The sequence below is a fragment of the Microbacterium amylolyticum genome (genome assembly GCF_011046975.1).
Lineage (GTDB): Bacteria > Actinomycetota > Actinomycetes > Actinomycetales > Microbacteriaceae > Microbacterium > Microbacterium amylolyticum.
In genome coordinates this window covers 1,029,448-1,087,118 of the sequence record NZ_CP049253.1, presented here as the reverse complement: position 1 = coordinate 1,087,118, position 57,671 = coordinate 1,029,448, and the positions used below count along the sequence as shown (strand labels likewise).

48 protein-coding genes, 1 tRNA gene, 1 other RNA gene and 2 pseudogenes (2 of these 52 only partly in view) are annotated in these 57,671 nt (G+C 64.8%); 34 read left to right on the top strand and 18 right to left on the bottom strand.

The features are described from left to right. Together G6N81_RS05260 and groES are read right to left on the bottom strand one after the other, a co-directional pair. Nucleotides 1–185, bottom strand: the beginning of a protein-coding gene (locus G6N81_RS05260; RefSeq protein WP_165134056.1) for a mechanosensitive ion channel family protein. The gene continues 910 nt to the left of window position 1, outside the view; 185 of the gene's 1,095 nt are visible here — the first part of the coding sequence; it begins with the start codon at nucleotides 183–185; the stop codon falls past the left edge of the window. Between the two features lie 88 nt (nucleotides 186–273). After that, on the bottom strand, nucleotides 274–570 hold the full coding sequence (gene groES / locus G6N81_RS05255; protein ID WP_165134053.1) for a co-chaperone GroES: 297 nt from the start codon (nucleotides 568–570) through the stop codon (nucleotides 274–276). Between the two features lie 143 nt (nucleotides 571–713). Here groES and G6N81_RS05250 point away from each other — a divergent pair, with 143 nt between their 5' ends. Then, the gene (locus G6N81_RS05250; RefSeq protein ID WP_165134050.1) at nucleotides 714–1,913 is read left to right on the top strand and encodes a THUMP-like domain-containing protein; all 1,200 of its coding nucleotides are present in this window, start codon (nucleotides 714–716) and stop codon (nucleotides 1,911–1,913) included. Nucleotides 1,914–1,962: 49 nt separating this feature from the next. On the opposite strand, the gene G6N81_RS05245 is transcribed toward G6N81_RS05250, so the two are convergent. From G6N81_RS05245 to G6N81_RS05230, 4 genes are read right to left on the bottom strand one after another with little or no spacing between them, the layout of a single operon-like run. Then, on the bottom strand, nucleotides 1,963–2,751 hold the full coding sequence (locus tag G6N81_RS05245) for an ABC transporter ATP-binding protein (protein ID WP_165134047.1): 789 nt from the start codon (nucleotides 2,749–2,751) through the stop codon (nucleotides 1,963–1,965). After that, entirely contained in the window at nucleotides 2,748–3,743 is a 996-nt protein-coding gene (locus G6N81_RS05240) for an ABC transporter ATP-binding protein (RefSeq protein ID WP_206527904.1), read from the bottom strand. The genes G6N81_RS05245 and G6N81_RS05240 overlap by 4 nt, the downstream gene beginning before the upstream one ends. Beyond that, the gene (locus G6N81_RS05235) at nucleotides 3,733–4,713 is read right to left on the bottom strand and encodes a branched-chain amino acid ABC transporter permease (protein ID WP_165134044.1); all 981 of its coding nucleotides are present in this window, start codon (nucleotides 4,711–4,713) and stop codon (nucleotides 3,733–3,735) included. Before G6N81_RS05235 ends, G6N81_RS05240 begins: the two co-directional genes overlap by 11 nt. 8 nt (nucleotides 4,714–4,721) lie before the next feature. After that, nucleotides 4,722–6,074: a branched-chain amino acid ABC transporter permease gene (locus G6N81_RS05230; protein WP_165134041.1), complete on the bottom strand. Its 1,353-nt coding sequence runs from the start codon at nucleotides 6,072–6,074 to the stop codon at nucleotides 4,722–4,724. 245 nt (nucleotides 6,075–6,319) lie between these two features. Here G6N81_RS05230 and guaB point away from each other — a divergent pair, with 245 nt between their 5' ends. The 6 genes from guaB (at nucleotide 6,320) to G6N81_RS05200 (ending at nucleotide 13,386) form a co-directional block, all read left to right on the top strand. Then, entirely contained in the window at nucleotides 6,320–7,822 is a 1,503-nt protein-coding gene (guaB, locus tag G6N81_RS05225) for an IMP dehydrogenase (protein WP_165134038.1), read from the top strand. A 30-nt stretch (nucleotides 7,823–7,852) separates the two neighbouring features. Continuing rightward, nucleotides 7,853–8,965 (top strand): GuaB3 family IMP dehydrogenase-related protein, encoded by a 1,113-nt coding sequence (locus G6N81_RS05220; RefSeq protein ID WP_165137800.1) that lies wholly within the window; start codon nucleotides 7,853–7,855, stop codon nucleotides 8,963–8,965. Further along, nucleotides 8,962–9,801, top strand: coding sequence for an SURF1 family protein (locus tag G6N81_RS05215; RefSeq protein ID WP_165134035.1), 840 nt, complete (start codon nucleotides 8,962–8,964; stop codon nucleotides 9,799–9,801). The genes G6N81_RS05220 and G6N81_RS05215 overlap by 4 nt, the downstream gene beginning before the upstream one ends. A 35-nt stretch (nucleotides 9,802–9,836) precedes the next feature. After that, nucleotides 9,837–10,394: a DUF3817 domain-containing protein gene (locus G6N81_RS05210; RefSeq protein ID WP_165134032.1), complete on the top strand. Its 558-nt coding sequence runs from the start codon at nucleotides 9,837–9,839 to the stop codon at nucleotides 10,392–10,394. Further along, nucleotides 10,391–11,968 carry a glutamine-hydrolyzing GMP synthase gene (guaA, locus tag G6N81_RS05205; RefSeq protein WP_165134028.1) on the top strand — a complete coding sequence of 526 codons (1,578 nt, stop codon included), beginning with the start codon at nucleotides 10,391–10,393 and terminating at the stop codon, nucleotides 11,966–11,968. Before G6N81_RS05210 ends, guaA begins: the two co-directional genes overlap by 4 nt. Nucleotides 11,969–12,087: 119 nt before the next feature. Next, nucleotides 12,088–13,386 (top strand): alpha/beta fold hydrolase, encoded by a 1,299-nt coding sequence (locus G6N81_RS05200; protein WP_165134025.1) that lies wholly within the window; start codon nucleotides 12,088–12,090, stop codon nucleotides 13,384–13,386. Between the two features lie 58 nt (nucleotides 13,387–13,444). Here G6N81_RS05200 and G6N81_RS05195 read toward each other — a convergent pair whose 3' ends face one another. Then, complete coding sequence (locus G6N81_RS05195; protein ID WP_165134022.1) at nucleotides 13,445–14,359, bottom strand: Bax inhibitor-1/YccA family protein; 915 nt, start codon at nucleotides 14,357–14,359, stop codon at nucleotides 13,445–13,447. Between the two features lie 162 nt (nucleotides 14,360–14,521). Between G6N81_RS05195 and G6N81_RS05190 the strand changes: the two genes are divergently transcribed. Next, nucleotides 14,522–15,502, top strand: a complete 981-nt coding sequence (locus G6N81_RS05190) for a glycerophosphodiester phosphodiesterase family protein (RefSeq protein ID WP_165134019.1) — start codon at nucleotides 14,522–14,524, stop codon at nucleotides 15,500–15,502. 1 nt (nucleotide 15,503) lies between these two features. Here G6N81_RS05190 and G6N81_RS05185 read toward each other — a convergent pair whose 3' ends face one another. Next, a complete protein-coding gene (locus G6N81_RS05185; protein WP_165134016.1) occupies nucleotides 15,504–16,205 on the bottom strand; it encodes a GntR family transcriptional regulator in 702 nt (233 codons plus the stop codon). Between the two features lie 180 nt (nucleotides 16,206–16,385). Here G6N81_RS05185 and G6N81_RS05180 point away from each other — a divergent pair, with 180 nt between their 5' ends. Continuing rightward, nucleotides 16,386–18,764 (top strand): ATP-dependent helicase, encoded by a 2,379-nt coding sequence (locus G6N81_RS05180; protein WP_165134013.1) that lies wholly within the window; start codon nucleotides 16,386–16,388, stop codon nucleotides 18,762–18,764. 59 nt (nucleotides 18,765–18,823) lie between these two features. Next, nucleotides 18,824–19,960: an SseB family protein gene (locus tag G6N81_RS05175; RefSeq protein ID WP_165134010.1), complete on the top strand. Its 1,137-nt coding sequence runs from the start codon at nucleotides 18,824–18,826 to the stop codon at nucleotides 19,958–19,960. A 15-nt stretch (nucleotides 19,961–19,975) separates the two neighbouring features. Here G6N81_RS05175 and glgA read toward each other — a convergent pair whose 3' ends face one another. Continuing rightward, nucleotides 19,976–21,160, bottom strand: coding sequence for a glycogen synthase (gene glgA, locus G6N81_RS05170; protein ID WP_165134007.1), 1,185 nt, complete (start codon nucleotides 21,158–21,160; stop codon nucleotides 19,976–19,978). A 108-nt stretch (nucleotides 21,161–21,268) separates the two neighbouring features. On the opposite strand from glgA, the gene glgC reads away from it, so the two are divergent. Next, nucleotides 21,269–22,504, top strand: coding sequence for a glucose-1-phosphate adenylyltransferase (glgC, locus tag G6N81_RS05165; protein ID WP_165134004.1), 1,236 nt, complete (start codon nucleotides 21,269–21,271; stop codon nucleotides 22,502–22,504). 19 nt (nucleotides 22,505–22,523) lie between these two features. Here glgC and G6N81_RS05160 read toward each other — a convergent pair whose 3' ends face one another. Beyond that, nucleotides 22,524–23,756: an acyl-CoA dehydrogenase family protein gene (locus G6N81_RS05160; protein ID WP_165134001.1), complete on the bottom strand. Its 1,233-nt coding sequence runs from the start codon at nucleotides 23,754–23,756 to the stop codon at nucleotides 22,524–22,526. A 101-nt stretch (nucleotides 23,757–23,857) separates the two neighbouring features. On the opposite strand from G6N81_RS05160, the gene G6N81_RS05155 reads away from it, so the two are divergent. The 8 genes from G6N81_RS05155 to G6N81_RS05120 all read left to right on the top strand — a co-directional run bounded on the left by G6N81_RS05155 (nucleotide 23,858) and on the right by G6N81_RS05120 (nucleotide 33,776). Further along, complete coding sequence (locus tag G6N81_RS05155; protein WP_165133998.1) at nucleotides 23,858–24,013, top strand: hypothetical protein; 156 nt, start codon at nucleotides 23,858–23,860, stop codon at nucleotides 24,011–24,013. Nucleotides 24,014–24,189: 176 nt separating this feature from the next. Further along, complete coding sequence (gene sucC, locus G6N81_RS05150; RefSeq protein WP_165133995.1) at nucleotides 24,190–25,356, top strand: ADP-forming succinate--CoA ligase subunit beta; 1,167 nt, start codon at nucleotides 24,190–24,192, stop codon at nucleotides 25,354–25,356. 28 nt (nucleotides 25,357–25,384) lie between these two features. Beyond that, a complete protein-coding gene (sucD, locus tag G6N81_RS05145; protein ID WP_165133992.1) occupies nucleotides 25,385–26,287 on the top strand; it encodes a succinate--CoA ligase subunit alpha in 903 nt (300 codons plus the stop codon). Nucleotides 26,288–26,435: 148 nt separating this feature from the next. Continuing rightward, the gene (locus G6N81_RS05140) at nucleotides 26,436–27,719 is read left to right on the top strand and encodes a cell division protein PerM (RefSeq protein WP_165133989.1); all 1,284 of its coding nucleotides are present in this window, start codon (nucleotides 26,436–26,438) and stop codon (nucleotides 27,717–27,719) included. Nucleotides 27,720–27,723: 4 nt separating this feature from the next. After that, nucleotides 27,724–28,308: a phosphoribosylglycinamide formyltransferase gene (gene purN / locus G6N81_RS05135; protein ID WP_165133986.1), complete on the top strand. Its 585-nt coding sequence runs from the start codon at nucleotides 27,724–27,726 to the stop codon at nucleotides 28,306–28,308. A gap of 42 nt (nucleotides 28,309–28,350) precedes the next feature. Then, nucleotides 28,351–29,958: a bifunctional phosphoribosylaminoimidazolecarboxamide formyltransferase/IMP cyclohydrolase gene (purH, locus tag G6N81_RS05130; protein ID WP_165133983.1), complete on the top strand. Its 1,608-nt coding sequence runs from the start codon at nucleotides 28,351–28,353 to the stop codon at nucleotides 29,956–29,958. A gap of 168 nt (nucleotides 29,959–30,126) precedes the next feature. Further along, nucleotides 30,127–31,965, top strand: a complete 1,839-nt coding sequence (locus G6N81_RS05125; RefSeq protein WP_378731525.1) for an ABC transporter ATP-binding protein — start codon at nucleotides 30,127–30,129, stop codon at nucleotides 31,963–31,965. Continuing rightward, nucleotides 31,962–33,776, top strand: coding sequence for an ABC transporter ATP-binding protein (locus G6N81_RS05120; RefSeq protein ID WP_165133977.1), 1,815 nt, complete (start codon nucleotides 31,962–31,964; stop codon nucleotides 33,774–33,776). The genes G6N81_RS05125 and G6N81_RS05120 overlap by 4 nt, the downstream gene beginning before the upstream one ends. A gap of 114 nt (nucleotides 33,777–33,890) precedes the next feature. Here G6N81_RS05120 and G6N81_RS05115 read toward each other — a convergent pair whose 3' ends face one another. The 3 genes from G6N81_RS05115 to G6N81_RS05105 form a co-directional block, all read right to left on the bottom strand. Beyond that, a complete protein-coding gene (locus G6N81_RS05115) occupies nucleotides 33,891–34,343 on the bottom strand; it encodes a GNAT family N-acetyltransferase (RefSeq protein ID WP_165133974.1) in 453 nt (150 codons plus the stop codon). 45 nt (nucleotides 34,344–34,388) lie between these two features. Further along, on the bottom strand, nucleotides 34,389–35,927 hold the full coding sequence (locus G6N81_RS05110; protein WP_165133971.1) for a L,D-transpeptidase family protein: 1,539 nt from the start codon (nucleotides 35,925–35,927) through the stop codon (nucleotides 34,389–34,391). A gap of 113 nt (nucleotides 35,928–36,040) precedes the next feature. Further along, nucleotides 36,041–36,409, bottom strand: coding sequence for a YrdB family protein (locus tag G6N81_RS05105; RefSeq protein ID WP_165133968.1), 369 nt, complete (start codon nucleotides 36,407–36,409; stop codon nucleotides 36,041–36,043). A gap of 158 nt (nucleotides 36,410–36,567) precedes the next feature. Between G6N81_RS05105 and G6N81_RS05100 the strand changes: the two genes are divergently transcribed. The 4 genes from G6N81_RS05100 to G6N81_RS05085 all read left to right on the top strand — a co-directional run bounded on the left by G6N81_RS05100 (nucleotide 36,568) and on the right by G6N81_RS05085 (nucleotide 40,512). After that, complete coding sequence (locus G6N81_RS05100; RefSeq protein ID WP_165133965.1) at nucleotides 36,568–38,148, top strand: SPFH domain-containing protein; 1,581 nt, start codon at nucleotides 36,568–36,570, stop codon at nucleotides 38,146–38,148. 201 nt (nucleotides 38,149–38,349) lie between these two features. Then, nucleotides 38,350–39,339 carry an aldo/keto reductase gene (locus G6N81_RS05095; protein WP_165133962.1) on the top strand — a complete coding sequence of 330 codons (990 nt, stop codon included), beginning with the start codon at nucleotides 38,350–38,352 and terminating at the stop codon, nucleotides 39,337–39,339. Between the two features lie 5 nt (nucleotides 39,340–39,344). Then, nucleotides 39,345–40,325 (top strand): zinc-binding dehydrogenase, encoded by a 981-nt coding sequence (locus G6N81_RS05090; protein WP_338144006.1) that lies wholly within the window; start codon nucleotides 39,345–39,347, stop codon nucleotides 40,323–40,325. 99 nt (nucleotides 40,326–40,424) lie between these two features. Further along, nucleotides 40,425–40,512 (top strand) — tRNA-Ser (locus tag G6N81_RS05085). 111 nt (nucleotides 40,513–40,623) lie between these two features. On the opposite strand, the gene G6N81_RS05080 is transcribed toward G6N81_RS05085, so the two are convergent. The 5 genes from G6N81_RS05080 to G6N81_RS05060 form a co-directional block, all read right to left on the bottom strand. Beyond that, nucleotides 40,624–41,724 (bottom strand): IS1249 family transposase, encoded by a 1,101-nt coding sequence (locus tag G6N81_RS05080; protein WP_165131554.1) that lies wholly within the window; start codon nucleotides 41,722–41,724, stop codon nucleotides 40,624–40,626. 386 nt (nucleotides 41,725–42,110) lie between these two features. Continuing rightward, complete coding sequence (locus G6N81_RS05075) at nucleotides 42,111–44,423, bottom strand: transglutaminase TgpA family protein (protein ID WP_165133959.1); 2,313 nt, start codon at nucleotides 44,421–44,423, stop codon at nucleotides 42,111–42,113. Continuing rightward, entirely contained in the window at nucleotides 44,420–45,532 is a 1,113-nt protein-coding gene (locus G6N81_RS05070; protein ID WP_165133956.1) for a DUF58 domain-containing protein, read from the bottom strand. The genes G6N81_RS05075 and G6N81_RS05070 overlap by 4 nt, the downstream gene beginning before the upstream one ends. Nucleotides 45,533–45,558: 26 nt before the next feature. Beyond that, nucleotides 45,559–46,548: an AAA family ATPase gene (locus G6N81_RS05065; RefSeq protein ID WP_165133953.1), complete on the bottom strand. Its 990-nt coding sequence runs from the start codon at nucleotides 46,546–46,548 to the stop codon at nucleotides 45,559–45,561. 92 nt (nucleotides 46,549–46,640) lie between these two features. Continuing rightward, the gene (locus G6N81_RS05060) at nucleotides 46,641–47,864 is read right to left on the bottom strand and encodes an ROK family transcriptional regulator (protein ID WP_165133950.1); all 1,224 of its coding nucleotides are present in this window, start codon (nucleotides 47,862–47,864) and stop codon (nucleotides 46,641–46,643) included. Nucleotides 47,865–48,192: 328 nt separating this feature from the next. Between G6N81_RS05060 and G6N81_RS05055 the strand changes: the two are divergent. The 11 genes and pseudogenes from G6N81_RS05055 to G6N81_RS05010 form a co-directional block, all read left to right on the top strand. Continuing rightward, a pseudogene (locus G6N81_RS05055) lies at nucleotides 48,193–48,402 on the top strand (carbohydrate ABC transporter permease); the annotation flags it as partial. 56 nt (nucleotides 48,403–48,458) lie between these two features. After that, nucleotides 48,459–50,135, top strand: coding sequence for a glycoside hydrolase family 13 protein (locus G6N81_RS05050; RefSeq protein WP_165133947.1), 1,677 nt, complete (start codon nucleotides 48,459–48,461; stop codon nucleotides 50,133–50,135). A gap of 62 nt (nucleotides 50,136–50,197) precedes the next feature. After that, nucleotides 50,198–50,294: signal recognition particle sRNA small type (ffs, locus tag G6N81_RS05045), an RNA gene on the top strand. A gap of 78 nt (nucleotides 50,295–50,372) precedes the next feature. Continuing rightward, entirely contained in the window at nucleotides 50,373–50,918 is a 546-nt protein-coding gene (locus G6N81_RS05040; protein WP_338144011.1) for a helix-turn-helix domain-containing protein, read from the top strand. Further along, the gene (locus tag G6N81_RS12875; protein WP_338144013.1) at nucleotides 50,833–51,063 is read left to right on the top strand and encodes a DNA glycosylase family protein; all 231 of its coding nucleotides are present in this window, start codon (nucleotides 50,833–50,835) and stop codon (nucleotides 51,061–51,063) included. The genes G6N81_RS05040 and G6N81_RS12875 overlap by 86 nt, the downstream gene beginning before the upstream one ends. A gap of 1 nt (nucleotide 51,064) precedes the next feature. Next, complete coding sequence (locus tag G6N81_RS05035) at nucleotides 51,065–51,559, top strand: methylated-DNA--[protein]-cysteine S-methyltransferase (protein ID WP_165133944.1); 495 nt, start codon at nucleotides 51,065–51,067, stop codon at nucleotides 51,557–51,559. Nucleotides 51,560–51,623: 64 nt separating this feature from the next. Next, entirely contained in the window at nucleotides 51,624–53,738 is a 2,115-nt protein-coding gene (gene pta, locus G6N81_RS05030; protein ID WP_165133941.1) for a phosphate acetyltransferase, read from the top strand. Next, nucleotides 53,735–54,925, top strand: a complete 1,191-nt coding sequence (locus tag G6N81_RS05025; RefSeq protein WP_165133938.1) for an acetate kinase — start codon at nucleotides 53,735–53,737, stop codon at nucleotides 54,923–54,925. Before pta ends, G6N81_RS05025 begins: the two co-directional genes overlap by 4 nt. A 188-nt stretch (nucleotides 54,926–55,113) precedes the next feature. Further along, a pseudogene (locus tag G6N81_RS05020) lies at nucleotides 55,114–56,018 on the top strand (gamma-glutamyltransferase); the annotation flags it as partial. A gap of 160 nt (nucleotides 56,019–56,178) precedes the next feature. Beyond that, a complete protein-coding gene (locus G6N81_RS05015) occupies nucleotides 56,179–56,937 on the top strand; it encodes an HAD family hydrolase (protein ID WP_165133935.1) in 759 nt (252 codons plus the stop codon). Beyond that, nucleotides 56,934–57,671: the start of a glycoside hydrolase family 65 protein gene (locus tag G6N81_RS05010; protein WP_165133932.1), read on the top strand. Its footprint extends 1,803 nt past the window's final position; 738 of the gene's 2,541 nt are visible here — the first part of the coding sequence; its start codon is at nucleotides 56,934–56,936; its stop codon lies off the right edge, out of view. Before G6N81_RS05015 ends, G6N81_RS05010 begins: the two co-directional genes overlap by 4 nt.

Sequence of the window (57,671 nt, the reverse complement as noted above, 5' to 3'; positions counted from 1 at the left end):
AGTTCGCCGAAGATCAGGTGGCGTCGATGCAGCGATCCGGCGACGGTGCGAAACAACCAGGAAGCGACGAATCCGATGGCAACGGCGCCGGCGGCCGCGATGGCAACCCAGAGCCATGCCAGCAGCGGGCTGGCCGCAACGGTTTCCGCGAGGTGTGTCACGTCGTTTTCGAACTCTTCCGTCATACGCCCCACAGTAGATCGGGTCGATGCAACAGAAGAACCCCGGAGGCGCGTGCCTCCGGGGTTCTCAGAAAGTGCGAGGGTCTGAGCCTCAGCGCTCGACGACCGCGAGCACGTCGCGAGCCGAGAGCACGAGGTACTCGTCCGCACCGAACTTGACCTCGGTCCCGCCGTACTTGCTGTACAGGACGCGGTCACCGACAGCGACGTCCACGGGGACGCGGTTGCCGTTGTCGTCGATACGACCCGGACCCACAGCCACGACCTCGCCCTCCTGGGGCTTCTCCTTGGCGGTGTCAGGGATAACCAGACCGCTGGCCGTGGTCTGCTCTGCCTCGACCTGCTTGATGACGATGCGGTCCTCGAGCGGCTTGATGGAAACCGACACGGTTCACCTCTGCTTTCGAATGTCCTTGAGAAGACGTGTGTTCGCACTCTCACCCCGAGAGTGCTAACCGCAAGTGTAGGGCGCAGATTGGCACTCTCGCAACGTGAGTGCCAACTTCAGGCGTGCGTCACTACTCTGGACGGATGGACAACGCTGAACTCGACGCGCTGCTTACCCCCGACGCCCTGCGGCTGCTGGACGAGCTCGACCCCGTTGTCACCGTCGGTGACGTTGCCCATACCGTGTCCCGGTTGCGCGCAGCGGGACATTCACCCGCCCTCGTTTCGGCCGTTGTCGGCCAGGTCCGGTTGCGTGACAAGGCCGAGGCGAAGTTCCCCGGTTTCGCCCGCCGCATGCTCTTCACCCGGGCGGGGCTCGAACAGGCCACGCGCATGAGCGTTTCTGCTCATCACGCCGCGCGCTTTCGACAGGCGGGACTTCGTCGCGTCGCCGATCTCGGCAGCGGTATCGGCGGTGATTCCCTCGCGTTCGCGGCCCTCGGCCTCGGCGTTCTCGCCGTGGACGCCGACGAGATCACCGCCGCGCTCGCCGCCTACAACCTTTCGCCGTTTCGGCAGGATGGTGGCGGAGTCGAGGTGCGGAGTGGCCGCGCCGAGGAAACGGATTTGGCGGGCATTGACGGCGTCTGGCTCGACCCTGCCCGGCGCACAACCGGGCACTCCGAGACCCGCCGCGTCACGGCTGATGACTATTCGCCGCGCCTCGACTGGGCGTACGAGCTGGCGGAACGGATCCCCGTTGGGATGAAGCTCAGCCCTGCGCATGATCGCGACACGATCCCGGATGGCTGGGAGGCACAGTGGATCACGGTGGACGGCTCGACCGTTGAGCTCGTGCTCTGGTCGGGCACGCTCGCACGCGAGGGGGTGACGCGATCGGCGCTGGTGATCCGCGGCGATACCGTGGCGGAACTGACGGCTGCCCGTGATACCGAGGACGAGCCGGTGCGACCCCTCGGCGCTTTTGTGCACGAACCGGAGGGCGCCGTTATCCGTTCCCGCCTCGTCGGCGACGTCGCCCGCCTGCTGGACGCGGGCCCCGTCGCCGACGGCATCGCCTACCTCACGGGTGATACCGAAATCACCAGCCCCTTCGCACGGTCGTTCCGCGTTCGCGAGACTCTCCCCGCGGACCAGAAGAAGCTCCAGAAGGCGCTCCGAGAACGCGGAATCGGCGTTCTCGAGATCAAAAAGCGCGGCGTCGATGTCGATCCCGCAGCTTTCCGCAAGAAGCTGAAGCTGCAGGGCGACAAGAGCGCCGTGCTGTTCCTCACGAGAATCGGCGGGGCACGCACGGCGATCCTCGCCGATCGCCTGTCGTAGGGGAGAACGAGGCCGTGCTCGTTGCGGCTCTCGGAAGAGAAACGACCTCTTAGGCTTCGTCCCCCGTCACCGAGCGGTGCACGCCGGTGTTCGCGTTCTGCTCGGAGCCGAGCGTGCCGAGATAGAGCTCCGTGACCTTCGGATCGTGGAGGAGCTCGCGTCCGGACCCGGCGTAGGCGTCGTGTCCCTGATCGAGAACGTACCCGCGATCGCAGATCTGCAGGCAGCGGCGGGCGTTCTGCTCCACCATGATGCAGGTGACGCCGGCCCGGTTGATTTCGCTGACGCGGATAAACGCCTCGTCCTGTCTGACGGGGGAGAGCCCGGCGGACGGCTCGTCGAGCAGGAGCACCTTCGGGTCGAGCATGAGCGCCCGTCCCATGGCCACCATTTGGCGCTCGCCGCCGGAGAGGCCTCCTGCGCGCTGTTTGAGGCGCTTGCCCAGGTCGGGGAAGACATCGACAACGAACGCGAGGCGTTCCGCGAACATCTTGGGTTTCTGATACGCGCCCATTTGCAGGTTTTCCTCGATCGAGAGCGACGGAAAGACGTTGTTGGTCTGCGGGATGAACCCGACGCCGCGTGCGACCAGCTTGTTCGCCCGCAGATTGGTGATGTCCTCGCCGTCGAGCGTGATGTGTCCGCTTCGGACGTTCACGAGGCCGAAGATCGCCTTGAGCAGCGTTGACTTCCCGGCGCCGTTGGGGCCGATGATGCCGATCAGCTCACCCTTGCGCGCGGTCAGGTTGCAATCGGTGAGAATGTTGACGCCTGGCAAATATCCGGCCGTGATGTTCTCAACGCTGACCACAACATCTCGGTCGTCTGTTTCACTCATCGCGGGTCCTCCTCGTCGGCCTCGGCCTGTCCGGCGGCTGTGAGTTCTTCCGCGCTGATCGCGGCGGAGGCTGCCGCGTCGGCCTCGGGGTCGGTGTCGACGATGCTGATGCGTCCGGTGACAACGCCCAGATCGACCTCCTGGTGTGCGCCGAGATAGGCATCGATCACGGCGCGATTCCTCATGACCTGATCCGGTGGACCCTCCGCCACAATCCGCCCTTCTGCCATGACAACAACCCAGTCGGCGATGTGCTGCACCATGTGCATGTCGTGTTCGACGAACAGTACGGTCATGCCCTGGTCCTTGAGGCCGAGGATGTGATCGAGCAGGCTCTGCGTCAGAGCGGGGTTCACACCGGCCATCGGCTCATCGAGCATGACCAGCGTTGGATCGGTCATCAGAGCCCGCGCCATTTCGAGCAACTTGCGCTGGCCGCCCGAGAGCGAAGCGGCGTAATCGTCCTTCTTGGTGTCGAGGTTGAAGCGCGCGAGAAGTTCGAGCGCGCGCTCTTCGATCTGACGATCTTGGTCACGCCAGAGAAACGGCAGCAGGCTGGCCCAGAACTTCTCGCCAACCTGTTCCTTCTGGCCGAGCTTCATGTTGTCCATGACCGACAGCAGCCCGAGAGCCTTCGTGAGCTGGAACGTGCGAACCAGTCCGCGCCTGGCAACGGCGTGCGCGGGAACGCCAGACAGCGAGCGTCCCTCGAATGTCCACGATCCAGCGTCGGGCCGGTCGAAGCCGGTCAGCAGATTGAAGAGCGTCGTTTTCCCCGCTCCGTTGGGGCCGATCAGCGCGGTCACGGCGCCGCGGGGGATTTCGAGGTGTTCGACGTCGACGGCTGTCACACCTCCGAACGAGCGGGTGATGCCGTCCGCCGTGATGATGGGGTCGATTTTGGGCACACCGGGAACGGCATCGCCCACGTGGAGACCGGCGGTCTTCTGGCGCGCCACCGGCGCGGACTGGGGTGCGTGATCACTTGGCAAAGGACATCTCCTTCTTCTTGCCGAGGATGCCCTGTGGCATGAACACGACGATCATCATGAGCGCAACGCCGACGAGGATGTCTCGCAGGCGGGCCGCCTGCAGCGTCGACATAAACGGGAGATAACCCGCCGTGACAAGAGCGGGCAGGAGAGCGCCGAGGAACGAATTGAGGAACCAGAAGATTGCGGCGCCGAGGATCGGGCCGAAAACGGTTGCCGCACCGCCGAGCAGCAGGGCTGTCCAGATGAAGAACGTTGTCGACGTTTGATAGTTCTGCGGGTTGACAGCGCTGAGAAGCGACCACACGAAACCGCCGAGCGAGGCGATCACACCGCCGACGACGAGCGCCTGCATCTTGTACGCGAAGACGTTCTTGCCCAGCGCGCGCACGGCGTCCTCGTCTTCGCGGATGCCTTTGAGAACGCGACCCCAGGGGCTGCGGGTCAGGGCGAACACCAGGAGCGCCGCGATCACGACGAGAGAGATGGATACCAGGCGCGCCCACCACCCGGTTTCGTTGTACACCCATGGCCCGAAGCCGTAGGTGCCGGGTGGGATCGGGTTCCACGCGCGGAAGGACGCGTGATATCCGCTGAGGCCATCGGCGGATCCGGTGACGGGCTCGAAGGCGGTCGTGAGGAACACCAGGCGGACAACTTCGGCAACGGCGATTGTGGCGATCGCCAGATAGTCGCCGCGCAGCCGGAGCGTGGGAATACCCAGCAGAAGGCCGAAGAGTGCGGACGCAACAACGCCGATGAGGAGGCCGGCCCACCATGGCAGGCCGAACGTGAGAACGCCGATCGCGTAGCTGTATGCGCCGATGGCCATAAAGCCAGCAACACCCATGTTGAGCAGGCCGGCGAAACCGAAGTGCAGCGCGAGGCCGAGACCGGCGAGGGCGTAGGCGAACGTTGCCGGTAGGAGCAGAGAGGCGAGGGCTTCGCCGAAGATACTTCCCCAGTTCATCAGGGCACCTATCCGATTCGTTCGCGGCGACCGAGGAGACCCTGCGGTCGCACCAGGAGAATGACGATGAGCAGGAGCAGCGCCGGGACGAAGCGCAGGTCGGCGGGGATCCACAGGCTGACAACTTCGACGATGACGCCGATGATGAGCGAGCCGATGAGTGCGCCGTAGGCGGTTCCGAGGCCGCCGAGCGTGACGGCCGCGAACATGAGCAACAGAATGTGCATTCCCATGTCGAACCGGACGCCGGGACGGTAATACGCGTAGAGGATTCCGCCGAGGCCGGCGAGCGCGCCGGCAACAACCCAGATGATGCGGACAACGCGATCGACGTCGATTCCGGTTGCGCTGGCGAGCGCGGGGTTGTCACTGATTGCCCGCGTGGCCTTGCCGATGCGGCTGTAGGTGAGCCACAGGGCGAACGCCACGATGACAACGAGCGCGATGCTCATCGACACGATCTCCATGGGGCTGAGCGCAACGGCGCCGAAGATCGGGACCTTCGCCGTGCTCACGAGCGTCGGAAGTTGGAGGGTGCTTCCGCCGATGAAGAACTGGAACGTGAACCGCATGGCGAGGGAGAGGCCGATCGACACGATCATCAGCTGCACGATTCCGACGCCGCGCCGGCGCAGTGGCCGCCAGAGCGCCATATCGAGGGCGTAGCCCAGCCCACCGGCGAGGCCGATGGCGATCAGGAGCCCGAGAACGGTCATCGCCGGGCTGACCGCGATGGAGGCCAGGGCGCTGGAGACGCCGACAGCGACGACGGCGCCGAACGTGACCATCTCGGCGTGTGCGAAGTTCGACAGCCGCGTTGTTCCGTAGACGAGAGACAGTCCGATCGCCGCGAGCGCCAACATCAGGCCGAAGTTCAGCCCCTGGAAGATGCGCTGGATCAGCTGGTCCGCGAAGCTGACGGTGTTGCGTTCGACGTCGCCGATGAAGAAGTTCACGACGGCGAAGCCGGCGGCCCCGACCGTGACGTCACGGACGTTCGGCTGCTCGCCCTCGGCGATCTCCGTGTCTTCGTCAACGACGCCGATGCCATCGGGCAGTGTGGATTCGTCGAGCGTGACGGTGTACTCGCTGTCGTTGTCAGGAACCCAGGCCTCCCATCGGCCGTCGCTGCCCGTGACGACGCTTTGTTCACCCCCTGAGCCATCGATGACGAGGGAAACTCCCTCGAGCGGATCGCCGTTGAGCTGAACGAGGCCCGCTATCCGGTACGGGTCGCCCTCCGCGGCGGCGGCGGGGGTGGCGCCGAGCGCGAAAACGGTCAAGAGGGTCAGAAGGGAGACGATCACAGCGCGCCATACGCTGGTTCTCGCCCGCCCTCGTGGGGCGGCGGGAGATGTCATGGGGCCTCCGGTCAGGGCCGAGGTCGGCGGCACGGTTGCGCCGATTGTGCTCATCGCACGGTAGAAGCTCGATGAGAACTGGGTGTTTCCTGTGTTACGGGTGTGTAATTTCCCGAGTGGACGTTGGGTGATCGGGCGGAGGACCTGCCCCCAGCTCGGCGGCAATAGACTGTGCGCACGGGGTATACGCGCCCACGAGCCGGTCCCGTACCCCGAGCCACGAGCGAGCAGCAGGAGATACCGCCATGACGGAAAACGACCCCTTCGGATTCGTCGGACTCACGTACGACGACGTGCTGCTCCTCCCGGGGCACACCGATGTCATCCCCAGCGACGCCGACACCTCGTCGCAGCTGACGAAGCGGATCCGGGTCGCGATGCCCCTTCTGTCCGCCGCGATGGATACCGTGACGGAAAGCCGCATGGCGATCGCGATTGCGCGTCAGGGCGGAATCGGCATTCTGCACCGCAACATGTCGATCGCGGATCAGGCCGCCGCCGTGAACCGCGTGAAGCGTAGCGAGTCGGGCATGATCACCGACCCCATTACGACAACTCCCGACGCGACGATCGCCGCTGTCGACGCCATCTGCGCCGAATACCGCATCTCGGGCCTTCCCGTTGTTGACGACAAGGGTGTTCTTGTCGGCATCATCACCAACCGAGACATGCGATTCGTTGAGCACGAAGCGCGTGAGACCACGCGTGTGTCCGATGTCATGACGCACGAAGGGCTCGTGACGGCTCGTCCGGGCATCACGCGCGACGAGGTGCTTCCGATTTTCGCGAAGCACCGCGTCGAGAAGTTGCCGCTTGTTGCTGACGACGGAACGCTCGCGGGTCTCATCACGATCAAGGACTTCGACAAGACCGAGAAGTATCCGCAGTCGACCAAGGACGACCGTGGACGCCTGCGCGTTGGTGCCGCGATCGGTTTCTTCGGTGATGCGTGGGAGCGTGCCGAGGCGTTGCGCGACGCCGGTGTCGACCTCATCGTGGTCGACACCGCCAACGGACAGTCCCAGGGCGTGGTCGATATCGTCACCAAGCTCAAGGGCGATGATTCGTTCGCGCACATCGACATCGTTGGCGGAAACGTCGCCACCCGCGAGGGCGCTCAGGCGCTCATCGACGCCGGTGTCGACGCCGTCAAGGTCGGCGTTGGGCCCGGGTCGATCTGCACAACCCGCGTTGTCGCCGGCGTCGGCGTTCCCCAGATCACGGCCATCTACGAGGCATCTCTCGCCTGCCGCGCGGCCGGTGTGCCCCTGATCGCCGACGGTGGCCTGCAGTACTCGGGTGACATCGCGAAGGCGCTCGTTGCCGGTGCCGACACCGTGATGCTCGGATCCCTTCTGGCCGGAACCACGGAATCGCCCGGTGAGCTCGTCTTCCAGAACGGCAAGCAGTTCAAGCAGTACCGCGGCATGGGATCGCTTGGCGCGATGCAGACCCGCGGCAAGAAGACTTCTTACTCGAAGGACCGCTACTTCCAGGCGGATGTTCCGAGCGACGACAAGCTCATCCCCGAGGGCATCGAGGGCCAGGTGCCGTTCCGCGGTCCGCTGGAGGCCGTGGCCTACCAGCTCACGGGTGGCCTTCGTCAGTCGATGTTCTACGTCGGCGCCGCGACGATCGACGAGCTCAAGAGCCGCGGCAAGTTTGTGCGCATCACTCCCGCGGGGCTCAAGGAGTCTCACCCTCACGACGTGCAGATCGTCGTCGAAGCTCCCAACTACAAGGCCTGAGGTGGGTTCGCGTAGGGTGATCTGGTGACCATGGAGATCGAGCTGGGCCGCGGTAAGCGCGGCAGGCGGGCATACACGTTCGACGACATCGCTGTTGTGCCTTCGCGCCGCACGCGAGACGCAAGCGATGTTTCGACCACCTGGTCGATCGACGCGTTCACGTTCGACACCCCCGTGATCGGCGCGCCGATGGACTCCGTGGTCAGCCCGGCGTCGGCGATCGCGCTCGGCCGCATGGGTGCGCTGGGTGTTCTCGACCTCGAGGGGCTGTGGACGAGGTACGAGGATCCCGAGCCGCTCTTGGCCGAGATTGCCTCGCTTCCTGCCGAGTCGACAACGCAGCGCATGCAGGCGCTGTACGCCGAGCCGATCAAGGCCGAGCTCATCACGCGCCGCATTGCCGAGATCCGCGAGGCGGGCGTTGTTGTTGCCGGAGCGCTTTCGCCGCAGCGCACACAGGAGTTCTACGAAACGGTCATCACGGCCGGCGTGGACATCTTCGTCATTCGCGGAACAACGGTCTCCGCCGAGCATGTCTCGCAGAACACCGAGCCGCTCAACCTCAAGCAGTTCATTTACGACCTTGACGTTCCCGTGATCGTTGGCGGTGCCGGAACGTACCGCGCCGCTCTGCATCTGATGCGCACGGGCGCTGCCGGTGTCCTCGTGGGCTTTGGTGGGGGAGCGGCGTCGACAACGCGCCTCGCCCTCGGAATCCACACGCCGATGGCAACGGCCGTCGCCGATGTGGCTGCGGCGCGACGCGACTACCTCGAAGAGTCCGGCGGTCGCTATGTGCACGTCATCGCTGACGGCGGTGTCGGAACCTCCGGCGATCTCGTCAAGGCGATCGCTATGGGAGCCGACGCGGCCATGCTCGGTGTTTCCCTCGCGCGCGCTACGGACGCGCCCGGCCGCGGTTTCCACTGGGGCGCCGAGGCTCACCACCCCGAACTTCCTCGTGGTCGCCGCGTGCAGGTGGAGCAGCTCGCCACCATGCACGAGGTTCTTTACGGTCCGGCACAGGAAGCATCCGGCACGCTGAACCTGATCGGCGCGCTGCGCAAGGCAATGGCCACAACGGGATACTCCGATGTCAAGGAGTTCCAACGGGTGGACGTCGTCGTCACGCCATACGAATGACGCTCGGGCCCGAGATCTCATCCGTGCAGGAGTTCCCACCGACGCTGCGCGAAGTGATGTTGCGCCCGCGCTGGCTGGGCATGCTGACGATTTGTTTGATGGTGGCGGCGATATTCGCGTGGCTGCTGCAATGGCAGCTGAGCCGCGTCGTCAACACCGACCCGATGCCGGAAGGCGCGACGGAACAGGTCCTTCCGATCGACGATGTTCTGGTGCCGGGTGACTACATTCAGGGCCCGTACATCGGACAGCGCGTCGACGTCAGCGGAGCGTGGGACGCCGAAGACTTCGTCGTGATCACTCACCGCTACAACGAGGGCGACGATGGGTTCTGGGTAGCGGGCCGCCTCGAAACTGATGACGGCGCATCGCTGGCCGTTGCGGTCGGCTTTGCCGAATCGCGCGAACAGGCGGACGCCGCCGCCGAGGCGCTTTCGCGCGAGGTATCGCACGAAACGGTCCAGGTGACGGGGCGCCTCATCGCAGATGAGGGCCCCCAGCAGCCGCGCGGCGACGATCCGTTCGAGATCACGCGGATGTCACCCGCCCAGCTCTTCGCGGTGTGGAACGACCCTTCCGGCCCTGTCTATCGCGCCTATCTCACCAGCGAGGACCCCGTGGCGGGCATCGCAGATGCCGGTCTGGCCGAGATTTCCTCGCCTGCGCCCGAGAGCGAGAGTCCGATCAACTGGCTCAACCTGTTCTACGCGCTCGAGTGGGCCATCTTCGGCGCGTTCTCGTTCTACCTCTGGTATCGCCTCGCGAAAGACGCGTGGGAACGCGAGGTCGAAGAGTTCCACGGCATCGACCCCGATGCCGTCATCGATGACGAATAAGTTCCTCCAAGAATCGCCAAAGTAGGATCGAACCCATGCCCCAACCGCGGCTTTCCAGCTTCCCGAAGATCCGTCGTGCCCTGCGCTTCTATCAGATCACGTCCGTCATCACGGGTGTCGGCCTGCTCCTGCTCGTCATCGAGATGATCCTGAAGTACACGCCGATCCACGTCGAACTGTTTGCCAGCGCCGAGCGCCTGCTGTACTTTGCGCCGGTCATCGTCTCGCCCGAGTGCGTCTGGTACTCGCAGTTCGTTCCGGGGACGGACGGTTGCGAGATCGATTCGACGGGTGAGGGGCTGAACCTCTCGCTGTTCATCCTCATCGCGCACGGCTGGTTCTACGTCGTGTACCTGTTCGCCTGCTTCCGCGTGTGGAGTCTCATGCGCTGGCGCTTCCCCCGCTTCCTGATGCTCGCGGGCGGTGGCGTTGTTCCCTTCCTGTCCTTCATCATGGAGGTCATCGTCGCTCGCGACGTCAAGAACTATCTCGCCGAGCGTGAAGAGCGCGCGGCCGAGAAACGCGCTGCTCTTTCGGCAGCGAAAGCCCGTTCCCTCGAAACGAACGACACCTCTGAGGAGACCGCTCGATGAGCGCAGATACCGTCCAGCGTCCCGTTTTGGTTGTCGATTTCGGCGCCCAGTATGCCCAGCTCATCGCGCGTCGCGTGCGCGAGGCCGGCGTGTACAGCGAGCTCGTCCCGCACAATGTCACGGCGGAAGAAGTTCGCGCGAAGAACCCCGTCGCGCTGATTCTCTCGGGCGGGCCATCATCGGTGTACGCCGAGGGCGCCCCCACGTTTGACGCAACGATTTTCGAACTGGGCATTCCCACGCTCGGCATTTGCTACGGCTTCCAGGTGATGGCGCAGGCGCTCGGCGGCGAGGTCGCCCAGACCGGCAACCGCGAGTACGGTGCGACGCACGCGACGATCGCGGGCCGCGGTGGTGTCCTTCTCGAGGGCACGCCCGCTTCACAGAACGTATGGATGAGCCACGGCGACTCCGTTGCGAAGGCGCCGGAAGGCTACGACGTTCTTGCGTCGACGGCCGGCACGCCCGTTGCGGCATTCGGAAACCCGGAGACCTGCTTCTACGGTGTGCAGTGGCACCCCGAGGTCAAGCACTCCGACCACGGCCAGGCGGTTATCGAGAACTTCCTGCACAAGGCTGCCGGTCTTCCCGCTGACTGGAACAGCGGCTCGGTCATTGAAGAGCAGATCGCCCGTATTCGTGAGCAGGTCGGATCTGCCCGTGTGATCTCGGCGCTGTCCGGCGGCGTTGACTCCGCTGTGTCGACGGCGCTCGTCCACCGCGCGATCGGCGATCAGCTCACGGCTGTTTTCGTTGACCACGGTCTCCTGCGCAAGGGTGAGCGCGAGCAGGTGGAGAACGACTACGTCGAGTCGACGGGTGTGAACCTGATCACGGTCGAGGCGGAGGAGACGTTCCTCGGACACCTCGCCGGTGTGACGGATCCCGAGACGAAGCGAAAGATCATCGGGCGCGAGTTCATCCGCGCTTTCGAGCAGGTGCAGCGCGACCTCGTCGACCAGGCGAAGGCCGATGGGGAGCCCGTGAAGTTCCTCGTGCAGGGAACCCTGTACCCCGACGTTGTGGAGTCGGGCGGCGGCGCCGGTACGGCGAACATCAAGAGCCACCACAACGTTGGCGGGCTTCCGGAAGACCTCGACTTCGAGCTCATCGAACCCCTGCGCACCCTGTTTAAGGACGAGGTGCGTCAGATCGGTCGCGATCTCGGCATTCCGGAGGCCATCGTCGGCCGCCAGCCGTTCCCCGGTCCTGGCCTCGGAATCCGCATCATCGGCGAGGTCACGCGTGAGCGTCTCGAGATTCTGCGTGAGGCCGACGCGATCGCCCGCGAAGAGCTCACGGCGGCGGGGCTGGACAAGGAAATCTGGCAGTGCCCCGTTGTGCTGTTGGCCGATGTGCGCTCGGTGGGCGTTCAGGGCGATGGCCGCACATACGGTCACCCCGTTGTTCTGCGCCCGGTGTCCAGTGAGGATGCCATGACGGCCGACTGGACGCGTCTCCCGTACGAAACTCTCGCGAAGATCTCCAACCGCATCACCAACGAGGTGCGCGAAATCAACCGTGTCACGCTGGACGTGACGAGCAAGCCGCCGGCAACGATCGAGTGGGAGTGAGCCTGTCGCTCGCCCGCTGACACGAAGGGCTGCCCCGTTGGGGCGGCCCTTCGTCGTTTCTTCCGCTCAGCGCACCGCGGCTGGATGCGCCGGCGCTTTCGCCGGGCGAAGATGGATGTATGACCACCCATCAGTACACCTTTCGCGGGCTGATCGTCCGCGAGCACACCGTTCGTTCACCGCTCGACTGGTCACAGCCGGATGCCGGGCAACACATCGAGGTCTTCGCCCGCGAGGTCGCGAAGCCGGGGATGGAGGAGGCGCCCATTCTGCTGTTCTTGCAGGGAGGGCCGGGCGGAAAGGGGCCGCGACCAGCGCCGGAAGGCGGATGGATAGGAGAGGCGCTGAAGACGCACCGCGTTGTTCTTCTGGATCAGCGGGGAACGGGACGCTCCTCACGCATTGAGGCGTCGACGATTGCGGGGATGACGGCGAACGAGGCGGCGGACTACATCCGCTTGTTTCGCGCCGAGCAGATCGTCGCTGATGCCGAGCACATCCGCCGCGAGGTCTTCGGCGGGCGCCGCTGGCAGACCCTCGGGCAGAGCTACGGTGGGTTCCTGACACTGACCTATCTGTCGTTCGCGCCCGATGGGCTGGAGGCCAGCTATGTCACGGGTGGTGTGACCTCGATCGACCCCGATCCCGTCGAGATTTACCGGAATACTCTTCCGCGCGTTGCGCGCAAGACGGCGGAGTTCCACCGACGCTATCCGCAGGACACCGAAACGTTGGCGGCGGTTGTCGACATCCTTGAGAACGAGGACGTGAGGCTGCCGAGCGGTGACCGGCTCACGTCACGGCGGTTGCAGACACTCGGGGCGGACTTCGGAATGGGACCGGGGATGGAGCGCCTGCACTGGTTGCTCGACGAGGCATTCCTTCCGTCGGGCCGCCTGAGCGAGGCGTTTCTTGCGGCCGTCGATGCCGAAACTCAGCTGTACGGAGGGCCGCTGTACGCCGTTTTGCAGGAGGAGATCTACGCTGATGGTGCGGGGGCGACGCAGTGGGCGGCGCACCGCGTGCGAGAGGAACTGGGCGGGTTCGACGCGGCGGAAGAGGTTGCGGCGGGGAGGGCGATGCCGTTCACGGGCGAGATGTTCTTCCCCTGGCAGTTTGACGAGGTGCGATCGTTGCGCCCCTTCCGCGATGCCGTGATGGCGTTGCATGATCGGGAGGACCACCCCGAGCTGTACGACATCGAGCGGCTTTCACGCAACGATGTGCCTGTTGCTGCTGCGATGTATCACGACGATATGTTCGTGCCGATTGAGTTCGCGGAGCAGACCCGCGATGCGGTTCCGAACATGCACCTGTGGATTACGAACGAGTTTGAGCACGATGGCATCCGGCAGGAACCGACTGTCGTTCGTCGCCTGATCGACCGGGTCATCACCGAGGGCGGCGTGCGCCGCTGAGAGAAATGCAGAATGGCCCGGCTCCAGGAGGAGCCGGGCCATTCTGTTGCGTCAGCGGTTAGTCACCACGCATGATCGCGAGCATGCGCAGGATCTCGATGTAGATGAACACGACCGTGGCCATGATGCCGTAGGCGGCCATCCACGCCAGCTGAGCGGGAGCGCCGTTGCGGACGCCGCGCTGAATGGCGTCGAAGTCCATGACGAGCATGTAGGCACCCATCAGAACAACGACGATGCCGATGATGAGACCCAGCGGAATACCCATCACGGTCATCGAGCGAAGGCCGAAGGCCATGTCGCCGGGCAGGACGCCGAAGAGCATCAGGCCGACGTTCAGCAGCGAGAACACGAGGTAACCGAGCATCGCGATCATGACGATCTTCGTCATCTTGGCGGAGGCGCGGATCTTTCCGCTGGAGAACAGCGCGAGCGTGACACCGATCACGGCGATCGTCGCGAGAGCGGCCTGCATGACGATGCCGGGCATCACGAATTCGAAGAAGGCCGAGATGCCGCCAACGAAGAGACCCTCAACGACCGCATAGGCGAAGATGAGTCCGCGAGGAGCCATCTTGCGGCGGAAGCCGAAGGCGATCACGAGGCTGATGACGATCGTTCCGATCGCGCCGACGAGAGCGGGCAACATCGTCGGCGCCGCGGTTACCTGCGTGGGGGAGATCGTTCCGCCCAACGTCCAGATCCACGCGAGCACCGACGTGATGAGCATGATGCCGAACAGGATCACGGTCTTGACGATCGTGTCCTCGTACGTCATTCGCCCGGTCTGGGGCGTGCCAGCGTCGGGGGCGGCGTACATGCCCTCCATGCGGGCCTTGTCTGCCAGGTTAGGCATCTGCGACGCCTGACGTGCGCCCATTGCCTGGTTCGGGTTCAGCGGGGTCTGATAGCCCTGCTGTCCGCGAGGACGGTCCTGTGTGAAGTAGGGGTTGTTGAATCCGGTGGCGGCCATGTGCGAGGTCACGCTCCTGAGAGGTTTGCTGTGCGCGCGGGCGCGCGTCGTCGCTCTACAATATCGGCCTCAGCTTATGGCGGGGCTGTGATGGCATGGAAGCGCGGCGAGGTTTCCCGTGGCGTTCGCGAAGCGTTTGCCCCGGCGGAGTAGGGTGTGCGGATGGCGCTCATCATCGGCCACCGCGGCGCACCCGGGTATCGTCCCGAGCACACCCGATCGTCCTATCTGCTTGCGGTCTCGCAAGGGGTTGATGCGGTTGAGCCCGACATCGTTCCCACGCGTGATGGCGTTCTCGTGGTGCGTCACGAGAACGAGATTTCCTCGACGACAGATGTGGGCGACCGCCCCGAGTTCGCGAACAGGCGTGCCGTGAAGCAGTTCGCCGGACACCAAGTGGAGGGGTGGTTCACAGAGGACTTCGATGCGGACGAAATTCGTCAGCTCCGCGGACGAGAGCGCATCCCTGATATTCGGCCAGAGAGCGCCCGCGGCGACGGCAAGGAGCCCGTTCTCCTCCTGCGGGAGGTGCTCGACATCGCGCGCGAGAGCGGAATCGGCGTTGTCGTCGAAATCAAGCACGCCCCCTACTTTCAGAGCATCGGTCTTGATCCCTGCGCGATGCTCGCTTGCGAGCTCCGAGACGCGGGGTGGCAGGGGGAGCTCGCGAAAAAGCTCGTCATCGAATCGTTCGAGCAGTCGGCTCTCACCGATATGCGGTCACGGGGTATCGATGCGACCTATGTCTATCTGCTGGAGAAGAGCGGAACCGCGTTGGACCTGCTCCTTGCTGAGGGGGATGAGGCGCCAACGTACCGTCAACAGCTGAGCCCCGGATGGCTCGACCGGCTCGCCACCGAGGTTGGCGGCATCAGCGTTCACAAGAACCTGATCTTGGCGCCCGATCGTGAGGGAACGGCGACGGGGCCCGCACAATTCGTTGCGGATGCGCGCGAGCGAGAGCTCGACGTCTTTGTCTGGACGGCGCGTCCCGAGAACCGTTTCCTTCTGCCGGCCTTCCGCACAGGCGGAAGCGCTGCGGAGCACGGCGACTGGCGCTCCGAGTGGGCTCTTCTGCGCGAGGCGGGTGTGACGGGTGTCTTTGCCGATCACCCAGACCTGGCCGCAGAGGCCTTCCGGTGAATTACACGTCGGTGTCGTCGCTGGTGTCGTCGTCCTTCGGGAAGAAAGCGGCGACGCCCTCTTGGCCCGGACCCAAACGAAGGAAGGCGCGGATCTCCATCTCGGCCGCAGCCGCGTCACCGTCGATGATGTTGGTGGCGATGCGTTCGTAGACCTCTGCGACGCCTGCCTCGTCGGCCAGGAGCGGGACGTGCTCGCCGAGGTTCCGGGTGAGGACGAGCCATGCGTCCGAAATCATGTTCTGGAAGATGAAGTTTCCGCTGCATGAGGCGAGATACGAAAACAGACTCCAGGCCGCTTCGTAGCCCTCTTTTCCGCCGCGGGCTGTGGCCGGGCGAATATCCCGGGCGAGCGCCGCAGCGTGGGCACGTTCCTCGGAGTTCATCCTCGGAACAGCCAGACGAAGAGCGATACCCGACTGGTAGCCGAGGAACTCCAGGGATGCCGCGGGCATATCGGGGGTGACGTCGGTCACGCGTGTGTAGCGGCTGGCAACCATTTCGATGAGGCCCTGACGCTCGAGGCGCTGCAGGGCTTCGCGCACGGGCATGCGCGACACACCCAGCTGGTCAGCCAAATCACCATCGCGAACCCGCTGGCCCGGCGCAAGGGTGCCGTCGACAACCGCTTGAGCGAGTTGGTCGTAAACAACGTCAGCAAGCCGCGCCGGCTGCGCCGTGATCGCTTCGTCGCGCGCGGACATGAGCCACCCCTTCGGTTCGGTGTGCGGCCGGAGTCGAGAAACCGCAGTAACTCTATGCGAAACCCTGTGTCGAGAGGGATCGATCCACGCGGCGGTTCGAAACTCGCCGTCATATCGATCACTATCGTCACACGGAGCACCCGGCCGATGTCGGAGGTGTCACCGTAGAATCGACGGGACATGCCTGATGCACTGATACCCGCCACTGGCGACCCGCTTCTCGACGGCCTCAACCCTCCGCAGCGTGAGGCGGTCGAATACCGCGGCTCCGCGCTTCTGATCGTCGCGGGCGCTGGCTCGGGCAAAACGCGCGTTCTCACGCACCGCGTCGCCTCGTTGCTGCGCAACCGCGAAGCCTGGCCCAGCCAGATTCTTGCGATCACCTTCACCAACAAGGCCGCGGCCGAAATGCGCGAGCGCGTCGAAGACATCGTCGGCGAACAAGCCAAGGGCATGTGGATCTCCACATTCCACTCCGCCTGCGTTCGTATCTTGCGCCGCGAGGCCGAGCAGTTCGGCTTCACCAAGTCGTTCACGATCTACGATTCCGGCGATGTGCGCGCGCTGCTCAAGCGGCTCGTCAAGGAGCACGAGGGTGATGCTTACGGCCTCACTCCGGCCGCTGTGCAGAGCCGGATCTCGAAGCTGAAGAACGAACTGCACGACGCCGACAGCTTTCGCAGCCAGGCCAACATCTCTGATCCCGCAGAGCGCATCTTCGTCGAGATCTTCCAGGACTATTCCCGTCGCCTGCGATCGGCGAACGCGCTCGATTTCGACGATCTGCTCGCGCAGACGGTGTTCCTCTTCCGCGCATTTCCGAACGTTGCCGACACGTACCGTCGCCGCTTCCGTCACGTCCTGGTCGACGAGTACCAAGACACGAACCACGCGCAGTATCAGCTGATCCGCGAGCTCACGAAGCCCGTCCAGGGCGAGCAGATGGATGTGGGCGGCGGCATGGTTGCCCTCCTGCCAGAAGCATCTGATGCGCGGGCGTCGCTCACCGTCGTCGGCGACTCAGACCAGTCGATCTATGCCTTCCGCGGCGCGGATATTCGCAACATCACCGAGTTCGAACGCGACTTTCCCGGGGCAAAGGCCATTCTGCTCGAGCAGAACTACCGGTCAAGCCAGAACATTCTCGATGCGGCCAACTCGGTCATCCGCAACAACTTCGACCGCAAAGACAAGAAGCTGTGGACGGACCAAGGGCCGGGCGAGAGCGTGGTGGGGTTCACCGGGTACTCGCAGCACGACGAAGCACAGTTCATCGCCGACGAAATTGATCGCCTGCGCGGGCAGGGCACGAACTACAGCGACATCGCCGTGTTCTATCGCACGAACTCGCAGTCGCGTGCGCTGGAAGAGATCCTGATCCGCGCCGCCGTTCCGTACAAGATCATGGGCGGAACGAAGTTCTACGACCGCGCCGAAATCAAGGACGCGATCGCGTATCTCGTCGCGGTGGTGAACCCGGCCGATGAGCTGGCGGTACGCCGCATCCTCAATAAACCCAAGCGCGGCATCGGTGCCGTCACCGAGACGAACATCGCCCGGTTCGCGGCCGACAACGATATGACCTTCCGCGAAGCGCTCGGACACGCTGACGCAATGGGGCTGGGGCCCAAGATTCGCAAGGCGATCGAGCAGCTCGACGCCGTGTTGCAAGACGCCACAGAGATCCTCCTTCCGGCCGAGGGGGACGCCCCGCCAACCTCCGTGACGGAGGGATTGCGTCTCCTGCTGAATGCTTCGGGCTACGAGGACGCCCTGCGGCGGTCGCAGGATCCTCAGGACGAGGCGCGCGTTGAGAACCTTGACGAGCTCGTGGCAGTGACGCGCGAGTTTGCGCGCAACAACCCCGATGGCACCATCATCGACTTCCTCACCGAAGTTGCGCTGGTGGCCGACAGCGACGATCTTGAGGACGAGTCCGGCGTTGTGTCATTGATGACCCTTCACACCGCGAAGGGTCTCGAGTTCGACACCGTTTTTCTCACCGGGGTGGAAGAGGATCTCATTCCTCACCGCATCTCGGCTGGCGAGCCGGGAGGGCCCCAGGAAGAACGCCGCTTGTTCTACGTCGGTATTACCCGCGCACGCCGCCGCCTGTACCTCTCCCTGGCGATGACCCGCGCACAGTTCGGCGAGGTGTCGTCTGCGATGCCCAGCCGCTTCCTCCAAGAGATCCCTGCCGGTCTCATCGAATGGCGACAGTCGCCGAGCGAGATGAACGGCCGAGGCGCCGGTGCGCGTTCACTCGGCGGCGGCGGAAGCGCAGCTCGCGCTCGGGAGAACTCGTGGGGGCAACGCCCGCTCACCCCGAAGAACAAATCGTCGTTGGCTGAGTTCACCAACCGCGTCACCGGAAAGGTGCGCGACAACGGCGACCTCGAGCTCACGGCCGGAGATCGCATTCAGCACGATGATTTCGGTGAGGGAACGGTCGACGCGATCACCGGACAGGGCGCCAAACGCATCGCACACGTCCGATTCGAATCCGCGGGAACGAAGAAGCTGCTCATCAAGGTGGCACCGATCACAAAGATCAGCTGAGGGTGAACAGAACCACCCGGACGACGCAGCCCTGAGCGTTCCCCCATAAGGTGGATCACATGGGTCTGTTCTCTCGGAAGAAGAAGTCCGGCGACGATGGCGAACAGGAGCCGCAGAAGCCTGCGGCCTCTGAGGAGGCGACATCGGTCGAACCGGACGTTCCGGCTGCGCCCGAGCCGACCGCCGACGTTAACATTTCGTTCTCTGCCTTCCAGGGCGTTGGCGCGGGGTCCGGCCCCGAAGTGCAGGACCCGCAGAGCGAGCCGAAGGCCCCAGCCCCAGCCCCAGCACCTGCCGCTCCGAAAAACGGACAGAACCCCCGGCCGCGCGAGCTTCCCCTCGCTCCGGCTGCTCCGCCGGCCAATCTCGAGACCGTCAAGGGCTTGAAAGACAATGCGCTCCTGCGGGACGCTCTGCAGTCCCTCCCTGAGAAGCCCTCTCCCCAGCAGCTACTGGGCGTTGCCCGACAGATGATGCAGGGGCACCTGTTCCTTCGCGTCGCGGGCGACGTGCGCGAGCAGGTTCAGGCAGGCGGAAAGGCGACACTCACGTTCGGCGTCGCGAAAAACGGCGATAAGAGCTACATGATGGTCTTCAGCTCGGGTCGCGCGTTGCGCGAGGCCGTGAAGGCTGATGGAAACGAGAAAACCTCCGCCGTCGCGCAGGCCGTTCCGCAGATCGTTCAGCACATGATCGACAACGGATTCGACGGGTTGATCGTCGACAACGCTTCTGCGCCGCATCGCATCGTCCTCCCCAAGGAGGTCCTCGAGCGGGCGATCGGACAGGCCGATCCGGCAATGCGCCTGAAAACCCTCATCGCTCAGCCCCGTGATACCGATACGCCCAAGAAGGTCGCCGCCGCTCTCGCGGACCAGCCGCCGCTCTGGGTCGCCGTCGGACCCTCGCCGCAGGACGAGGAGAAGATGGGAATTGCCGAGGCCCGTTTGGCCAACGGGACGCGCCTGCTTCAGGTGTACTCGCACCCGCTCGAGGTCGTTGCACAGGGCCGTAGCGAGCGGGCCCTGCCATTCGGCGCAGAGAAGATCGCCAAGGTGCTCACGGACCACCCGGAGCTGGGCGGAGTTCTCATCGACCCGGCCGGGCCGCTCATGACTCTCACCCGCGAGGAACTCGACCCGGTTCTTGCCCTCGCACACGGTGCGGAAGACTCTGCCGCAGAGCCCACCGACTGATCGTCGAGGTCGCCGTCACACCAAGAGCTCTGCGTAGAGCTCGCGGGTGCGGTCGGCGATCGATGCCCAGGAGAAATGCTGCTGCGCGCGCTCGCGTCCCGCGGCGCCGAGTGCCCGCGCCCGGTCAGGGTCGGAAACCATCTCGGTGATGGCCCGTGCCAGGTCGGCAACAAACTTCTCGGGGTCGAGCGGGGTGCCCGTTCCATCGTTGGCCTGTTCGATGGGCACGATCATTCCCGTGACGCCGTCTTCGACGACTTCGGGGATTCCGCCGGTGCGCGTTCCGACAACGGGAGCGCCGCATGCCATTGCCTCGAGATTGACGATTCCCAGTGGCTCGTAGACGGACGGGCAGACGAAGGTCGTCGCGGCTGTCAGAAGAGCGCAGAGCTCGCGTCGCGGGAGGTGCCGGTCGATCCAGACGACTCCGTCGCGCACACCGCGAAGCTCGGCCACGAGACTCTGCACCTCGGCCATGATCTCAGGAGTATCGGGGGCACCGGCGCACAGCACAACCTGCACTTCTGGGGGGAGTTCGCGCGCCGCTCGAAGGAGATACGGAAGGCCTTTCTGCCGCGTGATTCTGCCGACGAAGACCACCGAGGGGCGGTCGGGGTCGACGCCGAGCTCTCGGACGACGTCGCCGTCGTCGATGCGATGCCATTCGTCGAGATCGATGCCGTTGTAGACCACCTTCACGCGGGCCGGGTCAAGATCGGGGTACACGCGCAGCAGATCACGACGCATCCCCTCGCTAACGGCGACAACCGCATCGGCTCCCGTGAGTGACTCGCGTTCGATCCAACTCGAGAGACGGTAGCCTCCGCCCAACTGCTCGGCCTTCCACGGGCGGAGCGGTTCGAGGCTGTGGGCCGTTGCAACATGGGGAATACCGTGCAGCTGTTGGGCGACACGACCCGCGAAGTTCGCGTACCAGGTGTGTGAGTGCACGAGGTCGGCGCCGGCGACATCGCGGGCGATCACCAGGTCGGTTGCCATCGCCTGCAGGGCGCCGTTGGCGTCCGCGAAGTCGGCGGGTGTTCCGTACGAAAACACACCGTTTTCCTCGCGGCGGGTGCCGAATGTGCGCACAACCACCTCGATATCGCGGCGCAACGCCTTCACGAGTTCGGCGACGTGCACGCCGGCACCGCCGTACACCTCGGGGGGATATTCGCGGGAGAGAACGTCGACTCGCATCTCTTCAAACTAGACCCACGAGACGCGCGGGGGAAGCAAAGCGCAACGAAAAGAAGTTCGTCAATATTGGGGCTAGTTCTCGTGGCTCAACCGGAATACGGTGAGGTCATGAAGTTCTTTGGCATCGTCCTCGCGGGTGGCGAGGGAAAGCGGTTGATGCCTCTCACGGAGTTGCGGGCCAAGCCCGCTGTTCCGTTTGGCGGGCAGTATCGCCTGATCGATTTCGCACTGTCGAATCTCGTGAACTCGGGGTTGCGCCAGATCGTCGTCCTCACCCAGTACAAATCTCACAGCCTCGACCGCCACATCTCGCAGGTATGGAATATGAACGGGCTTCTCGGCTCGTACATCGCGTCCGTTCCCGCACAGCAGCGGCTCGGCAAGCGCTGGTTCCAGGGTTCGGCCGACGCGATTTTGCAGAGCCTGAACCTCATCTACGACGAGAGACCCGACTACATCGCTGTTGTCGGCGCTGACCACGTGTACCGCATGGACTTCGATCAGATGCTGCAGGCGCACATCGAGTCGGGCGCAGACGCGACGGTTGCGGCCATTCGGCAGCCCATCGCCATGGCGAACCAGTTCGGCGTTATCGATGTCGATCCCGAAGACCCGACGCGGATCAGGGAATTTCTGGAGAAGCCCGAGACTCCGCAGGGCCTTCCGGATTCACCAGGAGAAGTCCTCGCGTCCATGGGAAACTACATTTTCACGGCGCAGGCTCTCATCGACGAGGTCTTGCGTGACGGAGAGCGGCAGGATTCCCAGCACGATATGGGCGGGGATATCATCCCGGCCTTCGTGGAACGGGGTAGGGCGGGTGTGTACGACATGGTCCGGAACACGGTTCCGGGATCTTCTGATCGCGATCATGATTACTGGCGAGACGTGGGATCAATCGATTCGTACTTCGAGGCGCACCAGGATCTTATTTCGGTGTTGCCGGTTTTCAACCTCTACAACCAGGAATGGCCGATTTTCACGCAGCAGATGAACCTGGCGCCCGCCAAGTTCACGCGTGATGCGCGAGGAACCCTCAGCACGATCATCGACTCGATTGTCGCGAGCGGAACGGTGATCTCGGGAGCGCACATCGAACGCAGCGTTCTGGGCCAGGGGTGCGTTGTGGAATCGGGCGCGCACGTCAACGACTCGATTGTGTTCGAAGACGCGCGGATCAAACCGGGGGCAACGGTTCGCCGGGCGATTATCGACAAGAACGTGGTCATCCAGGCAGGTGCAACGATCGGTGTCTCCCGCGAGGAAGACATCGCTCGGGGTCTCACCGTGACCCCCAGCGGCATCACGCTCGTGGCCAAGAACGCGGTGGTCCCCGCATTCTGAGCGGGGACGCCGTCGTCGGCTAGACGAACGCGCCGACGCCCGTGATGTCGCGGCCGATCAGGAGCGCCTGAACGCTCTCGGTGCCCTCGTACGTGTGAATCGCTTCGATATCGGCGAGGTGTTGCATCACACGGTTCTCCAGCAGAATGCCGTTGCCGCCCAGCAGGTCCCGTGCGTCTCGCGCGATGTCGCGAGCTGTGCGGGTATTCGTGTACTTCGCGAGCGAGGCCTGAGGGGGGCGAAGGCTGCCGGACGCTTCGAGATCAGCCAGGCGGCGGCAGAACAGCTGCATGCCGGTGAGCTGGGAGAGCATGCGCGTCAGCTTCTCTTGTACGAGCTGGAACGAGACGAGGGGCTTGCCGAACTGCTCGCGCTGTTGTGCGTACTGCAGGGCGATCTCGTAGCACGCGGTGGCGTGCCCGAGCGCGGACCACGCCACTCCGGACCGAGTCGCGTAGAGAACGCGCGAGGTGTCGGCGAACGAGTGCGCGCCGGGAAGGCGTGCGTCCAGAGGAACACGGACGTCATCGAGCAGAATGTGCGCCTGGTGGATGGCGCGCAGCGACACTTTGCCCTGGATGACATCGCCGCGGTACCCGGGGGTTTCCTGCGGGATGAGGAAGCACCCGACGCGTCCGTGATCGGGGTCCGATTCGTCCTGGATCCGTGCCCAGACAAAGGTGATCCCACCGGAGGCGCCGTTGCCGATCCACTTTTTCGCTCCGCGGAGCACCCAGCTGTCGCCGTCGCGGGTTGCCACCGATTCCAGTCCGGTCGAATCGCTGCCGTGATCGGGTTCCGTGAGCGCGAAGGCTCCGGGAGTTTCGCCGCTGTGCAGCTTGTCGAGCCACGCCGCTTTCTGCTCAGGACTTCCGTAGAGAGCGAGTGTGCGCAGGGCGAGTCCGCCCTGAACAGCGAGCACCGTTCCGAGAGACCCGTCGCCGCGCGAGAGCTCCATATTGACGAGTCCGGCGGCCAGCGGTGAGAGATGGGGGAGGCCTTCGTGTTCGATGCCATCGGCCAGCACGTTGTGCCGTCCGAGCGCGTCGAGAACGCTGCGCACGGGGTACTCGGCGTGGTCCCACGCATCGAGGAGATCATCAGCGACCTCATCGACGACGTGTCGCGCGCGTCGCCATGCGTCGCGGTCTGTTCCCGTTACATCGGAGAAGACGTCGTAGTAGTCGGTGTCGAGGGGACCTGTTACGTCGTACGAGCTGATGCGCTCGCCGGGGAACGTCTCTGTTGCCATGACCGCAACGCTAGGGCGAGATGTGCGGCACCCGCGAAGGCTTTGTGGAGTCCCGACACCCGGTAGGCTGATACGCAGACTTTCCAGGAGGCACGACCAACATGATGTTCATTCTCTCGCTGATCCTCTTCCTCGGCGGTATAGCCCTGTTCGCAGTTGCGTTCATGGTCGAATCGCTCCAGGCCGTGATCTTCACGGTCGGCATCCTCGCCATCTGCTTGGCGATGGCGCTACCGATGTTCAAAACCGCGAAGTAGTCACTCACGCGAGCGAAGCGTCTCTCACACGGTGGGAGGCGCTTCGTGCTGTCTGTGTTCGTCGTGTTTCGCGCGGTAGTAGGGTGGAGGCCAGTCGAGATCTTTCGGCTATCGCGATTGCCGGGCGAACAACGCCCTGCCGTCTTCCTCCCCGTGCCCCACCGAAGGAATGCAACGTGGATCTGTACGAGTACCAGGCTCGAGACCTTTTTGAGAAGTACGAGGTGCCGGTGCTCGCCGGCATCGTTGCTGACACCCCCGAGGAGGTGAAGGCAGCGGCAGAGAAGATCGGCGGCGTGGTCGTCGTCAAGGCTCAGGTCAAGACGGGCGGTCGCGGTAAGGCGGGCGGCGTTAAGGTCGCCAAGAACCCCGACGAGGCATACGAGGCAGCGAAGTCGATCCTCGGACTCGACATCAAGGGTCACGTCGTCAAGCGCGTGATGGTCGCCGAAGGCGCCAACATCGCTCAGGAGTTCTACTTCTCGGTTCTGCTCGACCGCGCCAAGCGCTCCTATCTGTCGCTGTGCAGCGTCGAGGGCGGCATGGAGATTGAGCAGCTCGCTGTGGAGAAGCCCGAGGCGCTCGCGCGTATCGAGGTGGACCCGATCGTCGGCATCAACAAGACGAAGGCGATCGAAATCGCCACGGCCGCGAACTTCCCCGAGGAGCTCATCGGAGCTGTTTCGGACGTGTTCGTGCGTCTGTACGACGTCTACAAGGGCGAAGACGCAACGCTCGTCGAGGTCAACCCCCTCGTGCTGACGGCTGAGGGCGATGTCATCGCTCTTGATGGCAAGGTCACGCTCGATGAGAACGCCTCTGAGGTGCGTCACCCCGAGCACGAGGCTCTCGAAGACAAGGGCGCTGCAGACCCGCTCGAGGCCAAGGCGAAGGCCGCTGGCCTCAACTACGTCAAGCTCGACGGAGAAGTTGGCATCATCGGCAACGGAGCCGGGCTGGTCATGTCCACGCTCGACGTCACCGCTTACGCCGGCGAGAAGCACGGCGGCGTGAAGCCCGCCAACTTCCTCGACATCGGTGGCGGAGCCAACGCCCAGATCATGGCGGCGGGCCTCGACGTCATCCTCGGCGACCCGCAGGTCAAGAGCGTCTTCGTCAACGTCTTCGGCGGCATCACCAGCTGCGTTGCCGTTGCCGAGGGCATCGTCAAGGCACTCGAGATTCTCGGCGATGCGGCAACAAAGCCGCTCGTCGTGCGACTCGACGGCAACCAGGTCGAGGAAGGCCGCGCCATTCTCGCGCAGGCCAACCACCCGCTCGTCACGTCCGCTTCGGGCATGGACGAGGGCGCCGACAAGGCTGCCGAACTGGCGAACGCCTGAGACGACGAGATCGGATAAGGACAACAAGATGTCGATCTACCTGAACAAGGATTCCAAGGTCATCGTCCAGGGCATTACGGGCGGCGAAGGCACCAAGCACACCGCACTGATGCTCAAGGCGGGAACCAACATCGTCGGCGGCGTGAATGCCCGCAAGGCGGGAACCACGGTGACGCACGACAAGCCCGGTGAGGGCGAGGTCGAGCTGCCCGTTTACGGCTCGGTCCGCGAGGCGATGCAGGAATCGGGCGCCGATGTGTCGGTTGCTTTCGTTCCGCCGAAGTTCGCCAAGGACGCCATGATCGAGGCAATTGATGCCGGGATTCCGCTGCTCGTCGTGATCACCGAGGGCATCCCCGTCGGTGACAGCGCGGCTGCGTGGGCATACGCGAAGCAGAAGGGCAACAAGACCCGCATCATCGGTCCGAACTGCCCCGGAATCATCACACCCGGTGAGGCCCTGGCCGGTATTACCCCCGCGAACATCACGGGCTCCGGCCCCATCGGTCTGGTGTCGAAGTCGGGAACGCTGACGTACCAGATGATGTTCGAGCTGAAGGACTTCGGCTTCTCGACGGCGATTGGTATCGGCGGAGACCCCATCATCGGCACGACGCACATCGATGCGCTCGAGGCGTTCGAGAACGACCCCGACACGAAGGCGATCGTGATGATCGGTGAGATCGGTGGCGACGCTGAGGAGCGCGCGGCCGATTACATCAAGGCACACGTGACCAAGCCGGTCGTCGGCTACGTCGCCGGGTTCACCGCCCCCGAGGGCAAGACGATGGGCCACGCAGGCGCGATCGTCTCGGGCTCGGCCGGAACCGCTGCTGCGAAGAAGGAAGCCCTCGAGGCCGCCGGTGTGAAGGTGGGCAAGACGCCCAGCGAGACCGCTCAGCTCATGCGCGAGATCATGCAGAGCCTGTAAACACGCTCTGACGGCGAGGGCGCCCGGCCATCTGGTCGGGCGCCCTCGCTGTGTACGCGGCGGTTGCCTGTGCCTCTTGCCCCTGTGTGCACGGCTGGCGCGCGCCGTTCGCGATCACACAGCCCGGCGCGGGTATCGTCAAAGCGCTATGCAACGGGTACTTATCGCGGGTCTTGCCGCTGTCGATGCGCTGATCGCGGCGGCCGCTGGCATCGCCGTCGTGCTCGCGCCGCTGACGCTGCTGTGGATCACGTCGTTTTCCGACGCGGGCGCCTGGGGCGCTCTCTGGCCCACAACGGCGCGCATATGGCAGCTGGGGAACCTCGTCCCCCTGCACGTCTCCTTCGACGAGATCACTGCTGCGTCCCTCGGCGTCGCTGACGGCGGGAGTAGCTTTGCCGTCACACTGGCGCCGCTGGCCTTCGCGGCGTTCGCGTTGCTCTTCGCGGCGCGTTCCGGACGTCGCGCCGTTGAGGCCGGAGGAACCCTGGTGGGGGTGGTCTCGGGCATCGCAGCAATGGCGATGATCGCGTCCGTCGTACAGCTGAGCAGCGATAACGCCATCGTCGATGCGACGACGTGGCAGGCGATCCTCTTTCCCGTTTCGATTTACGCCACGGGCATGGTGGGCGGTGCGATTGTCGCGGCGTGGAGCGCAGGGGACGGGGGAGTGATCGACCTCATCCATGATCGTCTGGACGCCTTCGGGCCCGCTTGGCGTGAGGTGCCCGCGCTCGTTGTGCGGGGCGCGGCGACAGTGATCGTCGGCATGATTGGTGTTGCCGGCGTCGGGTTTGCCGCTCTCGTTGCTTTCCGCGGGAGCGAGATGATCGCGCTGTACGAACGAGCCGGCGTCGATGTCGTCGGTGCAACGGGTCTGACCCTGGGGCAAGCAGCGTATGTGCCGACGTTCCTCAGCTGGGTGTTGTCGTGGGTCGCCGGTCCCGGCTTTGCTTTTGGCTCAGGAACGGCTGTTTCGCCCGCCGGGACCTCCCTGGGTGTTGTTCCGGGTATTCCCGTGTTCGGCCTCGTTCCGGACAGCGGTTCGCAGTGGTGGCTCTTGATCGTGCTGGTGCCGATCGCGCTGGGCGCGTTGGCCGGGTGGATCGCTCGTCGGTCGTACTCCGATGATTGGGCGCACGATGGCGAGGGGCGCGAGCGCTACGCGCCGCGCATCGTCATCACCGTCGGAATCGCCGTCGTTGCTGGTGCCGCGGCTGCCCTGATCGCCGCCGTCTCGCGTGGGGCCATCGGTCCGGGGCGGATGGAGCACATCGGTCCTGACCCCGGGGCCCTCGCGCTTGCGCTGGGGCTTGAGGTCGTTCTCGGCGCGGCAATTCTCCTCCTCACCCCCATGAAGCGGGCCACGAGCGATGATGATGGGGAGCCGCTCACCCGCGGGAAACGCGGCTCGGAACCCCGACTAGACTGAGCGGGTGCTGAACGTCGTTGTGCTCATCTCCGGGACCGGATCAAACATGCGGGCTCTCCTGGAGGCCGCAGCCGACGACACCTACCCGGCACGTGTTGTTGCCGTCGGAGCAGATCGTGCCGCGTCCGGTCTCTCTCACGCCGACGATTTCGGAATTCCCCGCTTCACGGTGCCGTTTCGCGACTATGGCAGCCGCGAGGAGTGGGGAATCGCCCTGGCCGACCAGCTTCGTCAGGCGCAGCCCGATCTTGTCGTGCTCAGCGGGCTGATGCGCCTTCTGCCCGACGCCGTTGTCAACGAGTTCGCTCCGCGCATCATCAACACCCATCCCGCGTATCTGCCCGAGTTTCCCGGCGCACACGGCGTACGAGACGCCATCGCGGCCGGCGTCACACAAACGGGCGCGAGCGTGATCCAGGTCGATGGCGGTATCGACACGGGTCCAATCCTTGCCCAGGAACGCGTTGCGGTTCTGGCCGGCGACACCGAAGATTCCCTGCATGCGCGCATCAAACCCGTTGAGCGCCGCCTCCTGATCGACATCGTTCGCCGTATTGCGGTGGGCGAGATCGATCTATCCTCCCGATAATCCCACTCGCTTCTTTCTCACCCCGCACCAAGGAGAGTTCTCATGGCCGGTCCGAGCCACGACCCATCGCTCTATCGCCACCGCGACGTTGTGCCGATTCGTCGCGCGCTCGTTTCCGTCAGTGACAAGACCGATCTGCTCCCGCTGGCCGAGGCACTCTCCTCGGCCGGCATTGAGATCGTTTCGACCGGTTCGACGGCAGCGACGATCCGCGAGGCGGGCCACGAGGTTACCGATGTCGCCGAGATCACGGGGTTCCCCGAGATGCTCGATGGCCGCGTCAAAACGCTGCACCCGAAGGTGCACGGTGGCCTTCTCGCCGACCTGCGCCTTGCGCATCACGAACAGCAGCTGGGCGAGCTGGAGATTGCGCCGTTCGAGCTTGTTGTCGTGAACCTCTATCCGTTCGTCGAGACGGTTGCCTCTGGCGCCGAAGGCGACGCGGTTGTTGAGCAGATCGATATCGGCGGTCCGGCGATGGTTCGGGCATCAGCGAAAAACTACGCCAACGTCGCGATCGTCGTGAACCCCGCGTCGTACCCGTCGATTATTCGTGCCGTTCAGGGCGGAGGGACGTCCCTCACCGAGCGCCGTGAGCTCGCGGCGCGTGCCTTTGCGCATACGGCCTCCTATGACACGGCCGTTGCACAGTGGTTCGCGGAGGAGACGATCGAAGGCGAGACCAGCCTTCCCGATCACCTCACGATTCAGGCCGAGAAGCTCACCGACCTGCGTTACGGCGAGAACGACCACCAGCGTGCAGCGCTGTACAGCCGTGTCGGCGGACACGGAATTGCCCAGGCGGAGCTTCTGCAGGGCAAGCCGATGTCGTACAACAACTACGTTGATGCGGATGCCGCTCTGCGCGCGGCCTACGACATGGTGCTTCCTGCGGTGGCGATTATGAAGCACGCCAACCCGTGCGGCCTCGCGGTGGCCGATCCGAAGGCCCTCGACCCGATCGCCAGCGCGCACCACCGCGCGCACGAGTGCGACCCGCTGAGCGCGTTCGGCGGAGTGATCGCTGCCAACCGTACGGTCACGTTGAAGATGGCAGAAAACCTGCGCGACATCTTCACCGAGGTCATCGTTGCGCCGGACTTTGAGCCGGCCGCGCTGGAGCTGTTCGCGCTGAAGAAGAACCTGCGTCTGCTCAAACTTCCCGCCGACTGGAGCCAGGAGCGCATGGACGTGCGCCTGGTGTCTGGTGGACTGCTGCTGCAGGACGCTGACCGCTTCCCCGAGGACGACTACGAATCGGTCGCAAACGACTGGAAGCTCGTGGCGGGGGAGCAGCCGGATGTGCCTATTGCCGATCTCGTCTTCGCCTGGAAGTCCTGCCGCGCGGTGAAGTCGAACGCGATTGTTCTCGCAAAGGACTCGGCGACGGTCGGCATCGGCATGGGACAGGTGAACCGCGTCGATTCCTGCGCCCTCGCGATCGAGCGCGCAGGCGACCGGGTCGTGGGATCCATCGCGGCTTCCGATGCCTTCTTCCCATTCTCGGACGGACCTCAAGCACTGATCGATGCCGGCGTGAAGGTCATCATCCAGCCGGGTGGATCTGTTCGCGATGAGGAGACGATCGCCCTCGCGAAGAAGCATGGCGTCGCGATGTACTTCACGGGAGAGCGTCACTTCTTCCACTAAATTACATTCGGAATATTCTCGGCAGCCCTCCAGCCTTGTCATAGGCTGGAGGGCTGCCGCGCTTGTCGCGGCCCGTGAGGCGATGGCCGCCACACGCTCTGACACCCCATAGGTTTCATGTCTCAGTCGTCACCTGCCACGAAGCGTGTCCCCCTGCACAGGGCGCTCATGCGTCTTCTGCCCTACGCAAAAAACCACCTGCCCCGACTCGGCCTTGGCGCGCTCACAGCGCTGGGCGCCGCCGTGGTCGCCCTTCTCGTCCCCACCGTCCTCGAGCGCATCGTTGGCGGCCCCATCGCCTCGGGTGAAACGATCTACGTTCTCTGGGGTGCGCTCGCCGTCCTCGGTCTGGGGCTGCTCGAAGCGCTGATGGTGTGGCTGCGTCGTTGGCTCGTTCTGACGCCGTCCTCCGCCATTGAATACAACGTCCGCACCGCGTTCTACACGCGCCTGCAGCGGCTGCCGATCGAATTCCACGATCGGTGGCAGGGCGGACAGCTGCTGAGCCGAATGATGCAGGACATTGGCCTGGTACGCCGCTGGCTGGCGTTCGGCGTGATCATGCTCGTCGTCAACCTGCTCACTGTCATCATCGGCACTGTGCTGCTGTTTCAGTGGCACTGGCTGCTCGCCACCGTCTTCCTCGTTTCCGGAATCCCGGTCTTCATCCAGGCGTATCGCTTCGAGAACCGCTATGGGGCGCTCACGCGCCTCAGCCAGGACCAACAGGGCGACCTCGCGACCAGCGTCGAGGAGAGTGTTCACGGAATCCGCGTTCTGAAGGCATTCGGTCGCGGGCCGTATGCGCTGGGCCGTTTCACACGCCAGGCCGAAACGCTGCGAGCAACCGAGATGAAGAAGGCGCGATCGATCGCGGTCGTCGACTTTGTTCTCGTGATCATGCCGGAGCTGGCGTTCGCCGCATGCCTCGGTCTGGGTATCTGGCTGACCGCGGCCGGTGAGATCCAGGTTTCGCAGCTGTTCGGCTACTTCGCGATGGCGACGATTCTGCGCTGGCCGATGGAATCGATCGGCTTTCTCTTTTCGTTCACGCTGGATGCGCGCACGGCAACTGATCGAATCTTCGAGGTGTTCGACGCGGTTGACACGATCACCGATCCTGCTTCTCCCGCCACGATTGCCGAGCCGCGCGGTGCTCTCGCCTTCGAGGGCGCGAGATTCCGCTATCAGGACGCCCGTGACCGCGAGAGTGATCTTCTCGACGGAATCGATTTGTCGCTCAACCCCGGCGAGACAATGGCTCTTGTTGGGCTGACCGGCTCCGGAAAGACCACCCTCACTACCCTCCCCACGCGCTTGTACGACGTCACGGGAGGGCGCGTCACGCTCGACGGTGTCGATGTGAGAGACATGTCGATCGTTGAGTTGCGCACCCACATCGCAACAGCGTTCGAGGACGCAACGCTGTTCTCCGCGACCGTGCGAGAGAACGTGCTCCTGGGCCGTGATGATCTTGATCCCGGAAGCGAGGAGGCCGAGCGCGTTGCACGCGAGGCGCTTGACGTCGCCCAGGCCGAGTTCGTCGACGAGCTCCCGGACGGCATGGAGACAATGATCGGTGAGGAAGGCATGAGCCTGTCCGGCGGACAGCGACAGCGACTGGCCCTGGCCCGCGCCGTTGCCGCCCGTCCGCGGGTGATCGTGATGGATGATCCTTTGTCCGCTCTCGATGTGAACACGGAGGAGCGGGTGCAGACGAAGCTGCGGAAGGTTCTGGCCGGAACGACGGCGCTCATCGTCGCCCACCGGCCGTCGACCGTTGCGCTCGCCGATCGCGTGGCGCTTCTGGAAGAGGGACGCATCGTCGCCGTCGGAACCCACAGTGAGCTGATGGCCTCGTCGCCCAATTACCGCTCCGTGTTGTCGAGCTTCGAAAAGGACGAGCGCGACGCCGAGGCGATTCGCCGCGACCCCAACCCGACGGCCGAGCTCGACGTTATCGCTGCTCGCGATCTTTCTGAGGACAACGAGGGGGAGACCCGATGAGCTCGACCGTTCAGGGCGTTGCGGGAGAGGACCGCGACGACTACACCCGCGGCGAGAGTCGCGAGATTCGCGCACGTTCGCTCCGCCTGCTGATCTCGCTACTGGCTCCGACGAAGTGGCGCGTCGTTCTTGTCGCGGCCGTTGTCGTCGCCCAGACGGCGATTCGCGTTGTCGGACCGGCTTTGCTCGGAATCGGGTTGAACACGGCTCTGCCCGCTGTGATCTCCGGCGCCGACTGGGGACCCACATGGTTCGTCGTCGGGGCGTATGCGGTGACGGCGGTTCTCGGCGCCAGCCTGCTCGCGTGGTACGACATTCTCGCCGCGCGCCTGACGCAGAACGTTCTGCTGGATTTGCGTCGCCGCGTGTTCCGGCACACACAGCGTCTGAGCCTCGAGTTCCATGAGTCCTATACGTCCGGCCGCATCATCTCGCGGCAGACGAGTGACCTCGAGACGATTCGTGAGTTGCTCAACGGCGGCCTGACCCAGTTGGTTAACGGCGTGCTCTACGGGGTTTTCACGCTGATCGCGCTGATGATCATCGACTGGCAGTCGGGCGTTATCGTGCTCATCGCGTGTGTTCCCCTCGCCTTCTTGATGCGCTGGTTCTACCGCAGGTCGCAGCTCGCGTATCGCCAGACGCGGGTGCACAGCGCCCGTGTGATCGTGAAGTTCGTTGAGACGATGACGGGCATTCGGGCAGGTAAGGCATTCCGCACGGAGCCGCGCAACGATGTCGAGTTCGGGCACCTTGCCGGTGAGTATCGCGACGCGAACATTCGGGTGATTCGGCTGTTCGGAACGTTCGAGCCGGGCCTGATGGCCATCGCGGCATTCTCGATCGGTGCCGTGGTGTTCTGGGGCGGTGCGCGCATCACCTGGGGTGAGTTCACGGTCGGCGCGCTTCTGGCCTCCGTTTTGTACGTGCGCAACTTCTTCACACCGCTCCAGGAAGTGGCGATGTTCATCAACTCGTTCCAGGCGGCGTCAGCGGCGCTCGAGAAGGTCTCCGGCGTGCTGGAAGAGGAACCGTCGGTTCCCGACCCCGAGCGCCCCGTATCGCTGCACGGTGCCACGGGCCACCTCCTGTTCGACAACGTCACGTTCGGCTACGGAAACGGGCGCACGATTCTGCCCGAGTTCACGCTGGACATCTCGGACGGACAGACGGTGGCCGTTGTGGGAACAACGGGGGCGGGAAAGTCGACGCTGGCGAAGCTCGTGTCGCGCTTCTACGATCCCAGCTCGGGCCGCGTCACTCTCGATGGGGTAGACCTGCGCGATCTCGCACCGGAGGACCTTCGCCGCGCGATCGTCATGGTCACACAGGAGGCGTATCTGTTCAGCGGAACCGTCGCGGACAACATTGCGCTGGGTAAGCCCGACGCGACGATGGAGGAGATTGTCGCGGCAGCGAAGGCCGTCGGCGCGCACACGTTCATCGAGCAGTTGCCAGATGGTTACGCCACCGACGTCAACAAACGTGGTGGCCGCGTGTCGGCCGGGCAGCGGCAGCTGGTGTCGTTTGCGCGGGCGTTCCTTGCCGACCCTGCCGTTCTCATCCTCGATGAGGCAACGGCTTCGCTCGACATCCCGTCGGAGCGGATGATCCAGGATGCGCTACAAACGCTTCTGGCCGATCGTACGGCGATTATCATCGCGCACCGGCTGTCAACGGTGGAGATCGCCGATCGTGTGATCGTTATGGAACACGGTCGCGTGATCGAGGATGGTACGCCCGAGCAGCTCATTTCGGGCACGGGAACCTTCTCGAAACTGCACCGTGCCTGGCGGGAGTCACTCGTCTAAGCGCATCGGCCCGGCACCTGTTCAGGTGCCGGGCCGATGTCGACGTGGAGACTGGCGGCGAAGCAACGTTCGGGGGAGGGAGAAAAGCGCAACTCCGCCGCCAGGTGCGCCGTTTCAGAATCTGAATTCGGCGACGACCTCACCGTACTCGGTCTCATCCACCGGAATGAAACCGACACGTCGGAAGAAGGCCTCGGGTCCGCTCTCGCCGGCCTCGTAGACAACGGTCAGACGCTCGAAACCGCGCTGCTTCGCCTCGGCGAGAACGGCATCGACCGCGAACCGTCCTGCACCGCGGCCCTGGGCAGCAGCGTCGACGTTGATGCGCCACAGAGCAGCGCGCAGATAATCGGTGGACTCGTCCGGATCGAAGTACGCACGGATAAACGCGACAACCTCATCGCCGTCCAGAATGACGCGTTGCCACGTCTTCTGCGGATCAGCAACGACCATCGCGACGGAGTACGTCGTCGGCGCGATGAACTCTTCCTGCCCCGGCTTGAGCGTGAGGCTGTTGGCCGCAACGATCGTGGCAGCTGACAGGTCTTCTACGTGGAGCTCGCTCATACGCTCAGGGTAGGGCACGAGCGGGGCCCGTGGGAAACGGTCGTGTTACGAGATCACCGAGACCGGGGTGCCCTGCTGCAGGAAGTAGTACGTCCACTCGGAGTCGCTGACAGTCAAGTTCACGCAGCCGTGGCTCATCGCGGCGCCGGGTCCGAAGTTGTTGTGCCAGTAGGTGCCATGGAAGGCCTGGTCACCGTTGAAGTACGACACGTAGGGGACGTTCGGGGTGCAGTAGGCGAACGGCCGGTCGTCTTCGACGTACTCGCCGTTGGCATCGCATGAACCGAGGTTCTGCATGGGCGTCTGCCAACCGATGGTGAACTCACCGGTGATGGTCTCGAAGCCGGGCTTGCCGACCGCGTGCGGCATCGACTTCACCAGCTGTTCTTCTCCTCCGTTGACGGTCTCGTAGAAGTACGAGCGGCCATCGCTGATGGAGACCACGGCGCGGCGGAACCGCTCGACCGTCTCGTATTCGACGCGCGAACCGGCGAGGGCAATGTCCGTGCCGTCCAGGGACGTCAGCTGCTCGGTAACCTTCTGGCTGATGCCGTCAACATCGTCCAACTGGAAGCCGTCGCGCCCCTCGGTGATCGTGTGGAGGTGGTCGCCGGCGGCGTTTGTGACGACCTCGGCGTCGACTGGCTCCTGCTCGACCAAGTCGGGCAGTTTTGCGACGTAAGCCTGGATCGCGGAGGTGTCGGGCGAAACATCGACGGTTCCGTTATCGGTGACCGAGACATCGAACCACTCGGCCACGACATTCGCGGATGCCTCATCGACGATGGCGCCATCGATCGAGAAGTCGACTCCGGCGAGGAGCGCGTTGATGTCGTCTGCCGCGGCCTGAGCGTCATCCGTGGTCAACGCTGCGCGGGTTTCGACGATGTCCGCCGTGACGGAAATGCCACCAGAAGCGGCGAGAATCTGCGCGCCCGATGCAAGCGACTGCGCCTGGTCACTGGTCAGCGCACTTTCAATCCGGGACGCCAGAGCCGAGGTGTCGATTCCGCGGCCGGGCTCATCAGCCACCACCTCATAGCGGCCATCGTTCAGCACGATGTCTGCGTTCACGGGGGCGATGTAGGCGTCAGTGAGTTGATCGCGCAGGGCTGCGTCCGCGGCATCCTGGTCGATCGACAGAGACGAGCCGAGGTCACCGGAGTTCCAGGCGCCGAGCTGCCAGGCCTTGTGCGTATCGAATGCGCTCTCCACGGCCGCGTCGACATCGGTGGACAGGCCCAGATCGCGTCCTGTGACCATCGCCGTGTGGCCGTCAACGGTGACGGTGATGTCGAGGTCCGCCAGGTGCGTGCTGATGGCGGACTTCGCGGCGTCCGGAGTGTGCAACGCCACCGAGGCGCCGAGGACCTGGACACCGGGGGCGAACACCGCGGTCGACGCCACGGCGATGGCGATACCGGCGGCCACAAGAACTCCGGCGGGAATCCCGACGCCGAGCCACAGCCCCTTACGAGACTTTTTCTTCTCGGTCGGTGCCCACTGCACGGGTGGCTGCTCGGCGGCGTCGGCACCGTTCTCGGCGCCGTCAGCCGGCGTCGGTTTCGTTGCGAGGTCGGTCATCGGAAATCTCCCCAGATCAGCGCTGATTCAGCGCGCAGTTCTCGTCATGATATTCCGGAGAAATGGCCTGCGCGTGGGAAATCGGTCACGAACTGCGAACGATCCGCTGAGTGCTACCGCAGGGAGCGCATTCCGACCGCGAGGCCAACCGCGACACAGAAGACACCCACGGCAATGCCCTCCCAGGCGAAGCCCAGCGCCCACAGCGATGCCGTTGCGCTGGCGAAGATCAGCAGCTCGACGACGATGCGAATCGCGGAGGGCACTCGGATAACGGCCTTCGGCGAGACGAACAGCGTCCACAACACGATCACCAGCAGGGGCGCGGCGATGCCCGTGGCGATGTTCCATGGAACCGGCCACGCGAGAATGCCCCACGCCGTGATCGCGGCGAGCGCCACGATCTCGGACAGCAAGCGCAACACATCGAGCACCGTGATGCGCTGGCGGCTGGCTCCGGGCGTTGCTGTTGCGTCGGTCATCCTGCAATTTTACGAAGCTGGCGCCTGGGGGCGACATCCACGTGAACGACAAGGAAGGAAACCGTGCGCTGACGGCGGCGCGCCCATAGGGTGGAAGGGTCCCGCCTACGCGTCACCGCGACGCGGCTCGGTGGGCGTCTGAGGGGAGATCCAGAAACATGGGAACATTCTTCGCCGCCGTCGGTGGAGTCGGGATCATTATCGGTCTTGTGATCCTGCTGGCCATTGCCGCGGTGATCGGGCTGATCGTCGTGCTGCTGATGCGTGCGTGGTACAAGGTCGCCCGCGCTGACGAAGCGCTTGTGATCGTTGGACGCCGAGGGAAGGGAAAGAACAAGAGCGTCGACTCCGCTCTGACCGTGGTCCGTGGTGGCGGAGCAATCGTCAACCCGATTACGCAGCGTGCTGAGACGCTGTCGCTTCGCGCTCGCCAGATCATGGTGCAGCCGACTGCACAGTCGATTCAGGGCGTCACCGTCGACGTGACGGGCGTTGCGCTCGTGAAGGTCGGTTCTGACCGTGAGGCCATCGCCCGTGCTGCGGAGCGTTTCGTCTCGCAGGATAAGGCCATCGAGGTCTTCACCACCGAGCAGCTTGAGGGTGCGCTGCGTGGCGTTGTGGCCACGCTGTCCGTTGAGCAGCTGATGCGCGATCGGCAGGAGCTCTCTGACCAGATCGCCACGCTGATCAAGAGCGACCTCGATGAGCAGGGTCTGGTGCTGGACAGCTTCCAGATCCAGGGCATCACCGATATGAACGGCTATGTGCACGCACTCGGTGCCGAAGAAGTCTCGAAGGTGAAGCGCCAGGCTGAGATCGCGCGCATCGACGCGGAACGTCAGATCAAGGCGCGTGAGATTTCGACCAGCGAAGAGACGCTGATCGAACAGACCGCGTACGACAAGAACCAGGCTTCGGCCGCCGCCGATGTCGGTGAGGCTCGTGCTGAGGCCGAGCAGGCCGAAGCTCTCGCCCGCGCTCGTGCCGAGCAGGGCGTCCTCATGCAGCAGGCGGATAACCGTCAGGCTCAGCTGGATGCCGACGTTAAGCGCGTTGCTGACGCTTCTCAGTACGAGGAGCAGAAGAAGGCCGACGCCCGTGCGTATGCGCAGGTCAAAGACGCAGAAGCACGCGCCGATGTGCAGCGCCGTGAGGCCGATATCTACCAGTACGAGCAGCAGAAGCGAGCGGATGCCGAGGCCTACTCGCGCATCAAGGAAGCCGAAGCAGACGCTCAGCGCGCCGAGCGCGAGGCGGAAGCAACGCGCCTCAAGGCCCAGGCTGACGCCGACGCTGAACGCGCTCGCGCGCAGGCAGCCGCTGAGGCCGTGCGTCTCGCCGGTGAGGCGAAGGCTGCGGCGATCGAGGCCGAGGCAGAGGCGCTGAAGAAGAACCAGGACGCGATCCTCGCGCAGCGCTCGCTCGACGTTCTCGTTCCGATGATGACGGAGTTTGCCAAGGGCTACGCCAACGTCGGAAACGTCACGGTGCTCTCTGGCTCCGGTTCTGGAGAAGGCGGAGCATCGACGCACATGGCCGGAGAAGCAGCCATGGGAATGCGTGCGATGTTTGATACGGTTCGCGAGGCAACGGGCGTGGACTTGTCGTCGGTTCTGCAGGGTGCGGCTGTTGGCCGCGGCATTGCGAGCGGACAGGCTCAGGCTGCCCCCGAGTCCCAGGCTCCTGCACGGAAGAAGTTCGCTCCCTCGGAGGAGAAGTCCGTTCCCTCGGAGGACTGAGCAGCGGGGGCTCCGCCTCTGTCCGCAGGACATGAGCCGTCGGGTGGATCGAATCTCACGATGGGATCCACCCGACGGTAGTTTTATGCGCAAAAGCGCGTCACGATCCGTGGGACTCGCCTTCCCGCCGGATATGGCGCCGGGTCCTCTCGCGCCGCGTAGGTTGGAACAGCACCAATCAACGACGAACAGGGAGTGCCCATGCAGCAGCGACACCTCGGATCCACGGGCCGTGACGTTTCAGTGGTTGGCCTCGGAACGTGGCAGCTGGGCGCCGATTGGGGTGACGTTTCGGAACGCGATGCGTTCGCCGTTCTGGACGCGGCCGCTGAGGAGGGCGTGACCTTCTTCGACACGGCCGACGTCTACGGCGATGGGTTGAGCGAGCGGCGGATCGCCGCGTGGCGGGCGCAGAACCCCTCCTGGGACGGTGTTGTTGCGACAAAGATGATTCGACGTGCTCCTGAGCCCACGCTCGCTCACGCGACGCTGGAGAACTTCCGGGCCTGGACGGATCGTTCTCGTGAAAACCTCGCGGTCGACACTCTCGACCTCGTGCAGCTGCACTGCCCGTCGGACGATGTGTTCTCCTCCGACGAGGTCTTCTCCGCCCTCGACACCCTTGTCGATGACGGCGCGATTGCTGCGTACGGCGTCAGCGTGGAAACGGTCGAGCAGGCTCTGTCCGCGATCGCTCGTCCCGGTGTCGCATCCGTGCAGATCATTCTCAACGCCTTCCGGCAGAAGCCCCTTGAGAGTGTTCTCCCCGCGGCGCGCGAGGCCGGCACCGGGATCATCGTTCGCGTTCCGCTCGCGAGCGGGCTGTTGTCTGGCCGCTACACGCGGGAGACAACCTTTGCGTCGAACGACCACCGCACGTACAACCGCGACGGTTCGGCGTTCGACGTTGGCGAGACCTTCGCCGGGGTCGACTTTGCCACCGGCGTGGACGCGGCCGCCGAGTTTTCTGAGCTGGCCCGTGCAGAGAGGCTGGAGCCGGCCCGCGCCGCTTTGGCGTGGGTGATCCAGCAAAGCGGTGTGAGCACGGTGATCCCCGGTGCCAGAAACCCCGAGCAGGCGCGGGGCAATGCGGCGGCAGCCGCCGTTCCTGCACTATCCGAGACCTTCCTCGCCGGCGTTCGCGATGTGTACGACGCGCGCATTCGCGCCCAGGTACACGAGCGCTGGTGAATCGGATGACCACGATGCGTGCCGTTGTCGCAGTCGGTCAGTCATATGACGATCCGCTGGCGCACCTCGTTCTCGATCGTTCTTACCCTCGGCCGGAGCCGCGCGCGGGATGGACACGTGTGTTCGTGAAGGCGGCATCGCTGAACCCGCATGATCTCTGGACGCTCCGCGGGGTCGGACACCCCGCGGAGCGTCTGCCCATCGTTCTGGGGTGCGACGCAGCCGGGGTCACGGAGGACGGGCGCGAGGTCGTTGTTCATCCCGTGCTGGGAGAGCCGCGCCGCGGCGGAGGTGACGAGACGTTCGACCCCCGTCGGTCGATTCTGAGCGAGGCGTTCGACGGCGGCTTGGCAGAAGAATTGCTCGTACCGGACCACATGCTTGTCGACAAGCCCTCGTCGCTGACGTTTTCGCAGGCGGCAAGCTTGGGAATCGCGTGGGGCACCGCCTTCCGCATGTTGTTCACGCGGGCCGGTGTGAAGCCGGGCGATCGTGTTCTCGTGCAGGGCGCCTCCGGCGGCGTCGCCAGTGCGTCGATTGCCATGGCGCGCGCGGCGGGCGCGATTGTCACGGCGACGGCGCGCAGCGAGGAGAAGATGCGCTTCGCCGAGTCGATCGGCGCGCATACTGCCGTTGCCCACGGCGAGCGGCTGGCGGAGAAGGTCGACGTCGTCATCGATTCCGTTGGCGAGGCCACGTGGCGGCACTCCTTGCGCGCTGTTCGGCCGGGTGGGGTGATTGCGACGTGCGGTGCGACCAGCGGCGCGATGCCGGCCGCCGAACTGCAGCGTGTGTTCTACCAGCAGCTCAGCATCGTCGGATCAACGGGATGCACAGGCGGAGAGTTCGAAGCGATGCTGCGGCTCGTGGAATCCGCGGGGCTGAGCCCCGCGCACGAGGTGATCGCGTTCGACGAGATCCGTGAGGGCTTCGCGCGCCTCGATTCCGGTGAGGTCCGCGGCAAGATCGTTGTCGACATGGCGTAGGAGACGCCGCGCGCCACGCGAGGCCGTCCGACGCGACGCGCCGATTCGGTTCTCAGGAGCCCACTGGGTAAGATAGTCCGAGGCCCGTTTGCGGGCCAAGGAGGATTCGCCTAGCGGCCTATGGCGCACGCTTGGAACGCGTGTTGGGTGCAAGCCCTCGGGGGTTCAAATCCCCCATCCTCCGCCATTGTGCGAGACCCCTCGATCCCTGTTTTTATGCAGGGTCGAGGGGTCTTTGCGTTTCCTGTGCCGTGACATCGCGGGTTACCGGCCAGAAAGAGTGGATGGGTCTGGCGTGTCACCCGCGTCCCGCCCACCCTGCTCGGGTCCAGAGCCCCTCGCCCGCGTCGAGCCCGGTGTCATAGAGCGCCGGTCCGATCGGTTCCTCGACCGGTGCCGGAGCGGTGACGGGTTCGATCGGCTTGGCGAGGTCGAGAGCGTGTTCGAGCGGGAGCTCGTGCAGGGTGAGGAACCACTCGACCGCGCGGCGGCGGTGTTCCTCGCTCATCCCGCGGTGTCGACGCAACAGATCGCGGATCTGTGCGTTCAGTCCCTCGAGCGGACTGGTGGTGCGCGGGTTGCCGTAGGTGATGTGGGTGAAGATGAGGTTCTTCCGAACGACCAGGCGGACCAGCAACCAGGCTTTCCGGAGTCGGTCATGGGTGAATCCGAACTGGCCGTTGCGGAACAGGGTCCGTTCGGTGGTGAGGTGACCGAATGACTGCCACCACTGCTCCAGGAGCAGCTGCCACTGGATCGCGGCGTCCGCGTCGCGGACGGAACTGAGGTCCATCACCAGGCGCCGTAGCGCGCGCCCTGCCGGGGTTCTGGGGTTGCGGGTGAGGTGACGGGTGATGTTCATCTGCAGGTGGAACAGGCAGCGTTGATGCTTTGTCTCGGGCCAGGCCTGTCGCAGTGCGGACGGGAGGCCGCTGCCGCCGTCGGAGATGACGATGCCGGGCGCGGGGATCTGCTCGAACAGTGCTTTCCAGGCCGCGGTGTTCTCTCGCGCGCACCATTGCCAGGCGAGGACGTGTCCGGTGTCGCTGAGAGCGATGAGCAGGCACCAGGAGCCGATGTGGATGCCATCGACGAGGACCGCGTGATAGGTCGTCTCGACCGGGCCCAGTCGCGGGGAGATGTCCCAGCACCACGCGGTCCGGCGGCGGAACGAGCGCCCGGTGGCCGTTCCATCGATCTCGGCTTGGGTGAGTTTCCCGACGAGCCAGCAAGCGAAGGCGCGGAGCTGTTCGCGGGCGGTCACGTCGGGTCGGCGGCGCACGCTCGAGGATCCGCAGGACGGGCAACGCCAGCGTTGGGTTCCGGAGCGGTGTTTCCCGTTCTTGACCAGCTTGCTGCCGCATACCAGACAGGTCGTCGAGTTCGTCGGAAGGTCCACGAGTAAGCCTCGCAGACCATGACTGTTCTCGTTCTACCGCGCGATTACGCGGCTAGATCACGAAGTCATCCACTCCTTTTGGCCGATAACCCGACATCGCGTCAACCTAGGGTTACCGGCCGAGACGTGTGGGGTGACGCGCCCCGAACGCCCTAACGAAGGAAAAATCGCCGCGAACCGGGCTCAGAGGGGGGAAATAGTGGCGTTGGCGCCCGAATTTCCTTCGTTAGGGACGGGCCGGGCCGGGGCCGTCCAAGTGCCTGTCCGGTTGGGTAACCAGCTGGAGGTTGTCGGCAGCTCGGGTACCGTTCGCGAACGGGGGAGCCGTGGGCACCGCCCACGAGTAGGGGGGACCCACGTCGCGCACCGCCTGCGTGAGGAAGCGGTCAGCGGCGGCGGAGTGAGCGCGGGAGCATGGCATCGATCACGCCGCGCATGCCGGGGCGACGGATCCCCTTCCTGACGTCCGTGAGGGGACCGGAGAGATCTTCGAGGACCACGTGATGCGAGGCGAACGACGCGTGCTCGATCGACGTGACGAGGGCGCTCACGGCCTCCTCCGGGGCTCCGGCGGTGGTGAGGCGCTCGCCGAACGCGCGCGGGGAGTCGGTTGCTGTCACGATGACGTAAGCATCGATCGCGCTGTTCCTCAGCTCACGCCAGGCTGCGCCGATGTCACCGCGTCGTGCACGCCGAACGTGAGAAACACGAATGCCGAGCCGAACGCCTGCGGGAAGGGCGAGCAGAAGGATCGCAAGGGCGATGACGATGATGGTGCGCCACGGCACGGACCATGTCGCGGCAGTGTCGTCGTCGGCGACGGTGTCTTCCTCAGGGCCCGACGTTTCGTCCTCGTTGGATTCTGCGGGTTCGTCCTCGGCGGGAGTTTCCTCGGGCTGGGGTTGCTCTTCTTCGGGCTCCGGCTCGGCGGGTTCCGGCGCTGCTCCGTTGTCGCTATCTGTGATCTGTCCCTGCGCGTTCGCGACGCCGGGCGTCGGATCGAAAGCCGTCCACCCGATGCCGACGAGGTACACCTCCGGCCAGGCATGGAGCTGATCGCTTTCAACCGTTGTTTCGACGTTTCCGTCGATGACGCGATCCGTGACAGCTCCCGGCAGATACCCAACAGCAACACGGGTCGGAATTCCGAGGGAGCGCGCCATGATCGCGAAGGTTGATGCGAAGTGCACGCAGTAGCCCTCGCGCACCTCTAAGAATGCCTCCATTGCGTCGACGCTGCTGCTGTCGAAGCCGCCCTCGAGAGGAGTGGACAGAGAGTACGTGAAGGCGTCGGAGCGGAACCACTGTTCGAGTGCGACGAGTGCGTCGTACGGCGAGATGCTCGCCAGCGCAGCCGCGCGGTTGCCCGCACTTCCTGTCATCACATCGGCGTCGAGGCCGATGGCCTCATACGCCGCGAGAGCGATGGGGTGATCGGGCGCGAGACCGTCGAGGGAGAGCGTGTCTTCGGACACTAGCCCGTTCGTCACCGGATCGCCGCTGGGTGACATCGCTGGCCAGGGTGACGCCTGCGCCTGTTCGAGGGTCGGTTGTGGGGATGATGCGTGAACGGAATAGACCTCGTCCCGAGAGGACAGGCCGTCTCCTCTGACGGTGCGGTTGTCGATCTGTCCCTGCCACCCTGCCGACGCCCCCGACACCGACAGAGCGTTCGCGGGAACGGGAAGGCGGGCGGCATCGAGATCGACGATCTCCACGTGCGTGATCTGGCTACTCAGCTCGACCTCACCGACCTCACCGGTGGTCGAAACGGCGCCGAATCCCTGTGCGAGCGACTCCAGGGGGCCGTCGTCGAGGTGCCAGCGTCCGCCCTCGAAGGCGGTGTGCGTTGCGAGGCGCAGATAGGGCGCCGCTCCGCCCTCGGTGCGTACCCGCATCACCTCGACGTTCGTGTTTCTCCGCAGATCGTCGCCAAGGTCGAGGGAGACATCGACGCTCGAACCGCGTGCGAAGAATGCGGGACTATCGCCGGAGACGAACGGGAGGCGCGGGGCGATCACGAAGGCGGCGATGATTGCCACGGCGGCGATGCCGGCCGTCACGGCGGTGACCCGTCGACGCGATTGTCCCGTGATTCGATGCCGGGGCATACCGCCCAGCGCGATCATCGTGACAATGGCAACCGCCAGCGGGACGGCGTGCAGAAGATGTGAGCCGCGGGGGACGGCGAGTTGCGGCAGAACGAAGATGAGGATCAGCGGCAGCGACGCCACAACGGGCACACGCGCTGTTCCCGTGAGCTGATCAACCGCGAGGGCGATGAGGCCCGTCGCCGCGATGAGCAGGAACGCCAGCGCCGGCCCGACATCGACGGGGGCGACGCTTTCGACGATCTGCGCAATACCGCCGCGGAAGACGCTCGGGAGGCCCCACGGTGAGCCGGGAAGAGGGATGAGTCCGCCGAGCACCTGGCCGGGGTAGGCGACGAAGAGCGACGCGGTCCAGACGATCATTTGGGCGCCGAGGGCGATGAGGTCGCCGTTGCGTTCGGCGAAACGGGCGAGCAGGCCGACCCCCACGATCGCCGTGACGGCGAGGACGGCCCCCGGTACCCAGGATGGGCTGAGCAGGGTGGTCAGGGGGAAGACCGCGGCAACAACACCAACGGCGACAGCGATGCTGAGGACAACGCTCGGGGGCTGTCTCCGCGGGGCCGTCTGCGCCTGATCGGCGCTCATTGTGCGCTCTCCGCACAGGCGTTCCACGCGAAACGGACGCCGTCGTTCAGGCAACCGGACGCCCAATCCGCGTTTCGTGCGCGATCGCTCACCTCTTCTGTTGCAGCGAGGAGGAGAGACGCACCTGTTGCGGATGCAACGGGAATGTCGCCGTGAGCTCCCCAGATCGCCACCGTCACGCCGACGGGCCCCGAGGCGTGAACGGAGGACGCAACGGAAGACACGGGCTCAACTGTCGCGAGAACGAGAAGCAGCTCATCGACGCTGTGCGCATCCGTTACGGTAGCGAGCGCGGCGCCGTCGCCCGTGACGACGTCGACGGCATAGCCATCGGCGACAAGGCGCGCGCAGACGGATCCGCAGGCGCTGGCCGCGGTATCGAAGATCTCCTCGGAGGGCCAGGATTCCGCCGCGAGGTCCAAGACGACGAGAGCCGTCGGAACGGTTTCTTGCTCTTCGTCGCGGACCATGAGAACGCCGTGGTGAGCCGAGGCCCGCCAGTGCACGCGTCGAACAGAGTCTCCGTGCGCAAACGGCCGCGGAATGAGATTCGCTGATCCGGGGCCTGCCTGGTCAACACTGATCGAGGAATCGCCTTCGGCTGCGGCGAGACGGTGAAACGGCGTGAGGTCCCATACGCGTGGTGTCGCTGTGACAGTGTGCGTTTCCCCGCCGGTGATAGCGCGCGTGGCAACCCGCAGCGGCGCCATTGTCGTGAGGTACAGAGGGCCGAGATCGTGAACGCCGCGGCGCAGAGGAGAGACGGCGTACGTCACCCTGAGCGCACCGTTTGCGATGCGCGGAGGTGCCGATGTGAGGGGTTCGATTCCCGTGGCGATCATGTCGTCGGCATCGTCGATCGCCCAGAGGCCGTGGCTCTTCGCGCGCACGCGTATTTCGACCTCGGCGCCGACGGGCACGATGGCGTCAGACAGCTCTCGGCTGACGTCGTGTGGCGCCCGAACGACGAACAATGACGCTCCGGCGAAAACTGCGGCCAGGACCATGACGAGCCCGAAGAAAGCCAGCTCAACGCGCGAGGTCAGCGCTCCGGCCCCCGCAAGTGTGATGCCGGCCACAACAAGTCCGACCCCGCGCCATGTTGGCACGGGCCACCGGAAAGGCGGGCGCTGCGTCACCGATCCGCCACAGGAATCGGGATCTGGGAGACGATTTGATCGATGATCCGAGGAACAGGATCGGCGGATCGGCGTCCACCGACGGCCTGGCGGGTCGGAACAAGGCGGTGGCCGAACACCGATCGGGCGAGGCCGGACACATCGTCGGGGAGAACGTGGTCACGTCCCTGAAGCGCAGCCCAGGCTTTCGCCGCGCGCACGAGTTGCAGCGTGGCGCGGGGGCTTGCGCCGAGGCGGAGGTCGGCATGCGAGCGGGTTGCCTGGGCGATGGCCACGGTGTACTGCTCGATTCGTGGTGAGACGTGAACCGAGCGGGCGAAGCCGATCAGGCGTGCGACGCCGTCGAGCGAGACGACCGGACGAATGAGTGAGAGAGGGTTGACGGAGTCGCGCTGGCGCAGCATCAGCGCTTCTGCCTGTGCATCGGGGTAGCCCATCGACATGCGAATCATGAAGCGATCGAGCTGTGCTTCGGGGAGCGCGTAGGTGCCGTCCATTTCGAGCGGGTTTTGTGTGGCCACAACGAGGAACGGGTCGGGCAGGGGATGGGTGTGGCCATCGACCGAGACCTGTCGCTCTTCCATCGCTTCGAGGAGGGCGGACTGGGTTTTGGGGGACGAACGATTGATCTCGTCGGCGATGACGATGTTCGCGAAAACGGCTCCGGGCGTGAACTCGAACTCGTGGTTGGCCTGGTCGAATACCGACACACCTGTGACATCACCGGGGAGCAGGTCCGGGGTGAACTGAATGCGTCGCGCATCGGCATCGATTGACGCGGCCAGGGCGCGCGCGAGCATCGTCTTGCCGACACCGGGGACGTCTTCGACGAGGAGATGTCCTTCTGCGAGCAAGACGACGAGCGCCGAGTGGATTGCGTGATCCTTGCCGTCGATCACCTGCCGCATGCAGTCGGCGATTCGTGCCGTCGTTTCGCGGAACTCTGCCGGCGTCATCGCACCCTGCGCGGGTGCCGTGCCAGTCATGATCTCGGGCATCGCGTTCCCCTCGAAATCCTGCGTCGTCCCGTCAGCCTAGGGCATGGCAGGTGTGCGCACTCCGCGCAGGGTCCGAGAGATCAGCCAGCGTGGGGGTGGGGTGCGGAGGCGGGACGGCGCGGAAGGAAGTCCGAGGGTTGTTCTCTGATGCGTTGGAGGGCGAGCTCGATTCCGCCGCGCACCACGACATCCCCGCCGAGGGCGCTGATAGCAAGCTCGGGAACGGGAGGGGGAAATTCCGTCGTGAGAACGTGACGTGCGCGCTCGACAACGGGGTCGAGAGCCCGCGCGATGGCACCGGCGACGACGATGCGTTCCACATCCAGCAGGCTCGAGAGAACAACAGAAACGCGCGCGAGGCGGCTCCCCAGATCGGAGATGATGCCGTGGGCGAGGGCATCGCCCGCGGCGGCAGCGTAAAACACGTCGGTAGCTTCGATGTGCTCGGTGTCGATGTCTCGGAGCACGCTGGGCTGGTCGGATTCCGTGACGGCGGCGCGCGCCCACCTGCGGGCGAGCGCGCCGATGCCATCGGACGCGTACCCGTCGTCGAAGATCGTGTCGAGGAATCGTGTTTCCCCCGCGCCACCGCGCGAACCGTGGAGGAGGCGTCCGTCAACGATGAGGCCCGTGCCGAATCGTTCGCCCGTGAGGAGCGTGGCCGTGTTGTCGGACGGGGTTGTCTGCTGAGCCTGTTCGGCGAGGGCAGCGAGGTTCGCGTCGTTTTCCACCACGACTCGACCGGAGAGACCGGCGTCGAAGCCGGCGTTCATCAGTGGCCAGAACCCGCTTCCGCCCGATGGTGAACGGCCGTCGCCGTCGACGGGAGCGGGAATTCCGACAACGGTCAGGACGAGATCGCCCGGTGCTCTTCCTGCCTTCTCCAGCGTGCGCGAGAGCATGTCGCGCGCCGTATCGACACGGCTCTGACGGCCCGCGACGGCAGAGTCGAGCGTGAGCGAATGACGGGCGAGAACACTGCCTCGTAGATCGGCCACGATCGCCGTGAAGCTGTGTTCTCCGGCGTCCAGCGCGGCGATCGTTCCCGCGTCCTCGCGCAGCCGGTACCGATGAGCGGGCCTGCCCATGCGCGTGAGCCCAGCCTCGCGACTGTCGGCGACCTTCTCCAGCCAGCCCGCGTCGACAAGGTCGGAGCAGAGGCCGATTACCGTTGCGCGCGTGAGTCCGGTTTCTTCCATGGCCGTGGCCGCGGTGAAGGCGTGCGCGCGCAGCGCGAACCGCATGAGGGCGCTCGAATTCAGCTGACGCATCAGCTGGGGTGAGCGTGCGGATCCGGAAACCATGTCCCCGACGATACTGCGCGAAATGTTGCGTCGGCCTCTTGACGGCAGGAACGAGGGGTGCGAAAGTTGCGTTGTCGAATAAAATATGGAGACTATATTTAGATCGACGATCAACTTCGGGATGCAGCCCGACGGAAGGACAATGGTGTCGAAGAATCTCACACGCGCGGCGCGCTTCGCCGCGGCGGGAACGGTGGTCGCGCTTGTCGCGCTGCCGCTCGCCGCGTGCTCAGCGGGCGACGGCGCAGAGACAGTCCGTTTCACATTCAGCAAGCGCGAGGCGATCGAGTTCATGACCGACGTCGTCGCGGACTACAACGCCTCTCAGAACGACTTCATGATGCCGTCGTTGATCATCTCGGATCCCGCGCTCCAGACACTTCCCGTGCGGCAGCACCTCTTCCAGAATCAGTTCAGCAACAGCTATAACGTCGCCTTCGCTTCCTATTTGATGGCGATGGCGCCGGCGATTGTTGCGTACCTCTTCACCCAGCCCTGGGTGATGGAGGGCGTGACACAGGGCGCCGTCAAGGGCTGACCTCCGTGGCCGCCGCGCCGCCCTGTACTTTTCACCACCCACGAAAGGACCCCTCGTTGAACACTCTCCTCGCTCCTGCCGAGGTTCTGACCGCCTCTGACGCCGAATGGTGGCGGCAGGCAGCGGTCTACCAGATCTATCCGCGTTCCTTCGCTGATGCGAATGGCGACGGAATCGGCGATCTCCGCGGCATCATCTCGCGCATCCCGTATCTGCGCGAACTCGGCGTCGATGCCGTGTGGCTGAGCCCGTTCTATACCTCGGCGCTCGCCGACGGCGGATACGACGTTGACGACTACCGCGACATCGACCCGCGTATCGGCACCCTCGACGACTTTGACGACATGGTGCGCGAGCTCCGTTCCGCAGGCATCCGGATTGTCGTTGATCTCGTGCCGAACCACTCGTCGAACCTGCATGAGTGGTTCCAGCAGGCGCTCGCCGCTCCGAAGGGATCGCCGGAGCGTGATCGATACATTTTCCGCGACGGCACGGGGAAGAACGGTGAGCTGCCGCCAGCGGACTGGACCTCGATCTTCGGAGGGCCGGCCTGGACGCGCGTCGCCGACGGGCAGTGGTACCTGCACAACTTCGCCAGCGAGCAGCCCGACTTCAACTGGAACAACCCCGAGGTGCGCGAGGACTTCCTCACCACGTTGAGGTTCTGGTCCGACCGCGGCGTCGATGGCTTCCGCGTGGACGTTGCGCACGGGCTCAGTAAGGACCTGCCGGAGATTCTCCCGTCACAGGCGGAACTGGACGCGTTGCCGAAGGACGGAACACACCCGCTGTGGGACCGCGACGAGGTTCACGAGATCTATCGGACGTGGCGGGATGTGTTCAACGAATACGACCCGCCACGCACGGCGGTCGCCGAAGCATGGGTTCCGGCCGAGCGTCGCATTCGTTACGCGAGCCAGGAAGGGCTCGGGCAGGCGTTCAACTTCGATCTGCTCGAGTGCGACTTCGACGCGGCTCAGTTCCGCGACGTTGTCACGCACAACCTCGGCCTCGTCGCAGCGAGCGGCTCATCGTCAACCTGGGTGTTCTCCAACCACGATGTGGTTCGTCATGCCACGCGCTATGGATTGCCGCCGCGGGGAGACAACACGACCGAGAAACAGGGGAGTGCGTGGCTGCTCACGGAAGGAACGACCCCGGAGCTGGACGCCGAGCTGGGCCTGCGTCGCGCGCGGGCGGCCACCCTGTTTGCTCTCGCCCTCCCCGGAAGCGCCTACCTCTATCAAGGGGAGGAGCTCGGCCTGCACGAGGTGGCCGATATCCCCGCCGAGCAGCGCCAGGACCCGTCGTTCTTCCGCAACCCCGGCGTTGACCCGGGGCGGGACGGTTGCCGAGTGCCGTTGCCCTGGGAAGCTGACGGGCCCTCGTACGGCTTCGGTGCGGGAGGCGCACACCTGCCGCAGCCGTCGTGGTTCGGGGCGTCGTCCGTTGCCGCGCAGGAGGGTGACGAAAACTCGACCCTGTCGATGTATCGACGCGCGCTGCAGCTGCGGCGCGAGCTACAGACCGCAGAGACCGTGGAATGGGACGAAGAACTGTCCCAGGGGGACGTGCTCGTGTTCTCTCGCCCGAACGGATGGACGTGCGCGACGAACTTCGGCGACGCGCCGGCGACGCTTCCGGCCGGTGAGGTGATTCTCTCCAGCGTGACCGAGCCGGCAGAGGCGGGTGTTCTCCCCGCTGCGAGCACCGTGTGGCTTCGTCGCCGCTGAGCAACGCTGTGAGGATCCCGGGGGCCGATTCGAGCCCCCGGGATCCTTCCTGTTAAACTCAATCCGGCTCTCCGCGTGACGGCACCCAGGCCAACTCCCCCAGGACGGAAACGTAGCAAGGGTAACCAGGCTCTGCCGGGTGCGCGGGGAGTCTTTTTGTGCCATCGGTCGGTCCGCTGCGACGTCCGAATTCCGCGAGTGCCGCCCCTACGGTCGTGCGAGGCTAGTGCCGTGGCGATGACATTCGACGAGCGATACCTGGCCGTCAGCGGTCTTGCGCAGCGCCTCGGCTATTCCTCCCGCCAGCTCGGACGCGTTCTCTCCTCCGAGCTTGGCGCGGGGCCGATTGCGCTGGCCCGTGCGGCGCGTGCTCATACGGCACGGATCCTGCTGGTCGAGACGGCGCTTCCGATCACCGATGTCGCCTTCGCCGCCGGGTTCTCGAGCGTGCGGCAGTTCAACGACACGGTGCGTCAGGTGTTCGGCATCACGCCGACGGCATTGCGTTCTCGGCCACGCCATGAGGCAACCGAACCGGGCCGGATCGTGCTGACGCTCCCCGTCCGCGCGCGGCGCGGAGGTACTGACGGGGCCCGCTCGACGCGTCGACGCGATTCTCGGGGCAGCCGCCGCGCTCGCCGCCGGCGATCTTGTCCTGACGGGGGCGGACGACGGCCCGTCGCAACGCGCGGCTTTGATGGCGATGCCCGGTATCGGTCCGTGGACAGCGGACTACGTGCGCATGCGCGTTCTGGGCGATCCCGATGTGCTGTTGTCCGGTGACCTTGTCCTGCGGCAGGGGGCGGCCCGTGTTGGCGCCCCGTCAGAACGCGCTGCGCTCGACACCTGGGCGGAGCGACTCGCCCCCTGGCGTTCTTATGCATCCGCGCACCTGTGGCGCGCCGCAACCCTTCCCGAAGGAGCATGACATGCCCGTATTCGCCCAGACCACCACTCCCGATGGTCCGTTCTCGCTGATCGCCGCTGACGACGGCGCCGTCCTGTCGTCAGGGTGGACCGACAGCATCGATGAACTTCAGGCGCGACTGCGGACGCCCGTCGGCGCCGCGCGGGGAACGTCCCAAGCGATCCGTGCCGTGGAGGCGTATTACGACGGCGATCACGCCCCGATCCTGCGCGTTGCCGTTCGGCAGGACGGCACAGCGCTGCAGCACCAGGGATGGGACGCTCTGCGTGAGGTCACGCCTGGCCGCCCGCTCAGCTACTCCGAGTTCGCGGCGGCGCTCGGCCGCCCGACCGCTGTGCGCGCCGCCGCTTCGATCTGCGCGCGCAATGCGGCCGCGCTCTTCGTGCCGTGTCACCGCGTGCTCAGAAGCGATGGCTCGCTCGGCGGATTCGCCTGGGGAGAGACGGTGAAACGTTCTCTTCTGTCGCGCGAAGTGCACGGGCGGCCGCGCGCCTGAGCGTGCCCTCGGAAGGTGAGAACTTCCACACTGTGTAGAAGTGAATCCGGGTAGCGTGGAATCCGTGGCGAGAAGCATCTACATCACGTCGGCCGAAGGACACTCGGGCAAGTCCACCGTTGCGCTGGGCGTGCTCGACTCCCTGAGCAGGGTGACCCCGCGCGTGGGGGTGTTCCGCACCATCTCACGCTCGACAACCGCGCGCGACTATGTGCTCGAGATGCTGCTCGAGCACGACGGCGTTGATCTTACATACGACGAGTGCGTCGGCGTCAGCTATGACGATGTGCGGGCCGATCCCGGACGCGCGCTCGCCGAAATCGTGGAGCGTTACAAGCGCGTGGAAGACAAATGCGATGCGGTTGTCGTTCTCGGCAGCGACTACACCGATGTCGGAAGCCCCGCAGAACTCGCCTTTAACGCGCGCATTGCCGCAAACCTCGGCACCCCTGTGCTCCTCGTTCTGGGCGGACGCCAAAGCCAGGGGCAGGCAGAAGCCCTCGGCCAAACGGCACCGCGTTCACCCGAGCAGACCGGCCAGATCGCCTCGCTCGCCGTGGCCGAGCTGAGCCGTGGCAACGCCGAGCTCGCGGCGACGATTGTCAACCGTGCCGACGGTGACCGGGTCGATGAGATCATCGCCGCTGTTCGCGAGCTCACGCCGAACTCGCCTGTCTGGGCGCTGCCAGAAGATCGCCTTCTCGTCGCCCCGACGATGGGAGACATCCTCCGCTCCGTCGAAGGCGAACTCGTCAAGGGGGAGCAGGCGCTGCTCGGCCGCGAGGCACTCGGCGTGACCGTCGCCGCCATGTCTGTGGCGGGTGTGCTGCCGCGACTCGAGGAGGGCGATGTCGTCATCATCCCGGCCGATCGCGCCGATGCGCTCGTTGCGACCCTCTTGGCCAACAGCTCCGGGACGTTCCCCTCACTTGCCGGCATCGTCCTGAACGGGCCCTTCGAGGTGCCGGAGCCGGTGCTGCGCCTGGTCGAGGGGCTGTCGTCATCGATTCCCATCATCCGCGCGGACGGCGATACCTACGCCACAGCAGTGCGCATCATGAACACACGCGGACGACTGGCCGCCTCGGGCCAGCAGCGCTATACGCGTGCCCTCAGCCTGTTCGAACAGAACGTCGACATCGACGAGCTCACGCGCGTGCTCGGGGTCGCGCGTGCCCGTGTTGTCACGCCGCTCATGTTTCAGTACCAGCTGCTCGAGCGCGCCCGCGGCAATCTGCAGCACGTGGTTCTGCCGGAGGGGAGCGACGACCGCATCCTGCGTGCCGCCGCAATCCTTCTCGAGCGTGGCGTGGCAAAACTGACGATTCTGGGGGAGCCATTCGAGGTGCGGGCCCGCGCCATCGAGTTGGGTCTCGACATCGCCGACGCTGATGTGCTCAGCCCCTTCGATGCCGTCTTCGTCGATCGCTTTGCGACGGAATACACGCGGCTGCGTGCGCACAAGGGCATGACGTACGACAAAGCCGCGGATCTCGTCACCGATGTGTCCTACTTCGGCACGATGATGGTCCACATGGGCTACGCCGATGGCATGGTCTCCGGCGCGGCGCACACAACCGCGCACACCATTCGGCCGTCGTTCGAGATCATCAAGACGAAGCCGGGAACATCGGTCGTTTCGAGCGTTTTCCTGATGTCGCTCGCTGATCGCGTTCTCGTCTACGGCGACTGCGCCGTGATTCCTGATCCGACGAGCGATCAACTCGCCGATATCGCGGTGTCGTCTGCAGCCACCGCACGCCAGTTCGGCATCGAACCGCGCGTGGCGATGCTGTCGTATTCGACGGGCGAATCCGGAACGGGCGCCGACGTCGACAAGGTGCGCCAGGCCACCGCCTATGTGCGGGAGCGGGCTCCCGAGCTGCTCGTCGAAGGCCCGATTCAGTACGACGCCGCATCCGACGCGGCTGTCGCACAGGCGAAGCTTCCCGGCTCCGACGTTGCGGGGCGGGCGACGGTATTTGTCTTCCCCGATCTGAACACCGGCAACAACACGTACAAGGCCGTGCAACGTTCGGCGGGCGCGCTTGCCATTGGCCCGGTTCTCCAGGGCTTGAACAAACCAATCAACGATCTTTCTCGCGGCGCGCTCGTCGACGACATCGTCAACACCGTCGCCATTACCGCGATCCAGGCACAGGAGCAGTCATCCACATGAGCGTCATCCTCGTCGTCAACAGTGGGTCCTCGTCGTTCAAGTACCAGCTGATCGACATGGTCGGCGAAACCACTCTCGCCTCCGGTCTCGTCGAGCGCATCGGCGCGCAGCTGGGCCAGGCTGAGCACACCGTCGCGGGAGTCTCTCATGACATCGCGCGGCAGATTCCCGATCACACGACCGGGTTCCAGGTGATGCTCGACGCTTTCGCGGCTCATGGTCCGTCGCTTGCCGAAAATGCTCCCACCGCGGTCGGACACCGCGTGGTTCATGGCGGCGCACGGTTCTTCGAGGCGACGGAGATCACCGACCTCGTCGAAATCAACATCGATGAGCTGTCGGTTCTCGCTCCTTTGCATAATCCTGGCGCCCTGCAGGGCATCCGCGCGGCGAGGGCGGCCTTTGTGGACGTACCGCACGTGGCTGTTTTCGACACGGCGTTCCACCAGAGCATGCCGGCGGAGGCATACACCTACGCGATCGATCGTGACGTGGCGGAACGCCACCGGATTCGTCGCTACGGATTCCACGGGACCAGCCACAAATTCGTGAGCGAAGCCGCGGCCGCCTATCTGCAGCGCCCGCTGAGCGAACTCAAACAGATTGTCTTCCACCTCGGAAACGGAGCGTCCGTCACGGCCGTTGACGGCGGTTCCCCCATCGATACATCGATGGGGCTGACCCCGCTGGAAGGTCTCGTCATGGGCACACGCTCGGGTGACCTCGACCCCGCGATCCTCATCCACCTGGCACGTCGCGCGAAAATGTCTATCGACGACATCGACGAGTTCCTCAATAAAAAGAGCGGCCTCGTAGGTCTCGCCGGCGTCAGCGATATGCGTGATCTCCAGGCGGCGCGCACCGCCGGCGACAACAACGCTGCCCTCGCGCTGGACGTGTACGCCCACCGCCTGCGCGGCTATGCGGGCGCGTACGCGGCCGAACTCGGCGGACTCGACGTGATCAGCTTCACGGCGGGGGTCGGCGAAAACGTTCCGGCTGTTCGACGAGAAGCGCTCGCTGGCCTCGATTTCTTCGGGGTCGAGGTTGACGACGAACGCAACGAGAACGCCGTTCGCGGCCAGATCAGCCGTATCTCGTCGGACGCATCTCGTGTGACGGTTCTCGTCGTTCCCACGAATGAGGAGCTGGAGATCGCGCGCCAAAGCTACGCGATCACGAACTGACGACACAATAGGGGCGATAACTGCCTCTCACTCTCCCTTCGTCACCCCCGACCGCTTCACCACCCGGCCCACTCTGCGGGGCAATTTCGGCATGGCTGGGTCGACGCACTGGATCGCGACGGCGGTTGCGCGATCACGAAACGTAGGACATCGCAGACGCGCTTTCTTATGCGGTTCACTACGCCGAGATCGGCATCGAAACATCGGCTCAACTTGCGGGCATGGTGAGTACAGTGTCCGATCTCTTCGTCACGCACTGGCCGGAATCGGCCAGAGAATGGATGCCAGAGGGCAACGTCCCGCACCCCGGCGATCTCATTCCACGAAAGGCATATGCACGGACGTTGCGCCTGCTCATCGAGACGGCGAGCGGAACAACGCGGGAGGACCGGATCGACAGTGTTCGTGCGGAGTGGAAAACGGGCATTGTCGCCAGCGCGCTCGCTTCTGCCGCGCGAACCCCGCATCGTCACTCCACGGGAGCAGACCATGCCGGTGTCATGACGGCGGAGGATATCGCGTCGTTCGAGGCATCATGGGAGACCCCGGTCTCGACAACGTTCCGCGGCATTGACGTGGTGAAACAGGGCCCATGGGGGCAAGGGCCGGCGCTCCTCATCGCCCTCGCTCTCCTCGACGGCTTCGACGATGCGCAGATCGATCCGTCGACGGCCGACGGCGCGTACCGCATCCTCGAGGCGCTCAAGCTCGCGTTGGCGGATCGTGATGCCTATTTCGGCGATGTGGACGATCCAGAAGCTCTCCTCTCCGCGCTTCTCGACCCCGCACACATCGAGCGTCGCCGCGAGCTCATCGGCGAGACGGCGTCGCTCGCGCCGGTCGCACACGCGGCGACACCTGTCACATTGACGTCGTTGACCGCTGGGGAAACATGATCTCCGCCACGCCGTCCGGGGGGCTGCAATCGTCACCCCATATTCCCGAGGTGGGTTTCTGCCTGGGGACGCGCTTGCAGACGGCTCTGCTGCGAACGATCGTCGGCGGCTACGAGCCGCAGCAGGCGATCGACGCCCCCGCCTTTCACACAACGTCGATGCCGGGTTCGTTCTGGCCACGCACCTGGACTCCGGGGATACGCGACAGGGCGATAGCCGAGGCCGCGGATACCGGACTGACGTCTTTCCTGTGAACGTTTCGTTGCGAACGGCGCGGGAAATGTGAGAGCACCCCCTGAGCGCATCTATGCTGGCAGACACGCACGGCCCGCTCTCTCGCCCTAACCGGAGAACAACGTGACTGATACCCGAAATGCCCTCCGGAGGAGCGCACCACAGCTCGCCGACTACGACGCTGTTCTGTTTGATCTCGACGGTGTGCTGACGCCGACCGCCGAAACGCACATGCTCGCATGGCAGACGATGTTCGAGGAGCTGTTCGAGGCGTGGAGCATTGCGCCCGCGTATACCCAACAGGATTACTTCGATCATCTCGACGGCAAAAAACGCTATGACGGCGTTGCCTCCTTACTCAGAAGCCGCGATGTCGAGGTCCCGTGGGGCACGCCGTCTGACGATCCCTCGGCCGACACCGTGTGCGGCATCGGGAACCGCAAGAACGGCGTTTTTCTGCGCGTTCTTGGCGGACAGGGCATCGCTCCGTACCCGGGATCACTGGCGCTCGTTCGATTGCTGATGAGCTGCGGTGTTCCCGTTTCCGTCGTCTCGAGCTCGAAGAACGCTCGCCCCGTGCTGGCGGCGGCGGGAATCGAAGATCTGTTTCCGGTGATCGTCGATGGCGTCGTCGCAGAAGAGCGCCACCTGCCGTCCAAACCCGCCCCCGACGTTTTTCTCGTTGCGGCGAAAGAAATGGGTGTTGAGCCCGCACGCTCCGTCGTTGTGGAGGATGCCACTTCGGGTGTCGCCTCCGGCGCGGCCGGAGGCTTTGGCCTCGTGATCGGCGTCGACAGGGGCGCGGGCTCTTCCGCCCTGCGCGACGCCGGAGCACACCTTGTCGTGAAGGACCTTGCTGACCTGATGGAGGACGATCGATGATCGACCGCGAACGCTTCCCGATCGACCCGTGGCGTCTGGTCGAAACCCGTTATAGCGACGAAGACCTGGGTGTGACCGAGACCATCTTCGCAACGGGAAACGGTTATCTGGGGTTGCGGGGGAACCAGCCCGAGGGCCGGCATGCCCAAGAACACGGAACGTTCATCAACGGGTTCCACGAGACCTGGCCGATTCGTCACGCAGAGGACGCGTACGGCTTCGCCGAGGTGGGGCAGACGATCGTCAACGTGCCCGACACGAAGGTCATGCGCGTTTACGTCGATGATGAACCGATGTCCATCGACCTGGCCGAACTCGTCAGCTACGAGCGCTCGCTGGACTTTCGGGACGCCTCCCACAACCGTTCCGTGCGCTGGATCACGCCGTCCGGCAAAGAGGTGCTGCTCGAATCTCGCAGCCTCGTCTCCTTTACCGACCGGCACCTTGTCGTTCTCCAGATGACGGTCACGGTCGTCAACGCCGATGCTCCCGTTGTCATCAACTGCCAGATGATCAACCGACAGGACGGCGAAGACGTTTATGGCGGTCGCCCGGTGTATGCCAAGAAGAACGGTGAGGAAGCGGAGTTCGATCCGCGCAAGTCTCAGCGCCTGTCTGATCGGGTTCTCGAGCCCCAGGAGTATTGGCAGACGGAGCGTCGATCGGTTCTCTCCTACGAGACCTCGTCGAGCGGGATGCGGTTGGCCGTTGTCGCCGATCACGAGATCACGACC

Bases quoted from the DNA above. Each gene is read 5' to 3' on its own strand.
- G6N81_RS05250 (WP_165134050.1), top strand. From the start codon at position 714: ATGGACAACGCTGAACTCGACGCGCTGCTTACCCCCGACGCCCTGCGG.
- G6N81_RS05245 (WP_165134047.1), bottom strand. From the start codon at position 2,751: ATGAGTGAAACAGACGACCGAGATGTTGTGGTCAGCGTTGAGAACATC.
- G6N81_RS05235 (WP_165134044.1), bottom strand. From the start codon at position 4,713: ATGAACTGGGGAAGTATCTTCGGCGAAGCCCTCGCCTCTCTGCTCCTA.
- G6N81_RS05230 (WP_165134041.1), bottom strand. From the start codon at position 6,074: ATGACATCTCCCGCCGCCCCACGAGGGCGGGCGAGAACCAGCGTATGG.
- guaB (WP_165134038.1), top strand. From the start codon at position 6,320: ATGACGGAAAACGACCCCTTCGGATTCGTCGGACTCACGTACGACGAC.
- G6N81_RS05220 (WP_165137800.1), top strand. From the start codon at position 7,853: ATGGAGATCGAGCTGGGCCGCGGTAAGCGCGGCAGGCGGGCATACACG.
- G6N81_RS05215 (WP_165134035.1), top strand. From the start codon at position 8,962: ATGACGCTCGGGCCCGAGATCTCATCCGTGCAGGAGTTCCCACCGACG.
- G6N81_RS05210 (WP_165134032.1), top strand. From the start codon at position 9,837: ATGCCCCAACCGCGGCTTTCCAGCTTCCCGAAGATCCGTCGTGCCCTG.
- guaA (WP_165134028.1), top strand. From the start codon at position 10,391: ATGAGCGCAGATACCGTCCAGCGTCCCGTTTTGGTTGTCGATTTCGGC.
- G6N81_RS05200 (WP_165134025.1), top strand. From the start codon at position 12,088: ATGACCACCCATCAGTACACCTTTCGCGGGCTGATCGTCCGCGAGCAC.
- G6N81_RS05195 (WP_165134022.1), bottom strand. From the start codon at position 14,359: ATGGCCGCCACCGGATTCAACAACCCCTACTTCACACAGGACCGTCCT.
- G6N81_RS05190 (WP_165134019.1), top strand. From the start codon at position 14,522: ATGGCGCTCATCATCGGCCACCGCGGCGCACCCGGGTATCGTCCCGAG.
- G6N81_RS05185 (WP_165134016.1), bottom strand. From the start codon at position 16,205: ATGTCCGCGCGCGACGAAGCGATCACGGCGCAGCCGGCGCGGCTTGCT.
- G6N81_RS05180 (WP_165134013.1), top strand. From the start codon at position 16,386: ATGCCTGATGCACTGATACCCGCCACTGGCGACCCGCTTCTCGACGGC.
- G6N81_RS05175 (WP_165134010.1), top strand. From the start codon at position 18,824: ATGGGTCTGTTCTCTCGGAAGAAGAAGTCCGGCGACGATGGCGAACAG.
- glgA (WP_165134007.1), bottom strand. From the start codon at position 21,160: ATGCGAGTCGACGTTCTCTCCCGCGAATATCCCCCCGAGGTGTACGGC.
- glgC (WP_165134004.1), top strand. From the start codon at position 21,269: ATGAAGTTCTTTGGCATCGTCCTCGCGGGTGGCGAGGGAAAGCGGTTG.
- G6N81_RS05160 (WP_165134001.1), bottom strand. From the start codon at position 23,756: ATGGCAACAGAGACGTTCCCCGGCGAGCGCATCAGCTCGTACGACGTA.
- G6N81_RS05155 (WP_165133998.1), top strand. From the start codon at position 23,858: ATGATGTTCATTCTCTCGCTGATCCTCTTCCTCGGCGGTATAGCCCTG.
- sucD (WP_165133992.1), top strand. From the start codon at position 25,385: ATGTCGATCTACCTGAACAAGGATTCCAAGGTCATCGTCCAGGGCATT.
- G6N81_RS05140 (WP_165133989.1), top strand. From the start codon at position 26,436: ATGCAACGGGTACTTATCGCGGGTCTTGCCGCTGTCGATGCGCTGATC.
- purH (WP_165133983.1), top strand. From the start codon at position 28,351: ATGGCCGGTCCGAGCCACGACCCATCGCTCTATCGCCACCGCGACGTT.
- G6N81_RS05125 (WP_378731525.1), top strand. From the start codon at position 30,127: ATGCGTCTTCTGCCCTACGCAAAAAACCACCTGCCCCGACTCGGCCTT.
- G6N81_RS05120 (WP_165133977.1), top strand. From the start codon at position 31,962: ATGAGCTCGACCGTTCAGGGCGTTGCGGGAGAGGACCGCGACGACTAC.
- G6N81_RS05115 (WP_165133974.1), bottom strand. From the start codon at position 34,343: ATGAGCGAGCTCCACGTAGAAGACCTGTCAGCTGCCACGATCGTTGCG.
- G6N81_RS05110 (WP_165133971.1), bottom strand. From the start codon at position 35,927: ATGACCGACCTCGCAACGAAACCGACGCCGGCTGACGGCGCCGAGAAC.
- G6N81_RS05105 (WP_165133968.1), bottom strand. From the start codon at position 36,409: ATGACCGACGCAACAGCAACGCCCGGAGCCAGCCGCCAGCGCATCACG.
- G6N81_RS05100 (WP_165133965.1), top strand. From the start codon at position 36,568: ATGGGAACATTCTTCGCCGCCGTCGGTGGAGTCGGGATCATTATCGGT.
- G6N81_RS05095 (WP_165133962.1), top strand. From the start codon at position 38,350: ATGCAGCAGCGACACCTCGGATCCACGGGCCGTGACGTTTCAGTGGTT.
- G6N81_RS05090 (WP_338144006.1), top strand. From the start codon at position 39,345: ATGACCACGATGCGTGCCGTTGTCGCAGTCGGTCAGTCATATGACGAT.
- G6N81_RS05075 (WP_165133959.1), bottom strand. From the start codon at position 44,423: ATGAGCGCCGATCAGGCGCAGACGGCCCCGCGGAGACAGCCCCCGAGC.
- G6N81_RS05065 (WP_165133953.1), bottom strand. From the start codon at position 46,548: ATGACTGGCACGGCACCCGCGCAGGGTGCGATGACGCCGGCAGAGTTC.
- G6N81_RS05060 (WP_165133950.1), bottom strand. From the start codon at position 47,864: ATGGTTTCCGGATCCGCACGCTCACCCCAGCTGATGCGTCAGCTGAAT.
- G6N81_RS05040 (WP_338144011.1), top strand. From the start codon at position 50,373: ATGACATTCGACGAGCGATACCTGGCCGTCAGCGGTCTTGCGCAGCGC.
- G6N81_RS12875 (WP_338144013.1), top strand. From the start codon at position 50,833: ATGGCGATGCCCGGTATCGGTCCGTGGACAGCGGACTACGTGCGCATG.
- G6N81_RS05035 (WP_165133944.1), top strand. From the start codon at position 51,065: ATGCCCGTATTCGCCCAGACCACCACTCCCGATGGTCCGTTCTCGCTG.
- G6N81_RS05025 (WP_165133938.1), top strand. From the start codon at position 53,735: ATGAGCGTCATCCTCGTCGTCAACAGTGGGTCCTCGTCGTTCAAGTAC.